Here is a 52781-nt window from a genome sequence, read left to right as displayed (position 1 = left end):
CTCGCCGAAGAGGTCGGTTTCGGTCTCCTCGCGGAACGACGTCTCGACGACGCCGGCGCGCGTGCAGCCGATGGCTTTCGCGTACGCCAACCCGACATCGTGGGCGTCGCCGGCGGCGTCCTGATACACTGCCAGGAGGCCGGGCGTGCCCTCGTCGTTCTCGTAATTTCGGCGGACGAGATGGCCGGGCGATTTCGGCGCGACCATCGTGACGTTGATGTCCTCGTTCGGCTCGATCTGGCCGTAGTGGATGTTGAATCCGTGGGCGAACTGCAGCGTATCACCCGGCGTGAGGACGCTTTCGATTTCCTCGTAAACGGTAGGCTGGACGGTGTCGGGCACCAGCACGCTCACGACGTCGGCCTGTTCCGCGGCGTTTCGCGGTGTCTCCACGTCGAGGCCGTCGGCCTTCGCGGCCGAGCGGGAGGACGACTCCTCTCGGAGTCCAACAACCACGTCCACGCCGGATTCATCGAGGTTCTGTGCGTGGGCGTGGCCCTGGCTGCCGTAGCCGAGTACGGCCACGGTCGTGTCGTTGAGTACGGTGCTGTCAGCGTCGTCGTCGTAGTAGATGTCTGCACTCATGTGTGTGTCTCGTCAACGCGTGCGGTTTCCTCTTCGCCACGGGCCAGTGCCGCCTGTCCGGTGCGGGCGATCTCCCGAATGCCGAACTGTTCGTAGGCGTCGATAGCGTCGTCGATCTTGCTCTCGTCGCCGGTGATCTGCACCGAAATCGTCCGCGGGCCGGCGTCGAGCGTCTCACCGTCGTACATCTCCGTGATGGCCTGCACCTTGTCCGGCTCGTCGCCGTTGACCTTCAGGATGACAAGCTCGCGGGCGACGGGGTCGGGATCGAGTTCCCGAACGTGGACGACCGGAAGCACCTTGTTCAGCTGCTTTTTTGCCTGCTCGATACCGGGTTCGGGCTCCTCGATGACGAGGGTGATACGGGAGTAGCCCTCGTTCTGCGTCGGGCCGACCGTCAGCGACTCGATGTTGAACTGCCGTCGGTGGAACAGCCCGGAGACGCGTGCGAGCACGCCCGGCTCGTCGGCCACGTACGCGGAGATAATGGTGCGTCGTGGCTCGTGTTCGGCCTCGACCTCTGGGTCGACGCGGATACCTTGAGAGTTGCGTCGGCCGACAGGTCGCTGCCGTTCCTCCGGCTCGGGGCCTTCCAGCCCGTTCCGGTGGGTGTTCTGATTGCGGCTCATAGCTGCTCCTCCGAGAGGGCGAACATGCCGTTGTCGCCGCCGCTCGGCACCATCGGATAGACGTTCTCACCGGGGTCGATGTGTGCGTCGACGATGCTCGGGCCGTCGTACGCGATGGCTTCCTCAACGACCTCTTCGACCTCGTCGTAGGTGTCAATTCGGAAGCCGCGGGCTCCGAACGCCTCTGCGAGCGTGTCGAAATCCGGAATCCAGGGGTATTCCGAGGCCATGTGGCGCTCGCCGAAGAAGGCGTCCTGCCACTGTCGAACCATGCCGATAGCCGCGTTGTTCAACACGACGATGGTGATGTCGAGGTTCTCACGCACTGCCACGGAGAGGCCCTGACACGTCATCAGGAAAGAGCCGTCGCCGTCAAAGCAGACGACGTCCTTGTCAGGCGCCGCCAGCTTCGCGCCGATGGTGGCGGGCACGCCGTAGCCCATCGCGCCGAGGCCGTGTGAGGAGACCCACGTCCGGGGCTCCTTGTACGTCCAGTACTGGCAGGCCCACATCTGGTGTTGGCCGACGCCGGTCGTGACGATGGCGTCGTCGGCCGTCGCGTTGTCGAAAGCCTCGACGACGTACTGCGGTTTGACCGGCTCGTCTTCCGGCGCCGCATAATCCATCGGATACTCTTTTTTCCACTGCTGAGTCTGCGAGCGCCAGGTGTCGGCGGCCGGCGACCGCGGCATCGCGGTCTCCAGCTGCTCCATCACGGCTTTCGCGTCGCCGATGAGCGGGTAGTCGGCCTCGACGTTCTTCGAGACCTCCGGCGGGTCGATTTCGACGTGAATGATCTCCGCGTCGGGTGCGAACGTCTCGACGCCGCCAGTCAGGCGGTCGTCGAATCGGGTGCCGACCGCCAGCATGCAGTCGGTCATCGTGATGGCCATGTTGGCGTAGCCGGTGCCGTGCATGCCAGCCATCTCCAAGGCGAGTTCGTGGTCTTCCGGGAACGCGCCGATGCCGGGCATCGTCGTGACGACCGGAATCTCGTGTTCTTTCGCGAAGGCACGAATCTCGTCGCTGGCTTCGGCTTTGATGACGCCGCCGCCGGCGAGGATGATCGGCTTGTCGGCCGCCGCGAGGACGTCGGCGGCTTCGGTCACCGCTTCGGGTTCGGCCGTCTCCGGCGGGTGGTACGTCGCGGGGGTCTCGGGGGCGCCGGGGTCGTCGCTTGCCTCACCCTTCGTTACGTCCTTCGGGAGGTCGACGAGCGTCGGGCCCTGTCGGCCGCGCTTCGCCAGCGCGAAGGCCGTGCCGACGTCCGTGCCGACCGATTCGGGGTCGTCGGCGAAGAAGTTCGCCTTCGTGATTGGCGTCGTAACGCCGATGGTGTCCGTCTCCTGGAAGGCGTCGCTGCCGACGAAATCCGTCGGCACCTGGCCGGTCAACGCGACTACGGGGTCGGAATCCATGTTCGAGTCGGCCAGCCCGGTAACGAGGTTCGTCGCGCCCGGCCCGGAGGTGGCCATACAGATGCCCGGCTCGCCGCTGACGATGCCGTATGCGTCGGCGGCGTGGGCGGCACCCTGCTCGTGGGCCATCGTGATGTGCGTCATATCCGAGTGATACAGGGCGTCGTAAACAGGCATGATAGCCCCACCCTGCACGCCGAAGAGGTGTTCGACGCCGGCGTTTTCCAGCGCGCGAACGACCGCGTCAGCGCCCGTCTCGATGTCCGTGGGCCCCGCTTCGGCACTGTCGGCCTCCTGGGGCGTCTGTTGTGGCGCGTCGCTCATGCCGACGCACCTCCGTCGTGTGTGCGATACCGTCGATTGGTGTCTCGTGTGTACATTATTCTGTCCGTGAAACTGTCTGAAAGCGATGCGAACTGCAACGAAGAGAACGGTTGTGTAGGGGCTAGACAGCCCCTACAATAATCGCGATGCTGGGCGAACGCGGGGGCGTTCGAGTGCCAGCGGTCACGTCCCTCATCACGTCGATAATACCGCAGTGGACGATCATAAGCGTTCCGCGTTGGGCAAGCGTTGCTCCGTGCCCGTCCGTCGATGCCGCCGTTCACCCGTCGCTGTCGTGGATGAAAGCCGTCCGCGGTGGACATTCCTATGCGCGAACCTCCTCGCGTCGGACGCCCACCTCGCGGGCAAACTCCTTGAGCCGCTCGAAGGTGACCTTCTCCTTTTGCGCGCCGCGGTCTTTCACCATGCGGGTCACCTCACGGACTTCCGCGTCGGTCGGGTCGAAACCGGCGTCTTCCAGCCGCTCTCGTACCGAGTGCGTGCCGGTGTGTTTTCCGAGCACCAGTTCACGCGTCGCACCGACCATCTCCGGGGTCATCACGCCAGGTTCGAACGTGTCGGCGTTCTCGATGACGCCGGCGGCGTGGATGCCGGATTCGTGGGAGAACGCGTTGTCGCCGACGACCGGCTTGTTCGCCGGAACCGGGATGTCGCTTTTCTCCTCGACGAGCCGGGCCAACTCCGTGATGCGTTCGGTTTTGATGCCCGTGTCGACGTCGTACAGCGACTCAAGCGCCATGACGACCTCTTCGTAGGCCGCGTTGCCGGCGCGTTCGCCGATGCCGTTGACGGACACCTGCGATTGGGCGGCGCCCGCCTCGAAGCCCGAAAGGGCGTTGGCGGAGGCCAGTCCGAAGTCGTCGTGGGTGTGGACGTCGACGTTGGCGTCCGTGTGCGCACAGACGTTCTCGACCATGTCGTAGAACCGTCGTGGCGTTGCGACCCCACAGGTGTCGGGAATGTTTATCCAGTCCGTCCCGGCGTCGGAGACGGCCTCGATGACGTCGATCAGGAACGATTCATCGGTGCGCGTGGCGTCCATCGGCGAGTACATGCAGGTAACGCCGGCGTCTTTGACGCGCTCGACGGCCGCTACCGACCGGTCGAGCGCCTCCTGACGTGTGGCGTGCATCGAATCCTGCAGCTGGACATCGCTGGTGGACGCGAAGACGTGCACCATCTCGACGCCGGAATCCAGCGCGGCGTCGATGTCCTTCTCCACCACGCGGGCGAGCCCGCAGACCGTGGTGGATGTCGCGTCGGCGATGTCCTGTACCGCTTCGAACTCCGCGTCGGAGTTCACGGGGAAGCCGGCCTCGATGACGTGTGTTCCCATGTCATCCAGGATGGCGGCTATCTCGCGTTTATCCTCGTAACTGAACGAAGTTCGCGGTGACTGTTCGCCGTCGCGCAGCGTCGTATCGAAAATTCGGGCCTCGCTTATCTCCGAGGTACTATCTAGCGTGCCCTGGAAGAACTCGATCCGCCGCCGAAGGCGACGTATCCTCGTGCTGTGTCATTGCAATCGATGCAAGCGCGTTCCAGGTATTTAAAGCTGTCTTTGAAACAGATGTTGGACGGGTATTCAGAGGACGTGCTATCCGGCCGAATCGTCGAAACCGCACGACGTAAATGCCTAATATCTCTTCGGCCGTCCTTGTATGCTACAGTGCCAGAGCCCGTGCATACCCTGCTTAAATAATCGTGTGATAGATGATTTCGCCCTATGAGTGGAGAAACAACCAGTTTTGCGGCTCGCGCGCGGTTCGGAAGTTGACAAATATTCATCCTTGCGGTCGACCGTCCACCGCCGACCGTACGTTTAACACGCCACCTCCGGAGTGTCCGATATGCTCCGCAGTTTCGACGGCATCGAACCGGACGTCCACGAGGATGCGTACGTTGACCCCACAGCAGTCGTCATCGGCGATGTGACCATCGAGAAGGACGCAAGCGTCTGGCCGAACGTGACGATTCGTGGCGACCACGGGAACATCCGGCTCGAAGAGGGCTCAAACGTCCAGGACAACGCCGTGCTCCATGAGGGTGCCCAGATCGGCCCGTACGCGACGGTCGGCCACACTGCAATCGTCCACAACGCGACCGTCGAGGAACGCGCCCTTGTCGGCATGAGCGCGACCGTTCTCGACCGCTCGACCATCGGCGAAGAGGCGATGGTCGGTGCCAACAGCCTCGTCACGGAAGACAGCGAAATCGAGCCGAACACCCTCTATGCCGGCACGCCGGCGGAGAAGATCAAGGAGGTCGAGGACTCGCCGTGGGCCTATGCAGGCCAACGCTACGTGGAGCTCTCGCGTGAGCACATGGAATCTTCGGAGATTCTGACCGACGAGTAGCCGTCAGTCGTCGTCTGCAACCGCGTCGTCGCTTGCGTCCGGGATGTCTTCGAGCGGGCTCGTCTCGTGGACACCCGTCGGCGGGAGGTTCACGTCTGCGGCCGGCGACGCATCGAGGTCGATTTCGCTATCGATGGCTTCCATCTCACCATCGGCGTCGCGTGCGTCCTGGTCGATACGCATCGAGCAGAACTCGACGCCGCACATCGAGCAGAAGCGGGCTTCCTTGTAGTTGTCTCCGGGCAGCGTCTGGTCGTGGTACGCCTGTGCGCGTTCGGGGTCTAAGGCCAGGTCGAACTGCCGCCGCCAGTCGAACTCGTAGCGGGCCTCCGAGAGCGCGTCGTCCCAGTCGCGGGCTCCGGGCAGACCGTTGGCAACGTCAGCCGAGTGCGCCGCGATGCGGTAGGCAGCAAGGCCGTCACGGACGTCCTCGGCGTCAGGCAGGCCCAGATGCTCTTTCGGCGTGACGTAACACAGCATCGCGGCACCATGACGCGCTGCCTCCGTCGCCCCGATGGCACTCGTGATGTGGTCGTAGCCCGGCGCGACGTCGGTGACGAGCGGCCCGAGCACGTAGAAGGGTGCGCCATCGCAGACCTCCTGTTGGCGCTTCATGTTCGGCTCGATTTCGTCCAGCGGGACGTGTCCCGGCCCCTCGACCATCACCTGCACGCCGTGATCCTGGGCGACTCGCGTCAGTTCGCCAAGGGTATCGAGTTCGGCGAACTGGGCCTCGTCGGAGGCATCGGCGAGCGACCCCGGCCGGAGACCATCGCCGAGGCTGAAGGTAACGTCGTGTTCCGCGAAGATTTCACAGATAGCCTCGAAACGCGTGAAAAGCGGGTTCTGTTCGCCGTGTTCTTCCATCCATTGAGCGAGGATGGAGCCGCCGCGGGAGACGATGCCTGTCGTCCGGCCGTCCGTCAGCGGTAGGTGCTCTGCGAGGACGCCCGCATGAATCGTCATGTAATCGACGCCCTGTTCGGCCTGCTTTTCGATGACGTCGAGCAGTAGTTCGGGCGTGAGGTCGGTGACCTCGTCAACGCGGGTGACCGCCTCATAGATGGGAACGGTGCCGAGCGGCACCGGCGAGTGGCCGACGTTGGCCTCGCGAATCTCGTCGAGGTTCTCGCCGGTCGAGAGATCCATCACGGTGTCGGCGCCGTAGTGAACGGCGGTGTGGAGTTTCTGGAGTTCTTCATCGAGCCCGCTCGTCGTCTCACTGTTGCCGATGTTCGCGTTGACCTTCGTTGCGAACTCCCGGCCGATTATCATCGGGTCGAGGCTGTCGTGGCTGTGATTCGCTGGAATGACTGCCTGGCCGTTGGCGACCTGCTCGCGGACGAACTCGGCGTCGCGGTTCTCACGCTCCGCGACGCGCTCCATCGCTTCGGTGACTGTTCCGTCCCGCGCGTGCTGTAACTGCGTCGTCATACAACCTAGTTATAAAACTAGATAATAAAAGTACGGCTCGGCCGTTTTATCGCTTATCGACGCTCTTCGTCGTCCTCGGCATCGTCATCGGCGTCCGCCTGTTCTTCCTCGGCGGGCGGTTGCAGGTCGCCTTTCACCTTCTCCGCGGTCTCTTTTGCCTCGGTGGCCTGCTCTTCGACCTGCTCGACCGTGTCTTCGATCTCGTCTGGGTCTTTTTCTATCTGTTCGGGCTCCTCGATGGCCTTGTCGAGCTCTTCGGCGGCCTTGGTGACGTCCGCTGCGGAGCGTTCGACGTCCTCAGCTGATTTCGCGACCATCGCCTCGCGTCGCCGGACGCCACGGGAGAAAATAAGCAACTGCAGGGCGCCCGCGATGACGAACACCGAAACCGCCACGCTTGTCACCAGATTGAGCGTTTCGGTGAATCCCGCCGAGAACACGCTGAGGTCGGTTCCCAACCGCAGCAACTGGAGGATACCGAGTATCACGACGGCTACGATGAGCATCCGGATGAATCGCCGATACCAACCCGTGAACACGGCGCGTTCGAGCGCATCAGCAAAATCGCTCAGGATGGGGATTCGCTGTTCATCTGAAGGTTCCATCCAAACGTGTTCCGCGTCCACTTACTTAAATTCCTATCAGGTTACGAACGAGTATGCGGCCGCGTAGGTCAGTCGTGACACCACCGCCCGGCCGTTATATGTACCAACAATGTATCTACATCGAACATGGGGCAGTTCACAAGTAACGGCCACGAAGTCGTGACGGTGATGTGAGCCGACCGCGCCGACCGACACAAAACAAGATACCTCGAAGCCCCGGCGAAACGTGCCGGTTCGTGTCTGTGAGACGTTCGCAGGTAGTAACTACTATACCAGCGGCGTACTGACCCTCGACTGCATGAGTCAATCGTACGACCGAGGTCTGATAGAGGACTTCGGGCGGTGGCAGGAGTTCTCTGCCGGTATGTGGGCCTGGATTTTCCACAAGTTCACCGGCTGGGTGCTCATCGGCTACCTGTTTACACACATCGCCGTTCTGAGCACCGCCACGGTCGACCCTGGGACGTACACGACGACGCTTCAGGGGCTGGAGGAACTCCTCCTCGTTCGATTCCTCGAGGTCGGCCTGCTGGCCGTCGCCGTCTTCCACATTCTCAACGGCGTCCGCCTGCTGTTCGTCGACCTCGGTATCGGGCTTGAGGCACAGGATAAGGCGTTCTACGCCGCACTGATCGCTACGGCCGCTATCACGGTCGCGAGTATTCCCACGTTCCTCGGAGGGTTCTAACGATGGCAGACTACTACTCCTCATTCGAACCGAAGGGCACACGCTGGCTGCTCCAGCGCATCACGGCCGCGTTCCTCGTTGTCGTGTTGGCGTATCACTTCATGCTGCTTCACTTCGTCAACCACGCAGCAGAAATCACCTTCGCCGGGACGACCGCGCGCATGGGACAGGTCGGCTACTTCACGACGATGGTGCTTTTCCTCATCACCGCCACGTTCCACGGCGTCAACGGCGTGTACAACGCTCTCGTCAACCAGGGACTGGACGGCACCCCCAAAACGGCCGTCAAATGGCTGCTGGGCGTCGCCGGCGTCATGCTCATCGTTCAGGGCATCCGCGTCTCCCTCGCCATGACGAACCTCGTCTAACCATGAGCACGCAAGTAACCGAACAAGAGACCGAGACCGAACCGGAAACCGAACAGAAGTCCGCCCACCAGCAACGACGCCTGGCCGAGAAACGCGAACGCGCCGGCATGCGCGAACGCGCCGAAGAAGACCTCTCGGGCACCGAGGAGACTGTCAAAATCAAGGTCTTCCGCTTCGACCCCGAGGTCAAGGGCAAAGAGGAGCCGCGGTTCGACACCTTCCGTATCCCGTTCACCAAGGGGATGACGGTACTCGACGCGCTCATCTACGCCCGCGACCACTTCGATTCCAGCCTGACCTTCCGACACTCCTGTCGGCAGGCCATCTGTGGCTCCGACGCGCTGTTCATCAACGGCTCCCAGCGACTCGGTTGCAAGACACAGATGTCCGACCTCGAGTGGCCCGTCCGCATCGAGCCGCTCCCGCACGCCGACGTGGTCAAAGACCTCGTCGTCGACATGGAGCATTTCTACGACCAGATGGAATCCGTCGAACCGTACTTCCAGACGAACGACCTCCCGGGCGCCGACGAAGAGCAGCGACAGACCCGCGAGAACCGCGAGAAGGTGAAGATGTCCACGCGCTGTATCTGGTGTAGCGCGTGTATGTCCTCATGTAACATCGCGGCCGGCGACAACGAGTATCTCGGCCCCGCGGCCATCAACAAAGCGTACCGCTTTGCGATGGACGAACGCGAGGGCGACGACATGACGGAACACCGCCTCAACATCATCGAGCAGGAACACGGCGTCTGGCGCTGTCAGACCCAGTTCTCCTGTACCGAGGTGTGTCCGAAAGACATCCCGCTGACAGAACACATCCAGGAGCTCAAACGGGAAGCCGTCAAGAGCAACCTGAAGTTCTGGTAACCGCACGCTAACGGATACCAAGTCCTAACACAACACTATGACATTACACGAACACGACGTAATCGTGGTCGGTGCCGGCGGCGCCGGTCTCCGTGCGGCCATCGCGGCCCACGAGGAAGGCGCCGACGTCGCCATGGTCACGAAGCTTCATCCAGTTCGTTCCCACACGGGTGCCGCAGAGGGCGGCATCAACGCCGCGCTCCGCGACGGCGACGACTGGGAACTGCACGCCTACGACACGATGAAGGGCTCCGACTACCTCGGAGACGCACCCGTAATCGAGACGCTGGCACAGGACGCCCCCGACGAGGTCATCCAGCTCGAACACTGGGGCATGCCCTTCTCCCGCGAAGAGGACGGCCGCGTCTCCCAGCGTCCGTTCGGCGGCCTCTCGTTCCCCCGTACCACGTACGCGGGCGCCGAGACCGGCCACCACCTGCTGCACACGATGTACGAGCAGGTCGTCAAGCGAGGTATTCAGGTGTACGACGAGTTCTACGTCTCACAGCTCGGCGTCACCGACCACGACGACCCCGAAGACCGCGAGTGCCACGGCGTCGTCGCCTACGACATCAAGTCGGGCGAGGTCGTCGGCTTCCAGGCCACGAACGGCGTCATTCTCGCGACGGGTGGCGACGGCCAGGTCTTCGACCACACGACAAACGCTGTCGCGAACACCGGCGACGGCCCCGCGATGGCGTATCGTGCGGGCGTCCCAGTCGAGGACATGGAGTTCGTTCAGTTCCACCCGACAACGCTCCCGAGCACGGGTGTGCTCATCTCCGAGGGTGTCCGCGGTGAGGGTGGCATCCTCTACAACAGCGAGGGCGAGCGCTTCATGTTCGAGCGTGGCTACGCGAACAACGCCGGCGAACTCGCCTCGCGCGACGTCGTCGCCCGCGCCGAGCTGACCGAGGTCAACGAAGGCCGCGGCATCAACGACGAGTACGTCTATCTCGACATGCGCCATCTCGGCGACGAGCGCGTCTACGACCGCCTGGAGAACATCATCCACCTCGCGGAGGACTTCGAGGGCGTCAACCCCGTCGAGGAGCCGATGCCGGTCAAGCCCGGCCAGCACTACCACATGGGCGGCATCGAGACGAACGAGCACGGTCAGACGTGCATCGACGGCCTCTACGCTGCCGGTGAGTGTGCCTGTGCGTCCGTCCACGGCTCGAACCGTCTTGGCGGCAACGCCCTGCCGGAACTCATCGTCTTCGGCGCCCGCGCCGGCCACCACGCGGCAGGCCGCGACCTCGGCGAAGCCGAAGTCCAGACGGGCACCTCCGCCCGGAGCGAAGACGAAGACTCCCTCGACACGCCAGTCGAACCCGGTGCCCTCGACACAGGCGACGAGGACATCGCCGCCGATGGTGCGATGGTCGACGCCGACTCGGTCGTCGAACACGCCGTCGAAGCCGAGCGCGCTCGCATCGAGGGGATGCTCGAACGCGACGGCACGAACCACGCCGAAATCCGCGAAGACCTCCAGAAGGCGATGACGGAGAACGTCAACGTCTTCCGGAACAAGGAGGGTCTTCAGCAGGCGCTGGAGACGATCCGGGAGTGTCGCGAACGGTATCAGGACGTCGCCGTCGCCGACCCCTCGCGGACGTTCAACACCGACCTCATCCACACCATCGAGACGGGCAACCTCATCGATATCGCCGAGACCATCACCCTTGGCGCGCTCGCCCGCGAGGAGTTCCGTGGCGCCCACTGGCGGCAGGAACACCAAGAGCGGAAGGACGAAGACTGGCTCAAACACACCATGATCGCCTGGAACGACGGCACTCCCGACCTCTACTACAAGCCCGTCATCCTCGAAGGCGAGAACAAGGAGTACGAGCCGAAGGTTCGCTCGTACTGAGCGCGGTTATTTCTCCGTTTCAGAAGACGTGATACAGCATCGCGTAGATAGCGATGCCCATCGAAAAGGAGATGAGCCACAGGCTCGCGGCGATTCGGCCCGCAATGCGGTGTCTGGTTTCGTAGATGTCGGCAACGGGCCGGGTGCCGGCGATCAACAGCGCGTAGAAGACGAACGGCACACAGACGATGGCCAGCGAGATGTGGACGAAGAGGAACGGGTAGTAGAGATACGTTTCGACGACTGCAGGGCCGGTGAACTCGGTCGGGCCGAGGAGTGCGACCCGGTAGAGATACAGCGCGAGGAACAGCGCGAACAGCCCGAAACTGGTGAGCATGAGCGTGCGGTGTTTCCGAACATCGCCACGCCTGATGTAGCGAACGCCGGCGCTTATCGTCCCGATGGCGAGCAGGCTGATGACGGCGTTGACGTGCGGAATCGCCGAAAGCAGTGCCTCGGGATTCGGCAGTGCATCGACGGGCAACAGCTGTAATGCGGCGCCGAAGACGAGCGCCAGCGATACGGCAGTCAGTAGCGCCGTCAGCGCTGGTACGTGCTCTCTGGCCCACGTCCGAGTTTCCATGGCGTATGGTACGATCGGTCGGTGGTTAGAGTTGGTGATTCGACGGTCGTAATTGGATGCACAGCCATGGCAACTGTTAACAATACAGAGCACAAACCATCCGAACGGAATGCGCGGAGCTCAACCAGACGAGGAACCGCTGTTCGAGTGTATCGACTGTGGACACCGGGAGCAAGACCCGGATGGTCGCCTCTGTTCGTGCGGCGGCTACCTCAAGAACATCGGCGTCAGTCGCAGTCTCTAGTCGCTTCTCGATGAGTGGTCGCTGTGGGCGGATAGCCAGCCGGCTGTCTGTCGTGTTACAACGGACGGCAGCGCCGCTTTTCAGTTGGTTTCGTGAGAAGTTTGCGTGGGTGCTGTCTTCGAGCACCCGCACTGACTTCGGCGACTGTGATCGCCGGCAGTGCGTGGGACCGGATTTGAACCGGCGGACCTCTACAGGACAGCGCCCTCAACGCTGCGCCGTTGGCCTAGCTTGGCTACCCACGCACGGTGTCTCTTGCTGCACTCGTGGGTAAATCGGGGGACGATAAAAGGGCTTTCCTTTGGCCGCCGGCCGGGAGAAGTTCGCACGGGAGCGCGGGGTTGAAGTATGCTGCAGCGCTGATACTCTCTATGGCTAAATACTCGACTGGTGGCGTCGGGGGCGACTCTGGTGGCGCCTGCGAACTCTGCGGGGCCGAGGGACGCGACCTCGAAACCGCGACTGTCGCCGGAGCGGAGCTCGATGTCTGTGGTGAGTGCGCTCACCACGGCGAGGGGTCGAACGGTAGTGGCGGTGGCAGCGGCGGCGGTGCGAGCGGCGGCAGTTCGGGGCGCGACTCCGAACGCAAGCGCCGCAAAAAGGCCGCCCAGAACGCTGCCAAGCTCCGTGACGCACAGCAGGCAACTACCGACTGGGAGGAGGGCACCGATTACGAGGACGATCCCCTCCCGTATCTCGTCCGTGGCTACGGCGACCGCGTGGAGGAAGCGCGGCAGGACGCCGGCCTTCAGATCGACGAACTCGCAGACGAGCTCGGCGTCGACGAGGACGCCATCATCGCCGTCGAGCAGGGGCGTGCGGCCCGCGCAAACGTCGGCGGCGCGCTCATCGCAGCCCTCGAACAGCGACTCGACGTCGAACTCGCAGAGGAGTAACGTCCGCTTCCGACCGGCTTTTGTTGCCGACCGACCTCTCGACAGCCATGGCTCCGTCGCAAGCGCCAGACAACCCCGAGACGCGCTCGTTCGAGGCGACCGTCGAGGACGGCGGCAGCGAGGTCGTCCTCTCGGAGACGTTTCTACTCCGCGTGTTCGGTGGTGGTGACGGCGGCTCACCAACGGTCGCGCAGGCCGGTGGCCTCGATGCGGACGGTGAAACTGTGGTCGACTTCCTCCGAGAGGCGTAGCGCTTCGGCGAGCGGACAATTTTTGCCGGTCGACGCCAACGGGCCTGCATGGAACTGACGTCCGAGCAGCGCGCCATCCGGGAGACGGTTCGGGAGTTCGCACTCGAGGAGATCCGCCCGACCGCCCGCGAAGCCGACGAGAACGAATCGTTCCCGGAGGAGGTCTGGGACGGCCTCGCCGAGATGGAGCTGACGGCAATGACCGTCCCCGAGGAGTACGGTGGGCTTGATGTCGACGGGCTGACGTACGCCCTCGTCAACGAGGAGGTCGCCTACGGGCAGTTAGCGGTCGCAACGGCGCTTTCCGTCCACTGTCTCGCCACGTCCTGTCTCGCGGAGTTCGGCACCGAAGCACAGAAAGAGCGGTGGCTGCCCGAGATGGCCGAGGGCCGCCCAGTGGGTGCGTTCGCGCTCTCGGAGCCCGACGCCGGCTCGAATCCCGCAGAGATGTCGACCGAGGCGGCGCCGGACGGCGACGAGTACGTCATCAACGGCACGAAGCAGTGGATTACGAACGGCGTCCGCTCCGACGTCGTCATCCTCTTTGCGAAGACGGATGCCGACGACCCCGGAACCGTGACGCAGTTCGTCGTCCCGAAGGACGCCAACGGGCTTGCGGTCGGCAAGAAAGAGGAGAAACTCGGTCTCCGAGCCAGCGATACGACGACGCTCATCTTCGACGATGTCAGGATTCCGAAAGAGAACCGGCTGACGGAGGTCGGCCGTGGGCTGTCGGCCGCCTTCTCGATTCTGACGGGGGGCCGCGTCGGCATCGCTGCCCAGTCGGTCGGCCTCGCCCAGTCGGCACTCGACCTCGCAATCGAGTACGCCGAAGAGCGCGAGCAGTTCGACGGGCCGATACGCGATATCCAGTCGATTCGACACAAGCTCGCGGACATGCATACGCAGACGCAGGCGAGCCGACTGTTGACCTACGATGCGGCTCGCGGGCTGGATGGCGACGAACCGCCAGCGATGGCGGCCAGCACCGCGAAATACTTTGCCAGTGAGGCGGCGATGGACGTGACGAACGAGGCGATTCAGGTACACGGCGGCTACGGGTACACGACCGATTTCCCCGTCGAGCGGCTCTACCGTGACGCCAAAATCACGACCATCTACGAGGGGACGACCCAGATCCAGAAGACGGTCATCGCCCGCGAACTACTGGACTGACCTCGGCCATACGCTTTTGTCATCGAAGCACCGAGCACAGATAATGGCAGAAGACGAGGGCGATTGGGTCGTTTCGTTCGGCGCCGAGAGGGCCCTCGATGTGGCCCGAGAAACCGTCGACGACGATGCCCTCCTCCTCTGTGTCGTCTACGACGAAACCGAGTTCCGGACGATGTACGTCGACGAACGTGTCGACGCCCTGTATCCCGACGAAGACGCCCGCATCGAACATTTCGGACAGATTCACTCCTACGTCCACCTGGATTTCACGGAGCGGGAACTGTTCGATGAGCTGTTTCTCGACCCCGATGGCGTCCGGGCGTTCGTCACGTACATGGGGACGAACATCGCTATCCGCGTCGTGACCGAGACGGAAGGCGTGTTCCTCACGGTGGCTCCAGGCACCGCCGTCACGCCGCTTGTCGATGCGGTCGAAGACGTGGTCACAGAATGATGGAGCACGAAGCACACGAGACGGTCGTGTTCGACCTCGACGGGACGCTCGTCCATCTCGGGGTCGACTGGGCCACCGTCGCCAGTGAGGTCGCCGAGACGCTCCGTGAGCGCGGCGTGACACCGCCCGATACGCTGTGGGGGATGTTGGAGACATCCGAGGAAACTGACAACAGAGCGGCCGTCGAGCGCGTCATCGCCGACCACGAGCGGGATGGCGCGCACGACTCGGAGCGACTCGCCGCCGCCGACACCATACCGTCGTGTCCGGTCGGCGTCTGTTCACTGAACTGCGAGGACGCCGTTCACATCGCCATCGAGAAACACGATATCGAGGGCGTCAGTGTGGTCATCGGCCGCGATAGCGTCACAACACGAAAACCAGACCCTGAACCGCTTCTGGAGACGGTTCGACGGCTCGACGGCGACCCCTCGACGACGCTTTTCATCGGGGACACGAAACGGGACGAGAAAACAGCCGAGCGCGCCGATACCGATTACGTCGACATCTCCGAGTGGCTCCGGGCATACGCGTAGACGGGAATCCCGATACAGAGCCACACGACCGCCCCGACCCGGATGGCGAAGTTCGCGCGTGCGTTCCACGTCGGTAGCGTCACGAAAAGCGACAGCGCCGCGACGACCGGTGCGCCGACGACGATGGTGAGTACGAACGTCACCTGCATCACCCAGCCGTAGTCGATGCCGGCCGGATCGGTCGTCTCGACGCTCGTGGGCATTGGTGGGTGTCGGGTCGTCAGCGGGTAAGCGGTTACGGTTCGCCACGAGGGAGAGCGTTTAACCCACGCGGCACCTCATCGACAGGCATGCGAGCGAGGGATATTCGTGCGAAGGCTGGCGACGAGCCGATCACGATGCTGACGGCCTACGACGCACCGACCGCACAGTTGGTCGATGAAGCCGACATCGACATGGTGCTCGTCGGCGACTCCGTCGGCAACGTCAGACTCGGCTATGATTCGACACTGCCGGTGACCAACGACGAGATGGCGAGCCACACCGCCGCCGTGGCCCGTGCGACGGACGACGCCTTGGTTATCGCCGACATGCCGTTTCTCTCATACGGCGCCGGCGATGCCGACGCCATCGAGAACTGCGGCCGAATGCTCAAGGAAGCCGACGCCGATGCCGTCAAACTCGAATCCGGCCACCACACCGTCGACCTGACGCGTAAACTGACGCGCCTCGGCATCCCCGTACAAGCACATCTCGGCCTGACGCCACAGCGGGAAAACGAGACGGGGCTCTACCGGCAGGGCACCGACGAGGAATCCGCCAGCGAAATCATCGATCTCGCGCGCGAACACGAGGCCGCGGGTGCGTTCTCGCTCGTCCTCGAACACGTCCCGGCCAACCTCGCGGAGGCGGTCACGGACGCCATCTCGATTCCGACAATCGGCATCGGCGCCGGCCCGAACTGTGACGGACAGGTGCTCGTCATCGACGAGGTCATCGGACTCTCTGAGGGAACGGCGCCCTTCTCGAAACAGTTCGGCGACGTCCGCAGCGAGATGCGGGATGCCATCGATTCCTACGCCGAGGCCGTCGAAAGCGGCGAGTTCCCTGCCGAGGAGCACAGCCACTACGAATCGGACATCGACGACGTATACTAAACGTCGAAGACGACGTACGCGCGCCATCCGGTATCCGTCTCGGCGAGCTCCATCTCGGAGTAGGTGACGGCCTTGATTTCGCGAGCGTCGACCGCATCCAGCGGGACGCCACGGGCGGAGGCTTCGAGGGCCCACACGCCGTTCCAGTGAATTGTCACCTCGTGGTCGGCCGGCAGTACGCTCCGGACGTCCCGCTCGTAGATGAGTTCGTCCAGATAATCGAACAGCAACGCCTCCCTGGATTCGGCCCTGACGCCGAGGTGGAATCGGTCGCCGACGCCGTCGGGAACCGACTCACAGTGGGCAGCCGTGAGGCCTGCTGCGACGTCCTCGAACGTCGAGGCGAGGTCGGACGCGGTGGCTTCGACGGCCACGTCCGCGGTGTGTCGCCGGAGTTCGAAGCTCATTGTTCGTCACCGTCGCCGTTGGTATCCTCGCCGGTGTCGAGGTCGTCGAGACGCTCCTGGTACTCTCCCCGATCCGGGCGCGGCGCCTCGTCGATCGGTGCGGTGTCGGATTCGTCGTTCCCGTCGATGCGGTCGGCGGTGCTCGCATTGCTCAGTTCCCGCATCTGGGCCTCCGAGAGCCCCGACACAGCAGAGGGGTTCTCGCCGATAGCGACGCCGCTCGTGACGATGGAGCGGATGCCCTGCTCGACAGTGAGGTCGACGTCGACGACGCGCTCGCGGGAGACGTGGATGACGAACCCGCCCATAACGGGGTTCGGTGCCATCGGCATGAACAGCGTGATCATATCCTCGTTGCCCGTCTCATCGGCGATGACATCCGGTGTTTCAGCGGTTTTGAACGCGACGACGTAGGAGTCCTTACCGGGGTATTCGACCAGTTTGACGTCCTGGAAGCTGTCGGTGTCCGAATCGAGCAGCAGGTCGCTCATCTCGTTGAAGCTGTTGTACACCGAGGCGATGCCCGGAATCGAGAGCATAAACTCGTCGAACTGCTCGCTCAGTCGGCCGCTTTTCGTGCCATACTCGGCTGTGAACCCAGTTGCGAGAACGAGCACGAAGAACACGATGAACGTGAGGATGGTGACGACGAACTGGCTGCTGAAAAGCGAGGTGCCGGTCAACACCGTCGTCAAGGGGCTGAGCGCATCGGCGATGAAGCCCATGACGAACGAGATGATGAGTAGCGTAATGACGACGGGCAGTAGAATCGCGAGCCCCTTGATGAACGCTTTCCGGAGCACGCTGGATGGGTTCGGCCGTTCCGACATCAGCTCCTCGGCTGCTTCGATGTCGGCCGGCGCTGACGGCATATGTCGGCTGGACTCACCCGGTACGTGAAAACCTTGTGGGCTGTGGCGGTGGAGTTATATTCGCCGATTCCGTACAGTTCTGGTAGTGAGTGTCACCGTCGACATCCGCGTCGTCGGCACCGGGGACGACCAGTTCGTCGAGCAGGCGTGGGAGCTGAAAGAGCAGATTCGCCGCGATGAGGGCATCCTCAAGCAGCGCCGCGGCTTCTTCACGGACGCCTACCGCCGTTCCCGCGTGTACGCGCTCGTCGAACCCGGGTACGACGGTGAGACGCTCGTCGGCTTCGCCGCAACGCGACGCGACGGCTACATCCTGTTTCTGGCCGTCAACCCCGAGTATCGCGGCGAGGGCTTCGGCCGGCAGCTGGTCGCCGCCGTCGCGGACGACCACAGCTCCGTGACCTGCCATGCGCGGGCCACGAACGATTCGGCGCTTTCCTTCTACGAACATCTCGGCTTCGAGGTGCAGCGCCGCGTCGACAACTACTACGAAGACCGCGGCGACGCCTACTACCTCCGACTCGGCGATGGCGGCATCGCATCGAAGCTATCTCGGTTCATGCCGGGCAACTGAGCTCGGCTGTACTCAGTCGCCCAGTCGTGCGAGGCAGTACCCGGAGCCGACCGGCGGAATAAGCCAACGTTTTTTCACCCGAGTCGCAAAGTCGGGGCCATGGATGGCCGCACACGAGACTACTTGAAGGGGCGCTTCGGTGACCACTACCGGCGTGCGTCGGTGTCACCGCCGCCCGCGGCCAACGAGCGCGAATGGGGCTACATCACGTGGAGTGCGGGCGGCACGACGATGGTTCGGCATCACTCGTATCTCGACCTCGTCGGCGGCGGCGACCTCGGCGATTTCCTCGCGGGAGAGCGTCCGCGACACGTCTACTTCTCCGCAGGTCGATACGACGACCCCGGCGCGGGAAGCATGGGACAGAAGGGGTGGCGCAGTTCCGACCTCGTGTTCGACCTGGACGCCGACCACCTTCCCGGCGTCGACCCCGAAGCCGACAGTTACGGCGAAATGCTGCGGGAGTGTAAGGGCGCGCTCCTCAGATTGCTCGACTTACTCGAGAACGACTTCTCGTTCGACAATATGACCGTCGTCTTCTCGGGGGGCCGCGGCTACCACGTCCACGTCCGCGATAAGGGCGTCCTAGAGTTGAGCCGCACTGCCCGCCGGGAAATCGTCGATTACGTGCTGGGTGACGGCATCGAGTTCGACGACATCGTCTCGACGGAAGCCGTCGCGGGCAGCGCGGGCCGTTCTTCGCCGGCCGACAAACGGAGCCTTCCGGAGGGTGGATGGGCCGGCCGCACGCGCGAGCGACTGGATTCGTTCATCGAGGAGTTGCTCACGATGGACGAGGACGACGCGGGCGAGCGTCTCATGGAGTTCGAGGGCATCGGCGAGGGGAAGGCAAACGCGGCGCTCAATGCGGCGAAGAACAACCGCGAAGAACTCGCGGGGGGGAACGTCGACGTCCACCCCGCGATGTACAGCATCGCCCGAATCCTCTTCGAGGGGGTACTCGAAGCCCAGACCGCACCGATAGACGAGCCAGTGACGACGGACATCAACCGACTCATTCGGCTTCCGGGGAGTCTCCATGGGGGGACGGGACTGAAGGTGAAATATCTCGACCCCGACGAACTCGAGGCGTTCGACCCGCTCGTGGATACGATTCCGGAGACGTTCGTCGGCAACGACATCACCGTGTACGCGGAGGAACCGACGACCGTCGAACTCGGCGGGGAAAGCTTTAGGCTCTCGGAGGGTGTGTCCACGGTAGCAGAGTACGCGGGCATATTCGCGATGGCCCGCGGTCACGCAACCAAGGCAGGAGAATGAATCTCGACGAACTCCAATCCGTGCAGGCACGGGAACGACAGTCGAGTGACCTCCAGCATCTGCGTTCGTCGTTCTATCGTGAGGTGGGCGAGTACATCCAGGAGCTCACCGAGCGCCGCGCCCAGGTCGTCGACCAGGCTGACGACCCGTTCTCCTCGCCGGAAGTCCGACAGCTCACGGACGACATCGAGACGGCCGAACAGACCGTCGAGGCAATCTACGAGCGCCGTGTCGGCAAGGTAGTAAAGAAGGCCTCCATCGCCGCCGCGGACATGCCGGTCGATGATGACGGGCTGACCCAAGAGGAGGAAGCGCTCTTCGAAGACCTCGTGGCCCGTATCGAACAGAGTCGCGACACCGTGCTGTCGGTGCTCGACGGCGATGCACCCTCCGTCTCCTGCTCGGTGGACGGCGCCACCGATTCGGCGGTCACGTCACCTGAAACGACCGCAGCACCAAGCGGAGGCGACGAACAGGCGCCCGAGTCAACTCCGGAGCCGGATTTCGACCCCGACCCATTGCCGTCCGACACCGACGGCGTCAGCGCGGCCGACCTGATGGGAAGCGGCCCCGATACGGAGCCGGCGGCGGAGACCGACCCTGTTGACGCGGCGCCAGGGACGGAGGACGGCGCGTCGGAGCCGACACAGGGTGCGAAATCTGAATCCGAGACGGCGGCGCCGACAGAGGTGCCACCGGACTCGGAGCCGCCCGGCGAACCCCCGAACGAGCCTGACGAGCCGTCTTCGGAGCCCGAGGACGAACGTCCGGCGCCGACCTCAAGCGAGCGTGATATTCCAGGCATTCCGCGGACGACGGTTCGTGTCACGGCCGACGTGGGAGAGGTCGTTGGCGCGGACAACCGCGATTACGATCTCGGCCCCGAAGACGTCGTCACGCTCCCGGAGCCGAACGCGGACGTCCTCGTCGACAAGGACGCCGCCGAACGGTTAGAGTAGGAACGACCGGACGGCGTCGTTGAACCGCTCGGGTCGTTCGAGCATCGGCATGTGGGCGGCATCCTCAATCAGTTCGTACTCACAGTTCGGCAGCTCCGCTTCGAGATACTCAGAGAACGACGGCGGGGTGAGCGGGTCGTGTTCCCCACAAAGCGCGAGGGCGGGCACCTCGATCTCCCCGAGGCGGTCGCGGACGTCGAAGGCGTCGCAAGTCTCGAAATCGCGAGTCGTGACGGCTTGTCCTGTCGAAAGAAGGCCACGCTTCGATACCTCGACGAGGTCGTCCTCGGGGTCATGAAACAGCGTATCGGGGACGTGGAGCGATGCGACGGCGCTCTCGTAGTTCCGGGCGAGCGCTTCGAGGAAGCCCTCGTCGACGCCGAGTTTGGCGCCGGTATCGGAGAGGACGAGCGCATCAAGCTCGAGGTCGCGTTCGAGGGCGACCCAAAGCGAGACGGCGCCGCCCATGGAATTCCCACAGAGGACGGTCGCGCCCGTCGCCTCACAAACGGCGACGACGTCGTCGGCGTAGGCATCGAGCGTCTCGGTTCCCGGTGCGGTGTCGATATCCTCGCTATCGCCGTGTCCGGAGAGGTCAACGGCGACGGCAGGTGGCCCTTCGCGGTCGCCGTACTGCTCGACCCACACCTCGTGGCTGCCGCCGGCGCCGTGAACGTAGCAGACGGTCGGGCCATCGCCGAAGTCGGTCGTGCGATACGCGGTCTCGCGGCCGTCGTGAGTGACGGTCTCCATACCGGTTAGTTGGCCGGTCGAGCGATAAACGCGGCGGCAACGGAACGGCGTGATTCGTCTCCCGATTGGCCGCGAACCGCAATTCAACCGATAGTCGTATGAGATATCACGTCATGCGGTTTTCGGAGGAACATTTATATGTTAGGACGACTAACTCTGAGTTAGCATGAGTGAATACAGCCAAACGATTCGCGGCGACGTTGACGGCGTTGTCCGTCGCTACGAATACGAAGCCGAGGACATCCTCGTCGCCGATTTCGGTCACGTCGAGGGCTCCGTAGACGTCGTCGACGGCACGGCCATCGTCATCGCCGACGGTGAGCAGTACGAGTTCGACGTCCCTGTGGGTGCGTCCCGTGCTATTATGAACAACGGAATCGTCACTGTCGAGGTGGAGCGATAACCGATGAAACTGACGGTCAAACCCCTCAAACAGAAGGACGCCGGTCGCGGACTCGCGGCCATCGATCGGGCAGCAATGCAGGAACTCGACTTAGAGAACGGCGATTACATCGTCATCCAGAGTGACGGCTCCCGCGCCGTCGCCCGCGTCTGGCCGGGCTACCCCGAAGACGAGGGCCAGGGCGTCATCCGTATCGACGGCCGCCTCCGTCAGGAAGCCGACGTCGGAATCGATGACAACGTCGAGGTCGAGCCGGCCGATGTCAGCCCCGCGAAACAGGTCACGGTCGCACTCCCGCAGAACCTCCGTATCCGCGGGAACATCGGCCCCCACATCCGGGACAAGCTCAGCGGCCAGGCCGTCACCGAGGGCCAGAACGTCCCGTTCTCGCTCGGTCTCGGCCCGCTCTCCTCGAAGAGCGGCCAGCGCATTCCGCTGAAGATCGCCGAAACCGACCCGAGCGGCACGGTCGTCGTCACGGATTCGACCGAGATTCAGGTGAGCGAAAAGCCCGCCGAGCAGATCGCACAGAAGGGCGGCGGCTCCGCTGGCGGCGAGTCCGCCACGCCGTCGGTCACCTACGAGGACATCGGTGGCCTCGACCGCGAGCTCGAACAGGTTCGGGAGATGATCGAGCTGCCGATGCGACACCCCGAACTGTTCCAGCAGCTCGGTATCGAACCGCCGAAGGGCGTCCTGCTGCACGGCCCGCCTGGCACCGGAAAGACCCTGATGGCGAAAGCCGTCGCAAACGAAATCGACGCTCACTTCACGAACATCTCCGGCCCCGAGATCATGTCGAAATACTACGGGGAGAGCGAAGAGCAGCTCCGAGAGGTGTTCGAGGAGGCCTCCGAGAACGCGCCGGCCATCGTCTTCATCGACGAGATCGACTCCATCGCGCCCAAGCGCGGTGAGACGAGTGGTGACGTCGAGCGCCGCGTCGTCGCCCAGCTTCTGAGCCTGATGGACGGGCTCGACGAGCGTGGCGACGTCATCGTCATCGGCGCGACGAACCGCGTCGACGCACTCGACCCCGCGCTTCGCCGTGGCGGCCGATTCGACCGCGAAATCGAGATCGGCGTCCCGGACAAGGAGGGCCGCAAGGAAATCCTCCAGGTGCACACCCGTGGCATGCCGCTCGTCGAGGGCATCGACCTCGATCAGTATTCGGAGAGCACGCATGGCTTCGTCGGCGCCGACCTCGAGAGTCTGACGAAGGAGGCTGCGATGAACGCGCTCCGACGCATCCGTCCCGAGCTCGACCTCGAAGCCGACGAGATCGACGCCGAGATACTGGAGTCGATGCAGGTCACCGAGCGCGACTTCAAGGACGCACTGAAAGGCATCTCGCCGAGTGCGATGCGCGAGGTGTTCGTCGAGGTTCCGGACATCACCTGGGATCGGGTGGGTGGCCTCGAAGACACCAAAGAGCGCCTCCATGAGACCATCCAGTGGCCCCTCGAGTACCCCGATGTCTTCGAGGCCATGGACATGCAGGCCGCGAAGGGCGTCCTGCTGTACGGCCCGCCGGGCACCGGGAAGACCCTGATGGCGAAGGCCGTCGCCAACGAGGCGCAGTCGAACTTCATCTCCATCAAAGGCCCCGAACTGCTGAACAAGTACGTCGGGGAGTCCGAGAAGGGCGTCCGTGAGGTCTTCGAGAAAGCTCGGGCGAACGCGCCGACCGTCGTGTTCTTCGACGAGATCGACTCCATCGCCGGTGAGCGTGGTGGACGCATGGGCGACTCCGGCGTCGGTGAGCGCGTCGTCTCACAGCTCTTAACGGAGCTCGACGGCCTCGAAGAGCTGGAGGACGTCGTCGTCATCGCGACGACGAACCGGCCCGACCTCATCGATTCGGCGCTACTGCGTCCGGGTCGACTCGACCGCCACGTCCACGTCCCGGTTCCGGACGAGGACGCCCGGAAGGCCATCTTCCAGGTGCACACCCGGAAGAAGCCGCTGGCCGACGACGTCGACCTCGACGAGTTGGCGGCGGAGACCGACGGCTACGTCGGCGCCGACATCGAGGCGGTCTGCCGAGAGGCCTCCATGGCCGCGACGCGGGAGTTCATCAACAGCGTCTCGCCCGAGGAGGCAGCCCAGAGCGTCGAGAACGTCCGCGTGACCCGCGAGCACTTCGAGCAGGCGCTCGATGAGGTGCACGCAAGCGTCGACGAGGAGACGCGCGAACGCTACGAGGAAGTCGAAGAGGAGTTTGGCCCCGGTCAGGAGCCGGACGAGCCCGAAGTCAGCCGGACGTTCCAATAGGGCCCGCCTCTTCCGCCGAACCAATTTTATACACCCTAAACCATTGAGTACCATCAGACGGTTATTAGAGGCATCAAGCATATACGTCGGGGCAGCGTATTTCACGTGATGACCGCCACAAACGGAACCCCAGACGGCCCGGATGGCAAGAAGGCGGTGCTGTTCTGTTCGGTCTGTGGGTACGACGACGCGGTCGATGGTGTGTGGGCAGTCGACGACCACGACGAACGGACGGATATCCAGTGTCCGGACTGTGGCCACCTGGTCGTGAGCCAGCCACGGTTCGACGCCTCGGCGGGCCGCGACCGGACGATGGTCGGCCCGCTACTGCAGTTTGTGGATACCGTCGTCAGTCACAACGTTCTCTAGGAGGTGCGCTGGCGTCGCATCGTAGGCCGGATTCTCGATGTCGAACCCCTCCGCTGGCTCCCGCATTACCTCGCTCGGCGACCGGAACTCGTTCTGGAAGGCGAAGCCCTCTTCGATGAGCTTCGCACTTGACCCGAGCACGGAGACGGGCACGGCTAACTCCGCGGCCGTCGCCGCGATCGGGAACGTGCCGACGCGGTTGTAGAGGATGTCGTCGACGATGCAGTCCATCCCGATGACGATGCGGTCGCACTCGTCGAGATAGTGGCCAGCAGCGCTATCGACGATGAGTGTGGTGTTCACGCGGTCGATGGCGGCCAGCGTGCGGGCCGTCTTCCGGCCCAGGAACCGAGGGCGGGCCTCAGTGACGTACACGTCGATGTGGTGGCCTTCGCGGGCGGCGAGTTCAATGGCTTCGACGACGGTCGAGGAGTAATCGTGTGTAAGCACCGTCGCGCCGTCCGGCAGGAGTTCGACGGCGTTCTGTGCGGCCTCGTGTTTGGCCGTCTCGACGTCCTCGACAACGTCCTCGATGGCCGACTCGGTCAGGGCTTTCGCTTCCTCGACCGTTTCAGGGTCGGCATCCTCGACCCGGTCGACGATTTCGCGCTGGGTGTTGTGCAGCGACGCGTGAGATGGCTGGGCGCGCCGAAGCGCGCTGCTGTTGCGGTCGAGCGCGCGGACGTACTCCTCGACGGTGGCGTACTCACGGTCGAGCAGCTCCCGAAGTGATTCTGCCGCCTTGATCGCGACGGTCGATGACGAGTGGGTCTGCATCTCACGAATCTCCTCAACGGTCTCGTCTATCATGCAGTGAGCGTCGTCCGGCCCGTTCATATGCCTTCGGGGCGGGCTGTCCGACGCCCCTATGGCGGTTCAGGCCGTACGGTGGGTATGGTCACTGTCTCGTACTACTGCCCGCGGTGTGACGCGATCGCCGAACTGGAGCGGGACGCCTACCTCGACGACAAATGCGTCACCGCCGAACCGTTGGAGGGGTGGGAGTACGCCAACGCCTACGAGGATAGCGAGGCGCGGAGCGCCTCGGGTAACGAGAGCGGGGAGGGAGAGCGAGGCGCGACCGACGGTCGCGCCTCGGACAGACGAACGGGGAGCGTAGCGACCCGTGAGTCCAGCGACCCGCGAGCGTTCGAGGACGCGGACGGCATCACCATCGTCTGTGGCGCCGCCGAAACCGACGGCGAAGGCTGTGGTGAACCGTATTATCTGAGTTTCGTGAAGTTCGACGAGGGCGAGGAGGTCGAGCCGGACGTGCCGTCTGACGAGGTCAGCTTCGATTTCCTGCGGTAGCGGCCGAGCCTTCTTATCCGTCGGCGGTCATAGGGAACTGATGGTACGACAGCGGCTGGCGGCGTATCGCGCGCACGTTCGGCAGAAGCTAAAAGCGGCGTTCAATGATGACGTACCGCCGAAGGACACCGCATCGAGTTTCTCGTTCGGCCTCTTTCTCGCCGCGCTGCCGAACTTCGGGATCGCGCTCGTGGTCTTTGCCGCCCTGGCGTATTTCGCCGACCGGGTGAGCAAACTCGCACTGGTCGCTGCGGTCGTCGTCATGAACCCCCCGGCGAAGTGGGCCGTCTACGTGGCGAGTTTCTGGCTCGGGTCGAAACTGTTCGGCCCAGTCGAGGGGGCGTCCGTCTCGACCCTCTCGCTGTCGCTCGGCCAGGACGTGCTCTTCCGACTGTTCGTCGGCAACGTCATCATCGCAATCGTGCTCGGTCTCATCGGATACGTCGCCGCGTTGCGATTCATCCGGGAACTTCGGGAGCGCGATATCGACGTGGTCGAGAAACTCCCGGTCGTGCCCGACGACGCTCAGTAACTCTTCGGGAGGCCGAGTTCGTGTTCGCCGATGTAGTTCAGCACCATCTCGTTGGAGACGGGGACGGTCTGGGTGAGCCGGAGGTTCTGCCAGATGTCGTACACCTCGTATTCGTGGGTGAAGCCGTTGCCGCCGTGCGTCTGTATCGCGTGGTCGGCCGCCTCGGTTCCCGCCCGTGAGGTGAGCAGCTTTGCGACGTTGGCCTCCAGTCCACAGTCCTCGTCGTCGTCCCACTTCGTCGCGCCCTTATACAGGATTTCTCGGGACGCCATGAGCTTCGCGTACGACTCCGCAAGCGGGTGTTGGATGCCCTGGTGGCCACCGATGGGCTGGCCGAAGACGTTGCGGTCGTTCGCGTACTCCACCGCAAGGTCGATAGCCCGGAGGCCACCGCCGAGCGAGGAGGCAGCGCCTGCGAGCCGTTCCGTGTTGAGCGTGTCCCAAAGCAGGTAGAGCCCGCCATCTTCCGTGCCGAGGATGTCCTCTTCCGTCACTTCGAGGTCGTCGAACGTGACCTGATACTGGCGTTCGAACCACGGGACAGCGGTGTCGACCTCCGAGAGGCCAATTCCAGCACGCTCCGCCGGGTCGTCGACGAGGAACAGCGTCACACCGTGGGTCGGGTTCGATTCGTCGAACTCCGAGGTGCGGGCGACGAGCAACATCGTATCGGCGTTCTCGACGCCGCTGATGAACGTCTTCTGTCCGTTAACGAGGAACTCCTCGCCGTCCCGCCGGGCGGTCGTATCGATGTTGAGCGTGTTCGTTCCCGCGGTGGGTTCGGTCAGCCCCATGCAGAATTTCATCTCACCGCTTGCGATTTTCGGGAGATACTCCGCTTTCTGTGCTTCGTCGCCGTGGCGCTGGATGCCGATGCCGCCGAAGACGGGCGTCAGAACGAAGATGATGCCCCCCTGGCCGCCGCCGCGCGAGAGCTCTTCGATGATGATGCTCATCTCCAGCATGCCGAGCCCCTCCCCACCGTACTCTTCGGGAATCGTCACGCCGAGCCAGCCGTCGTCCGCCAGTGCCTGCCAGTACTCGTCGGGGAACTCCTTGTTCTCGATATGCTCACGCCAGTACTCCCGGTCGAAATCGTCCGAGATGTCGCGCACCGATTCCCTGATGAGGTCATGGAGTTCGGATTCACCGAGTGCCATGCGGTGTGCACTCGGCTCTCATGTTTATCAGTTTCGAGGCCTCAATCCGGAACACCCACAATGTTTTTTACTTGCGTTGGTATATCACGGCACAGGCGGACGCTAGAAACTCTAAACTAACTGTGAGTTTCCAAAGGAAATCATGGAGATAAACATCGACAACGACACCGACGAAGAGATCGCACAGGCCATCGCGACGGCAGTTTCGGAACACCTCGGACGGGGCGTCGAACTGGTCGGCACCAGCGGCACGCTCGCGGAGGCTGGGGAGAACTGGAGCGAGGAAGGCGCCGTCATCACCGAGCGCGAAGAGGCGATTCGCGAGGAGATCGAGGATGTCCTCTCCGGCGGGCCGGAGCGCGGCTTCGATAAAATCGAAGATCTCGGGAAGGTGTTCGTCCGCGACCGCCTCGATCTGATCTTCGACACCATCGAGTACGAGGACGGCACTTTCGCGCGCAACGGAGACGACGACGAACTCCCGGCGGACGGTCTCATCACCGGTATCGGAACCATCGACGGCCGGAAAGTCGCCTTCACCGCCAACGATTACACAGTCAAGGCCGGCTCACTCGGCCAGATGGGCGTCGAGAAGGTCATCCGCATCCAAGAGCGCGCCCTCGACCTCGGTATTCCCATGCTGCGGCTGGTCGATTCCACGGGCGCGCGGCTCAACGCCGAGGAGCGCGAACCTGGCGACACCCACATGGACAGATACCGCGGCGGCAAGATGTTCTACAATCAGTGCCGGATGTCCGGCGAAATCCCGCAGATCGGCGTGCTCTACGGTCCGGACGTGGCCGGCTCCGCGTACACGCCAGTGTTCTGTGATTACCTCATCATGGTCGAGGACATCGCCGGCATGGCCATCGCATCGCCACGCATCGTCGAGGCGATGACCGGCGAGAAAACCGACATGCAACAGCTCGGCGGCCCGCGCGTCCATGCCAACCACTCCGGCAGTACCGACCTCGTCGTTCCCGACGAGGAGACGGCCGCCGAGAAGGCAACGGACATCCTCGGGATGTTGCCCCAGAACTACGACAACGACCCGCCGGAGGCGACGCCAAAGCCGCCGAAGAAGAACCCCTACAGCCTCGACGACATCATTCCCGATGAGCCGAACAAGGCCTACGACGTCACCGAGGTCATCGACCGTGTCGTCGACCGGGATTCGTTCATCGAGATGAAACCCGACTTCGCGCCCGAACTCGTCACCGGCCTCGGGCGCATCGACGGGCAGGTGGTTGGCATCGTCGCCAATCAGCCGGAACACATCTCCGGGGCTATCTTCCCCGATTCAGCAGACAAGGGCGCCGGCTTCGTCTGGACGTGTGACGCCTACAACATCCCGCTCGTCTACCTCTGTGACACGCCCGGCTTCATGATCGGCTCACAGGTCGAGAAAGATGGCGTCCTCCGGAAGGGCCGGAAGTTCATTTACGCCACCTCGAACGCACAGGTGCCGAAGTTCTGCGTCATCACGCGGAAAGCCTACGGTGCCGGCATCTACGCGATGGCTGGCCCCTCGTTCGGCCCCGATGCCACGCTCGCGCTTCCCTCGGCGGAAATCTCGGTCATGGGCCCGGACGCGGCCGTCCACGCGCTGTTCGGCGGCCAAATCGAGGACATGGACGAGGAGGCCACGGACGCCTTCATCGAATCCGCCAAACAGGAGTTCGACAAGCACATCGACATCAAAAAGCAGGCCGGCAAGATGCAGGTCGACGAACTCATCCCGGCCGGCGACCTCCGGGAGCAACTGGAAGTGCGTCTCGACACCTACCGAACGAAAAGCCGCGACGACCGACCGCGACACCACGGTACCGTCTTCTTCTAATCAGCCGACCAGCGCCCGCAGCACGCGGGATTCCGCCTTCCGAAGGTGTTCGTCAACCGTCGAAGGGGCACATTCGAGATTGTCGGCGATCTTCTCGTGTGTCGCTCTGCGGGGAATCTCGTAGTATCCGAGTTCGACCGCCTTCTGGAACACTTCGAGCTGTCGGTCGGTCAACATAGAGAGCATGTCCTTCCGGTCGGGCGTGTAGTTGCCGACCTCGTCGACGGCGATTGAGACGGCGTCCGGCATCTCGTCCATGGCCTGCTGGAGCATGTCGTGGCTGCCGATAACCGTCATCTGCACTGCGCCACGGTTCGTGAACTCGATCGGGGTGTCGATCATCAGCGCGTACTTCTGGGTGAGGTTCATCACTGTCCCCGCCGGGTCGCCGGGATGAACGTGCAGATACAGATGGAACTCCTCGTCGTCGGCCTCGAGGAGGTCGAAGGCGACGACGTCCGGGTGCTCTTCGATGTCCTGAACGAGCACGTCGGGGTCGCCCGCGAGCTTGTAGAGCAACACGCCCGTCCCGTCACCGAAGGAGTCGAAATGCAGAATCGCGAGTCGGGAGATCGACGGCGTCTCCGCAAGAGCCCGGTCTACCGGGTGTAAGGCGCCGTCCTCGGGAGTGAGCGTGAGGTCGAAATAGCGCATTCTCGGGGGAGACAGTGTCGGCTGTCACGCTAATAAACCTATTATACGCGTTTAGGCCTTTCGGCTATGCCACAGTTCGTTCCGACCGAAAACCTGAAACGGATTGTGCGTTCGCCGGAGTCGGCGGCGGGGTCACGCTGCCATCATGGCTCGCAGGCGATGGGACACGAGGGCAGTCAAACACGGATTTCGACGGTTCGTGACTGTGGGCCGTCACACTCCACGACCAACACGGACTGCCAGGTTCCGAGGTCGAGTCTTCCATCCGTCACCGGCACCGTCTCGGAGGGGCCACACAACAGCGCACGGAGATGGGAGTCCGCGTTACCGTCGAGTTGGTCGTGTTGCCAGCCTTCGTCCGCGACGGCCGATTCGAGGAACGATTCGAAATCCGACAGCAATCTCGATTCGGCTTCGTTGACCGTCACCCCAACGGTCGTGTGCCGAACGAAGACGGTGGCCGTGCCGGTCGCATCCTCCGGCAGCGCCGCGGCGACGCGTTCCGTGATGTCGACGACCTGCGTTCGGCGGTCGGTTTCGACGGTGAACGTGGTGCCAGTGTCGGTCATTCGAGGAGTCTTTGGAACACGATTCTGTCCTGCTGGCTGTACACCTGGTAGGCAGCAGCGGCCATCAGAACCAGGAAGAAGGTTCCTGCGAGGAGGCTCATGCCGACGCCGGAGATGCCGGGCACGCCGATGAGGACGGCGATTATCGAGAGCACGCCGAGCACGCCGAGTCCGAAGTAGAACTCACCCCACGAGAGGCCGTACTGCGGGACGACTTCCATGTACACCTCCACCTCCTTGACGCGGTCTCGGAGCCGAACCGCCTTGCTGTCGGCGTCGTATTCGACGATGCCGAGGTCGTCGAGTTTCGGCAGATGCGTCTGGTGGAGGGAGACGTACACGGACTGGCGTTTATCGCGCGGTGGCGGGCTTTCGCCCGTCTCGCGGGCCGCAACCACCTCGGCGAGGTCTCTGACCGCACCCGTGCCGTCCCGCTCCCGAAGCACCTCGATGGCCAGTCGACGGCGGTCGTTCCCCAGCACGTCGTGGATATCGCCCTCATCGAGGGCGTCATTCGCTTCGGGGGAGTCCACCGGCTGTTGCACGGTGAAGGTTTGTGAGGCCGCCGACAAGAAGGTAACTGCGGGGCCGGGTTACAGCCAATCGTCCGGCTTGGTGTCGTAATCGACATCGGTCGCGGCGATGTCCTCGATTTCGCTGTCCGGGAGGTCTTCCTCCTCGAAAGAGTCACCATCGAAGCGGATGAGCCGGCCCTGCTCGGTCGGCTGCGGCTCCCGGTCGCGTCGGCGCGCGACCTCGATATCGTGTTCGTCGAGTTCCTTGACGATGGTTTTCAGCGCGACCGGCCGACCCCACAGCTCGAAAACACGTTCGAGCGTCTGTTGAGCCTGCTGCATGTCGAGTTGGACGCCGTTGTACTGGTGGGCCAAGAGCAGTTCGTTGCGGTTCCGGAAGTTGCCGTCCTGAACGGCGATGGTCGGCTTCCCGAAGTTCGTGAACTGCAGCATCATCTTCTTCTTCACGTCCTCGGCCTCCGTCGAGGTGACCCGGAAGTCACGCGTCGTGTGCGTGTACTCGTAGGTGAAGTAGTCGTTTTCGTCGACGAACTCGTCAGTGAGGAACTCGTCGATGAACGTCACGTCGTTGTGGCTCTCCCGAATCTCGCGCATCCGATCCCAGCCAGCCGTGGAATCGACCTCGGCGATTGCCTCCTCGATGGAGCCGTACCGCTGAGTGTCGAACAGATACCGCGAGGTGCGCTCCAGTTCCGCCTGCGTGACGCGCTTGAGGAAGCCGCGGTGCTCCGGCCGGACGAGCGAGTAGTGGCGTTCGGCCAGCCCCTCGTAGGTGAGCACCTTCCACGGATACGCCTCGATATCGACCTCGCCGGCCTTGGCCCGTTCGAGCATCTCAGCGTCGACGCGTGGGTCGTCGGGGTCGAGGTCTGACAGCGTTTCCGGGCGAATCCGGTCGATTGCGGCGTCCGGTTCGAGCAACTCCAGGACGGCATCGAGGTCGACCGTATCCGAGAAGTTCCGCCAGGTCACGTCCTCGACGCGGAGCAGATGCTCGATGACCTCCCGGCGGTTCCGGCGGTTCTCCACGTACTGCCACAGCTCGAACCCGAGCTTGTAGGGGTTCAGCCCCGGCGAGCCGAGCACCTGCGCCATGTGGTCGGCGTAGGAGACGAACTCGTCGGCGCCGGCGAAGTGCTCGTCGGACATCATTTTCGACTCCCAGAACACCGCCCAACCCTCGTTGAGCACCTTCGTCATCTTCTGTGGCGCGAAGTAGTACGCCTCCTTCCGGAGCAGTTCGAGCACTTCGCGCTGCCACTCCTCGTAGTCGGCGGCTTTCCCGGATTCCTCATCGTAGGCTTTCCCGTGGGCGCGCAGGAACGCGAGGATGTCCTTTTCAGGCTCCGGCGGGAACGTCGGGCCGTCCTCGTCGTCAGCCATCGCGTCGAGCCAGTCCTCGTTGAACACCTGTTCGCGAACCTCCTCGGAGAACTCCAGTTCCTCGAGTTTGTCGGCGAGGGCTTCGGGCGTCGGCGACTCATCGGCCCACTCTTCGGCCGTCGAGAACGGCCGGTGTTGGTCGATGTTGTCCTCCAGACACAGCACGTGGTCGATCCACTCTTCGACATCCTCCCGAGAGACGTCGGGGTCGTCCATGTACTCCTCGACGGTCTCGCCGTGGCGTTCCAGCATGGCCGCCGCGTCCGGCGACGTGCCGAACATCCGGAACCACTCGTTGTTCTTGAAGAAGTCGGCGTGGGCCTCGACGTGTGTGATGACCGCCTTCTGGTCGGCCATCTCGTTGGATTCCTGGAGGAACGCGTTCGAGGGGTCGTCGTTGTTGACGATTTCGAAGGCCTTGCCGCCGAGGAACTGCCGCTGTTTCTGCTGGCGGTCGTAGCCCATGCCCCAGCGCCAGTGGGGGTAGCGCTTCTGGAAGCCACCGTAGGCGATGAGCTCGTTCATCTCGTCGTAGTCGACGACCCAGTAGTTCACGTCGAAGGGATCGAGGCCGAGCTTGCGGGCGAGGCGGTTTGCCTCCCGTGCTGGCTCCTCCAGGTCGTCTGCAATGCGCTGTTTCTCGAGTCGGTCGTCGGTGCTCATGCTATGATTCCTCCTCGGTGCTGAGGATGGTGTCGATGGCGGCGACGACGTCGTCCGCGCTTTTGACGTACGCGACGGCGACGTTGCCTCGTTCGTCGAAGTGGTCTTCGACCTCCGGTGCGTGGGTCGCGTTGATGGCGTTGCCGGACGGCTGGGTCTCCACGTAGGCGTGGAGGTTCGCCGCGATCTCCTCCATCAACGGGATGACGTTCTTCTCGGTGTCGTTCGAGGAGTTCTCGGAGTCGCCAGCGGCGAAGACGTAGCGATTCCACTCGTTCCAGGGATACCGCTCTTCCAGGATTTCGGCAGCCAGTTCGTAGGCGCTGGAAATGCGGGTGCCACCGCCCGAGCGGATGCCGAAGAACTCCTCGCGGTCGACCTCCCAGGCGTCGGCGTCGTGGGCGATGTAGACGAACTCGGCGTTGTCGTACTTGCCCGTCAGATACCAGTCCAGCGGCGTGAACGTCCGCTCGACGAGCTCGCGTTTGGACTGCCGCATCGACCCCGAAACGTCGCGGATGTTGACGACGACGACGTTCTTCTCCCGTTCCTCGATGATCTCGGGATAGCGGTACCGCTCGTCCTCGCGGCGGAACGGAATCTGGTCGACGCCCTCCCGGCGGATGCGGGTGGCGGTCGACTCCTTGTCGACGTTCGATTCCATCTCCTCGATGGACGCCCAGCGGTCGGTTTCGTCGCCCGAAAGCTCCTCGTAGGCGTCCTCGATCCAGGCCCGCGAAACCGGGATGTGGTTCGCTCGCGCCCACTCGAACACGCGGGCGGGGCCCCAGCCGTCGACGCGGAGCGCCTCCCTGACGTACTCGCCGTCGAAGTCCATCGCCAGTTTCCGCTTGAGGCCCTCCTTGAACAGCCGCTCGAAGTCGAGCGTCGAGGCCGGGCCGCTGCGCGTGATGTCCGTGAAGTCACCCTCCTTCTCTTCGATGACCTTCTTCCCCTTGGGGTCGAGGTCGAGGCCGAGTTCCTCGTCAAGCTCTTGGGCGAACTCCTCGGGATCCATCTCGTAGTACTCGTGTTCACCGCCCTCCTCACCGGGTTCGTCGCCGTCGCCATCGTCGTCGCTGTCGCCGGACTGGGGTTCAGGTTCGCCGACGGGGGCGCCCACGTCGGGCGTATCGCCCTGTCCCTGGCCGACGCCGCCCTGGTCGCGGGGGTCGTAGGCGAACTCCGGCAGGTCGACGATTTTGATTGGGATGCGAACCTCGTCGGGCCGCGACTGGCCGAGGTCGCCGTACTGGATGAAATCCGAGAGGTCTTCGCGTTTCTCCTCGCCGACTTCACGGTATCTGTCGAGGTCATCTCTCAGTCCCATCGGTAACTCACCTGGCCCATGACGTGGCGACTCGTCAGCTCGGCGGAGGCCTCGGAGTAGCCGAACATCTCCTGCAGATTCTGGATTGTCTCCGCCTTGACGGCTTCCGTCTCGGTGCCCGACGGCGGGTCGTCCCACTGGCTCGGGTCGACGTCCTCGTAGGTGCGGCGGACGTCGTCCCAGTCGTGGCTGCCGAGGACGGTCTTGATGACCGGAATCTCTCGGGGGTCGACGTCGGAGACGCGGAAGTCATCGTCGCGGTTCCGCCAGGCGTGGCGATTCAGCGCGGTGATGACTTTTTCCTCGCGGAACTCGCGGACGCCTTCCTCGGGCGCTGCGCCGTCGTAGTCGTCCTCGTCGAATCGCCCGAGGTGCTCGATTTCGAACACCTTCATCTTCAGCGGGTCGGGCGATTCGAGTTCACCGCGGTCGTTGGCGATCTGCTCGCCTTCGACCCACGCGTACACGTGTTCGATGTACTCCTCGACGGTTTCCTCGTCGACCCGCTTTTCGCGCATGATGGCGTCGACGACGTCGTTTTCCTGTTGGCTGAAGACGTGGTTCTTGACGGGGACGAGGCGGTTCTCGAACTCCGTGCGTTCGTTGGCCGAGAAGACGGGGGCGTCGTCGAGCCCATCCGCCATCGCGTTGAGCACGTCGCGCGGCATGATGACGTCCTCAATGTTCAATTCGGGGTGGTGGCGGTCGGTTTCCTCGTGCAGGAGGTCGGCGATGGTGTCACGGGTGTACGTGACCGGGATGCCGCCTTCGCCGTCGTCGGCGTCGCCGAAGTCGAACTCGTCTTTGTAGCGGCGGTCGTCGCCGTCCTGCAGGTAGCCGCGGTCGTAAATGAGCGCCTTGTCCACCAGGTCGAGTCCCGGCGGGAGCGATTCGGTGTCCAGTCGCGTTCCGACGGCGTACAGCGCCGCCGCCTCGATAGCGTGCGGCGCGAGTTCGCGATCGTGGACGACGCCGTCGCTGCCCCGAACCGATATCGTCACGGACTCGCGGATGTTCTCCTCCAGTTGCTCGTAGCTGTCGGCCTCCCAGATTTCCGTCTCGTTCGTCAGCTCACGCCGGACGAGTTCGGCCTCGAGCGAGAGGTTCGTGAGGTAGGTGAACTCGTGTTTGTCGAGACGGCGTTTCAGCGCCTTGAGTGGGTCTGAACCCTCCATCTCGGCGTGTTTGTTCAGCTGTGCCTCGAGGTCAGGATTGGAGATGATGATCATCTGCGTGTCGATGTCCATCGCGATTCCCTTGTCGAGTTTCACCGTTCCCTCGTCGGGGACGTTGAGCAGTTTCTGCAACAGGTCGGCGTGTTGGGCGGCGTCCTCGACGATGGTGAGCAGGCCGTTGCCCTGCGAGAGGACGCCGTCGTAACTGAACGCCTGTGGGTTCTTCCGGCCGCGGGAATCGAGCCGTTGGAGCATGCCGGCCATCCACGTGCCAACGAGGCGTTCCTTCGGCGATCCGTCGTCCTCGCTGTGCAGGACGCCGATGCCCTGCCCGATGTCGACGACGAAGTTCTTTACGCGGAAGTGGCTCTCGTCGACGACGGCCGAAAACAGGTCATCAGTGTCGTCTCGGCGGTACCGCTCCTCGAGGTGGTCGTAGGCCTCCCGACTGAAGGGGTCAAGACGCGCGTCGAGATGAATGGGAATGTGGTCGTCCAAAGCGTCGTTGAGGTCTGCAACGAGTGCCTCGCGAACCTCCTCGGGGAACACCGAAAGCGGATGAGCCTGCACGGGCGAGGGGTACCAATCATCCTCGTCCGGCGTCGGGGAATCGCCGTAGGTCATCCCCGCCGAGTCGTCGACGCCGGAGACGTTCCATTCGACGGTGTAGCGGCGGCCCTCGTCGGTCTTCGAGAACTCTCGAAGCCCGTTGATGAGACACCGCTTGAGTTCGGATTTGCCCGTGGCCGTCGGCCCGTCGAGCCACAGGATTTTCTCGTCTTTGCCGCGCCGGGCGGCGATGGAACGGAGGTCGTCGACGAAGGTGTTGAGCACCTCCGTGTTGCCGAGGATGGCGTGTTCGCCGTCGTTGTGCGGGTCGCCGAAGAAGCGATAGCGCTCCTTGCGTTCACCCTCCTCGACGACCGTTCGGGTGCCGGCGGCCTCGATAGCCGAGAGCAGGTATTTCGAGGCATGGGCGGCCGAGCCGGGGTTCTCGAAGACCGTGTCGACGTACTCCGCGATTGACATCGGCGGTTCGTATGTCTCCCGCAGCGCGTCGTCGGCGCGGTCGATATACTCCTGGCCGGTCATTTCATTCCTCTTCCATCTCGGCTTTGGCGACCTCCGCGCCAGCGAACTCCAGCACCTCCTTTGCGCCCTCGGTGCTGTACCCCTGCTCTTCGAGGGCGTCGACCCAGGCGTTCCGTTCGTCGTCGTCGAGTTCGCCGCTGGACACCAACGCCGAGAAGTTGATGTTGTGCTTTTTGTCCTCCCACAGTTTGCGCTCTAAGGCGCGACGGAGCCGGTCGTTGTCCTGTGGTTCGAACGTCTCTCCCTCGCGGGCACGTCGGGAGACCCAGTTTGCGACCTCCTGACGGAAGTCGTCCTTGCGGTCTTCGGGGACGTTGAGTTTTTCCTCGACGTCCCGCAGGAACTTCTCGTCGGGCTCCTGCTCCCGGCCCGTAATCTCGTCTTCGACGGTGTCGTCGTCGATGTAGGCCATGACGTGATCCATGTATTTTTCGCCCTGCCGCTGTATTTCGTCGAGGTCGTAGGCCAGGGCGTGGCGGACGTCCTCGATGGCACGCTCTTTGTACTCTTCGCGGACGAATTCGAGATAGCGGTAGTACGTCTCGAAGTTCTCCTCGGGGATGGAGCCGTGGTTTTCCAGGTTCTCCTCTAAGTGGTTGAACGTCGTCAACGGTGAGAGGAACATCCGGCTGCGGTGCATCGAATCCATGATGGCCTCGGCGATCTCGTCGCCGATGAATCGCGGCGAGATGCCGTCCATCCCCTCGCCGATGTCGGCAATCTCGGCGGCCTCATCACGGAGTTTCTTGACGTCGATGTCCTCGGCCTCGTCGATTTCACCGTTGTAGGCCTTGGCCTTCTGGACGATGGAGATGTTACCGCCGTCTGGCTCTTCGATGCGGGTCAGCACGCCGAACAGCCCCGCCATCTTCAGTGTGTGTGGCTCGACGTGCATGTCGGGCACGTCAGCGTTCTTCAGCATCTTCCGGTAGATGCTGGCCTCCTCCTCGTACTGGAGGACATACGGGAAGTCGATGCGTTTCGTCCGGTCGTTGAACGCCTCCATCTTCTCATCGCCCTTCTTATCGCGGTATTCGGGCATGTTCGTCCGACCGACGATGACCTGATCGATGTCGATTCGGGGGTTGTTCTTCGGCTTGATGGTCTGTTCCTGCGTCGCGTGCAGGAAGTCATAGAGGAACTCTCGCTGGAGCTTCAGCAGTTCCTCACCGGAGAAGATGCCACGGTTCGCGTTACAGAAGGCCCCGGAGTAGTCGAACGCTCGGGGGTCGGACTCACCGTAGACGGCGATCTTTGAGTAGTTGACATCGCCGGTGAGTTCGGTTTCGTCCTGGTTCTTCTTGTCCTTCGGCTCGAAGGTCTCGATCGCCTGGCGTTTGTTCTCGTCTGCGAGCAGACGGATGATTTCGATGTGGTTTTCGAGCACCGACTGGAGGTCATCGTCGTAATACTCCAGCAGTTTGTCCATGTAGAACTCGCTTGCGGGGTCGAGCGACTGCTCGTTGCGAATGGTGTATGGAGCATCGAGGCGCTCGTTGATGTCCTCGATGACGCCCTCGCGCTGCTCGACGGGGAGGAGCACGATGGGGTCTTGGTTCATCGGCGAGCGGACGACATCGTCGGCGGGGTCTTGGTCGCGGAGTACGTCACAGAGACCCGTCCAGCGGAATGTATACATTCGGCCAGCGTCGCGGGTGGTGTAATCCTCGTAGTAGCGCCGCACCTGCCGGTCGAAATCGGATTTCCCGGAGCCGACCGGCCCGAGCAACAGTTTGATGCGTTTCTCGGGGCCGAGTCCGCGGGCGCCGGATTTGACCTTGTTGACGAACTCGTGGATGGCTTCGTGGACGACCCGACCGTAGAAGGTGTTCTCACCCTCTCCGAGCGGGTCTTCGGAGGCGAGTTCGTACTCGACGACGCCGGCGTCCTCGTCGTAGGAGGTGCCGTAATGGTCGAACATGTCGGCGACCCGCTGGTGTGAGTTGCGTGCGATCTTCGGGTCGTCGTACAGTTCCTCCAGATACCAGTCGAACGACCGCGTTTCGCGGAGATCCGACGGAATGGTGCTTCTGTACTCCTTGCTGAGTTCCTCGAGGGTTTCCATATCACTCATTCTATCACGGAGATGCGGTGTGCATCTCACCCGGCGGAACCGGGCTGGCCGTTGGCCGTCGTCCCGGTGCCATGTTGTGCCAACACTTACCACGCCACATCGCTATCACGCGCCATCGAGGGCATGAAGCGGGCGGCAAGGGGGCGAACGACACCGATACTATCTTATACATGAGTACCACGCAAGTATAAACTTTGTTCCCTTTTCCCACGGTAGGCCGGAACACGAATCGAGGGAAACCAGCAAACACCACCGGGATAGGAGCGGCCACAAGGATTTTCGTCCGCCGCGCGTCAGACATGGTTTATAACCGGGAAGCTGATACGGCCGGAGTCCGAACGACGGAATATGCTCGACGAGGCGGCGCTGGGGAACGGTTGGACGGTCTGGAACGCCGAGGACGACCGTGCCATCCTCGCATACCGGCCCAACGTCTTCAACGGCAGCGAGTTCCCTGCCCCCTGCATGCCGACCGTCTACGTCACCCGCGGCCGTCGCAGTCGGCGTCCGGAGGGCAATCGGAACCTCCCGCCGAACGCACCGTGGATGGTGACGCTCTTTTTAGAGCCCGAGGTCAGCCGCGATCCGGATTCCTACGACAGTTTCTCGGATGCCCTCGATGGAGCCGCGGAGCTGACGCGACGCTTCTCGAACGGCGATGTCGATTACCGCGGCCTCTATCAGGTGCCGCGGGAGGCGTACTTCGAGCGACTGGACGAACTGACTGACGGTCAGGAATAGCCGCGACGGCGACGGCGACGGCCTTAACACCACCCCGAGGAAACACTCGCGTATGCCTACGGTCACGCTCATCGGCGAACGGCTCGCGGAGGTGGGCACCGAGTTCGTCTACGGTGGCGAGTCGACGGCCTGCGAGGGCTGTCCCTACCGCGAGCAGTGTCTCAACCTCACCGAGGGCCACCGATACCGCGTGACCAGCGTCCGCGAATCCGGAACGCTCGAATGTGCCGTCCACGAGGCGGGCGTGACGGCCGTTGAAGTCGAGCCCGCCCCCGTGCTCGCGAACGTCCCCTCGAACGCCGCCTACGCGGGCAGCAAGGCCGAGCTGGCCGGGCCGTGTCCGTACACGGAATGTCCGAGCCACGAGTTCTGTGAACCCGCCGGCGCGGAGTTCGATGAAGAACACCAGATTACCGAAGTCGTCGGCGACCCGCCACACGACTACTGCATGCTCGACCGTGATTTGACGCTCGTGGAGTTCGCAGCCGACGAGGAGTGAGTCGGCCGAACGTTTTTACTCGGCCCAATCGCGTTTTGCTGTGTGCTATCCAACATCACTGCGTTCGTCACAGGAGCGAGCCAAGGCATCGGCCAGGAGATCGCCGAAACGCTCGCCGACCACGGCGCGAACGTCGCGCTGGCGGCCAGAAGCGACGGCATCTACGACACCGCAGAGCGCATCGACGCCGACGACCGGACGCTCGCTGTCAAAACGGATGTGACCGACGAGGAGAACGTCAAAGCCGCAATCGAGGAGACGGCCGATGCGTTCGGCGGCCTCGATTGCGTGGTCAACAACGCGGGCGTCTCCGGGCCGGTCGAACCGTTCGACCGGGTCGACCCAGAGGAGTTTCTGGAGGTACAGGCGGTCAACGTCGCCGGTGCGCTGACCTGCGTGAAACACGCCGCCCAGTATCTCCGGGAGAGCGACCAGGGGAGTGTCATCAATATCGCGTCCATCGGCGGCAAACGGCCCTATCCGAACCGGACGCCGTACGCCGCCTCGAAGATGGGGCTCATCGGCCTCACGCGAACGCTGGCGTACGAACTCGGACGCGACGATGTGACGGTCAACTCCGTGCTCCCCGGCCCCGTCGAAGGCGACCGCATCGAGGAGGTCGTCGAAAAGCAAGCCGAACTGGCGGCCGTCGAGAACGCCGAGCCGTCCAGCATCGGCCCGGATGATTTCGCGCTGCCGGATTTCTACATCCCACCGGCGGACGTCGCCGAGCAGGTAGCGTATCTGGCCGGGCCGAACGCTCGAAAAGTGACGGCACAGGAAATCGCGGTCGACGCCGGCGGCACCTGGTACTAACGGTTCGGACCATCCGCGGTCGCCGAACTGTCCGCGGCGGGGACGGCTGCCCCCTCGTTGTCGAGCCGCCCCACGAGGTCACCCGCGTATCCGAACGTCTGCTGGTAGCCGTACGCCGAAAGCAGGATGGGGTAGAACGGCTGTTCGGCATCGAGTGGGTCGCCATCGGCGGCGGCGAAGCGTTGCCCCTCGGTGACGCGCTCGAAGTTCTCGACGAACACCTCGTACTCCTCAGCCTCGGGTTTCGGAATCCGCTGGTCGAGTCGGAACACTGGCAGGGGGTGGTCTCGCGGCGTTTTCTCCTCTCCCGAGATGACGCCGGCGGCGACGAGGAACTCACGGGCCAGCGATTTCGCGTTCTCTGCGGCAGCGGCGGAGCGCTGGATGCCGCATTCGAGCTCAACGACGTTCGGGTAGGCGATGAGGCGGCCCTCGCTGTACTGGGCGGTCTCGACGACCGCCTCGACGGACAGATACGGGCAGATAGAGCGAGCGTAGCCGTCGAGCTCATCGACGAGGGCGAACGGGGCTGCGTACGATTGGGTCGAATGCAAAGAGAGGATATCGCAGCCGCGAATCTCGGTGAGCAGTTCGTGGGCGAGCCGCCCCTCGTGGGTATCGGCGTCCGGCGACCCGGGGAACGCACGGTTCAGGTCTTCTTCCACGTAGCGGACGCCACGGGAGAGCGCCTTCTCGTTCGCGACGATGAGTTTGACGGGGCGTTCGACCTCGAGGTCGGCGTCGAGGAGTGCTTCGACGGCCGCCGGGCCGCACGGCTCGTCACCGTGAATGCCACCGACAATGGCGACTTCGGCCTCGCCGTCGCCCAGCGTCTCGACACGCATCTACCCGGTTGTAGCGTGTCCGGGGCTATGAACCCCGCGCTTCCGTCATCGGCCCATCTCGTAGAAAGCGTCGTTGGGGCGCATATCCGCGAGCGTCGCCATCCGGTTCGAGAGATTGAACACCGAGACGACGCTGCCGATGTCCCAGATTTCCTCCGAGGAGAAGCCGGCGTCCCGGAGACGTTTGACGTCCGAATCGTCGATATCGCCCGGCGATTCGGTGAGCGTCTCGGCGAAATCGAGCATGGCGCGGTGCTGGTCGGAGAGGTCGGCCGACCGGTGATTCGTCGCCAGCTGGTCTGCGAGCTTCGGCGCATCCGCAAAGATTCGCAGTAGGGCGCCATGCGCAACGACGCAGTACAGACAGTCGTTGATGCCGGAGACGGTGACGATGAGCATCTCGATCTCGGGGCGTTCGAGCGTCGTGTCCTCGGTCACGGCGTCGTGGTACGCGAAGAACGCCCGGAAGTGGCTCGGTTTGTAGGCGAAGGCGTCGAAAACGTTCGGCGTGAAGCCGGCCTCTTCCGTCTCCTCATCGATGCGTTCGAGGATATCGTCGGGGATCTCCGCGCGGTCTGGCACCGGAAAACGGGTCATCGCGTCGTCGTCCATGTAGATGCCGACACCCCGTGAGAGTAAAACTCATTCCCCGGAGTCGCCGGTGCGGTAGTCCTCGCTGTCACGGAGTCGGCTCAGAACGACGACGAGCGCGTAGAAGATCACGCCGATGAGGAAAACGACTGCCGGAATGAGGAACGGTCCGAACGTATCCACGAGCATGCCTCGCCTTGGGCCGCCGCATATACAGGTTCTTGCTTCCCGGCGTCGAACGTGGGGTATGTACAAGACGGGACATTACGGGGCCGCGCTGCTGTTGTACGCGCCGGTGGGATTTCTCCTGTTATCCGTCGACCCGGCGTTCGCCGTGCTGGGTGGCGTCGGCACGGTCGCTTTGGCCCGCCTGCCGGATTACGACCTCCGCGTGCCGTTCATCGAACACCGTGGCGTGACGCATACGATTCTGTTCGTACTTCTCACCGCTGCCGTCCTCGCCGTTGCCGGCTTCGCCTTCGCAGACGCGTTCGGCACGGATTCGGCCCGCACCGCCGGACTCGGTATCGTGGTCGCGACTGTCGCCGTCGGGTCGCATCTGCTCGCGGATGCGCTCACGCCCGCTGGCGTGCCGCTTCTGTGGCCGGTGTCGGGCAAGCGATTCTCGGTTGATTTCGTGACGGCATCGAACCCGATTGCGAACTACGGACTCCTGGCGCTCGGCATCGGCGTGACCGCCACGGTCGGATATCTCGCAGGGCAGGTCTGAGGAGTCCTCGATTGGCACCGCAACCGCGATCGAATAAACGGCTTAGAACCCGTCTCCTGTGCCGGATTTGGCCGGGAGAATCTTTAAGCCCCGTCGTTCGAATTGTCGGATGCTACCATGGAATATTATAACGGTGAACCGCTGCAGCATATGGGCGATCTGCCGTCGATGGCAGCCCATCGGTATGGGGACAAGACCGCGATCACGTTCATGGGCCAGGAGACGTCGTTCAACGAGTTGGAGGCGAGCGCCAACAGCGTCGCGAATATGCTCGTCGATAACGGCGTCGAACCGGGCGACCGCGTCGGTCTATACATTCCGAATACAGACCAGTTCCCGGAGGCGTACTTCGGGGCGCTGAAAAGCGGTGCTGTCCCGGTACCGCTGAACCTCCGGATGGATCCGAACACGCTGGAGTTCGTTCTGCAGGACGCCGACATTGACCACATGGTCGGATCGCCGCTGCTTGCGGGCGGCATGGACACCGAGGAGGGCCAGATCATCGGTCCGACCGAACTGGCCGAACGCGCCGGCGTCTCGAACGTCTACGTCTCCGGCGTCAGCGAGGGCGGCGCGGTGAACTACTCCCAGGCCGTCGCCGAAGCCGATGATGAGTTCGACACCGTCGACCGAGAGTACGACGACGTCGCCGTCCAGCCGTACACGTCGGGGACGACGGGCAAGCCGAAAGGGGTGCTTATGACCCACGAGAACCTCCTTTCGACCATCGAATCCTACGCGAAGGGCGGGCTGGCTATCGACCCCGACGACAGCATCGTGCTCGTGTTGCCGCTGTTCCATATCTACGCGCTGAACGCCATCCAGGGCACCTACCTCTACAACGGCTCGAAGATGCACATGGTTCCGCGCCCCGATCCCCAGATGATTCTGCAGACCATCTCGGACAACGAGGTGACGAACTTCGCCGGCGTGCCCGCCATCTACAACATGATGTGGCAGGTGTACCGTGAGAACCCGGACGCCTTCGATCTGGAATCGCTGGAGGATGTCGTCTGTGCGGCCGCACCGCTGGCGGACGACACCCGCCGCACCATCGAGGAGGCGTGGGGCGTCCCAATGACGGAAGGCTGGGGAATGACTGAAACCGGGCCGGCCGGGGCGGTCGAACCATCTCGCGGCGTCCGGAAAGCGGCCGGCTGTATCGGGCCAGCGCTCCGGGGTATCGACCTCAAACTCGTCGACCCGGACACCCGGGAGACGCGCATCTCCGTCGACGACCTCGAACCGAACCCCAACGAGGACATCGACTTCTCGGATGAGGCGCAGGTGACCGGCGAAATCGCCATCCGCGGGCCAAACGTGTTCAAGGGCTACCACAACCGCCCCGAGAAGACCGAGGCGGTGTTCGACGATGAGGGTTGGTTCTACACCGAAGACATCGCTCGCGTCGACCAGGACGCGTACTTCTGGATGGTCGACCGCGCCGACGATATGATCATCGCCGGCGGCGAGAACATCTACCCCGCCGAGGTCGAGGACGCCCTCTACGAACATCCCGATGTGGCCGAAGCAGCCGTCGTGGGCGCGCCCCACGAAATCAAGGGCGAAGCACCCGTCGCCTTCGTCGTCCTGGAGGATGGCGCCGACATCAGCGAGGAGGAACTCCGCGAGTTCACGCTCGATCACGTTGCCACCTACGCCCACCCCCGGCGCATCTTCTTCATCGACGAGCTGCCGCGGTCGGCGACGCAGAAGGTGCAGCGGTTCAAACTCGAAGAGGAGATAGAAGAGCGGCTCGGCGGTGCACTCGGTTCCAGCGAAGAACTGTGAATCGCCTCGGGGTCAAGCCCCGAGGCATTCTCCTATACCGCTTGTAAAAGGGCCCTTGGTGACAAGCGAACTGAATAATCAGTGAGGAGACAAAATACGTTGAGTGTGGAACCACCCCACGATATGAGCCTCTACTTCAGAGACGCCGACGGTACGGTCGGTATGGTCACGAAAGACCTCGAGATTGAGTATAGTGGAAAATGGGAGTCGGACGTTCGGGAGTGCGTCCAGAGTGTGAAACAGGAACGCCCTGGCAGCGCCGGGGATATCGAAGGCACGTCACCACTGGGCAGACTGGTGTTCAAGTTGCCCGAAAAAGCGCCAGTCGTCGAAGCGACGCGCGATCCTCAGTAACGCCCTCTAGCCGCTTCGGTATGATTTCTCGACGGTGCTCACGGGAGTGCCAGACGGACGGCTCTCAAGAGATATGCGAAAACAGCGTCTGTTGGCGAACGGAGCCCTAGATGAGGTCTTCGTCTTCGAGCTGCTCTAAGACATCGTCAACGAAGTCCTCAGCGGCGTCGTACGGGAAGTCACCGCCGCCGAGTTTCGTGTTGAGCTCCATGGCTGTCATGGTGAAGTCGCCGGATTCGAACGTCGTGCCGGGGCCCTGCGGGAGGGCGGGCACGAGGTCCATCGGGCTGTTGATCGGGTAGTCTGCGCCTTCGAAGGCGTCTATCATCTGCTCGCGGAGTTCGTCTCTGTCTGCCATGATACACCCAGACAATGCGGTAGCCGTAATAAAAAACATTCGACAATGGAAACTGAAACTGCTTACAAAGTTTATTACGGTTGTTCGCTCGAATCCATTTCTTCCACCTAAAAATTTGAGTGCGTATAGGTTAACTCTGGTAAGCAGCTTAGATGCCCAGCGTCGCCCGCAACATATCACGGGTGCCCGGGCCAAGGCCAACCGCGAGGATGGCGATGAGCAGGAGGTAGGCGTACCGCGGACTCTCCTCGAATATCTGGCGGTCGAACACCCAGACGACGGCGATGGCGGCGCCGATTTTGATGAGCATGAAGGGCCAGGCGGTGCCAATGGCCTCCGAGAGCCACTCCGGCTGGACGCTGCCGGTGATGCGGACGACAGCGTCGTTGATGACGTGTTTCGAGCCGTACGCCACAGGCAGCCCGAGTTCCTCGTTCCAGTCGAGGCTGAGGACGTTCGCAATGCCATCGACGGAGTGGCCCCACACGACGAGCGTACCCATGCGACCGGTTCCCTCGTTGATATATGGCGCGTATCGCTGTGAGCCCCACCAGAAGGCCGATGCGACGAGCGTCGCACCGACGAGGACGATAATCGCGACGGCGGGGTAGAAGCCGACAATCGAGGATGTCGCCGACACGTAGAGGAGTGCGCCGACAGTCACCGCGAGTGCCGCCGCGCCCACGGTGGCTAACGCCGGTTCGAACGCCTCCAGCACGTCACGGCGGGCCAGATAGATCGTTCCCACGAGCGCTGCCAGCGTGAAGCCGAACATGGTGAAGTAGATGAACGGACTGATGATGAGCGCCACCGACGGGAACGGGATGAGCATGCCGACGTTCTCGCGGACGAACGTCGCGTTGACATCCTCGACAACCCGGAGCGCGCCTCCGAACAGCATGTACGGAAACAGCGCGACGTAGAACCGATGGGACATCTGGACGTCGAGTTTCCGGAGCAAAAGCAACACGCCGACGAGCATGAACACCAAGATGAGGGCGTAGCTCACGGTCGAGGTCGTCGTATACCCCGGCGTGGCTGTGACACCCTCCGCTGCGGCACAGGCCGAGCGGGTGTAGAGACGTTCGGTCATCCCACCGGAGCGAACCGCACACGTCGCGCCGTGGGCGTCGGCGTCGACCGGCCCCCAGAAATACCGCCACAGGAAGCCGTCGTACACCTGGCGGGGGAAGGCGATGGCGCCGACGACCGTGAGGACGATTCCACCGACGAACGCCGCAAGCCACGCGCGAGCGGGGTCGAGTCCCTCGGGAAGCTCCATACCGAGAGTCCCGGCCGCGGGTCGTTTCACGCTTCCGGTCGTGGGTTCGGCCGCCGCACGCTCGCCGTCGAAACCACAACGCCGTTGACGCTGCCCGACGTCCCCAGAGTATGAACACGCTCGCAAAGCGCGTGCACAACATCACGCCCGATGACGTGCAGTTGACCTTCGAAAACGGCGAGACGGTCACGCTCAATATGCGCTCGGCAGAGTTCTTCCAGGAAGCGTTCCAGGCAGAGGGCGCCGATGCCGACGGCACCACCTACCGACTGGTCACCGACGGCGAAGACGACCCACTCGTCGCCGGTAAGGAAACCAAGGATGGCTGGGAATCGGTCGGTGAGATTACAGCCGTCGAACGCGCCGACGAGTAGCCGATATTTTATATACGAATCCGGGGCCAACTCGCCGCGATGCGCTATCTGCTCGCGCTCGCGCTGTTCGTCGTGATGACCACAAGCACCGCCGATACCGGTGTCTCATCGAATCAAACCGCCGTCATCGACCGTATCGTCGGGGACAAGGCGGTGCTTCTCATCGAATCTGACGACCGCATCATCGACCAGCGGAGCGTCCAAGTCGACGCGCTGCCGAAAGCCGCCCGCGAGGATGGAGCCGTGCTGCGCGTCCGGGACGACGGCTACGAACTCGACCGGCCAGCGACGGCGTCCCGCTCCGCCGAACTGACAGAGCGAATCAAGACACTCACCGACAGATCAGTACGGCCGGGCGGCTCTTCGGGGCAGCGTTCGGAGAATCTTTGCGAGGGAAGGCCGCTCCAAGAGCGGTCTTCCGCACTGCGGAGCAGTGCGAGGGAAGGGATTTGAACCACCGGAGGACGCGCCCTCCGTGGCTCAAACCACTTCGTGCATCTTCACGCGCCGCGGGAGGCGGCGCGCAGGCGATGCGAGGGAAGGGATTTGAACCCTCGGACCTCTACAGGAGCGGATCTTGAGTCCGCCGCCGTTTCCGGGCTTGGCTACCCTCGCACGCGAGTGGAAGTACGTGGAGGCGTCGGGTAAAGCGTTGCGGGTTCCCCGCGAAGAAGCGAGTGAGCGAAGTGTGCGGAGTTCGTACAGCCGGTATGGCAATCGCTCCGTATCTCGCCACCGAGGGCGAGGAGTACAAACTCGACGTCTCCGTCGGCCAGGAAGGCCGGCAGCGACTCTCGCTTTCAGACCGGGCGATCACGATGCTCGTCGACGACCTCGAATACGACAACCGCGACATGCTTCCGTGGGTGACGGCGAAGACGCTCACGCTCACCGGCGCGGCCACGCTCCGCGAGGAGAAAACCGACGCCCGCACCCTCAGCTGGTCGATCACCGGTGCCGATGGTGGCAAGCGTGCCTCCACGGACGAACTCGAGCGTGTCGCCGACCATCTCCGGAGCGTCGAAATCGACCAACACGCCGTCGAAACGGTCGAAGAGCACGTCCGCGAGACGCGTCTTTCGACAGTCATGTCGGCCGATGAGATACAGGGTAAACGCGAACGGATGCACGGCCTGCGTGGCATCGCCAAAGACCTCTAGCGTTACGGCGCTCGAGCAGATAGGAGATACTGATGGACGACCACACCCGCGACCCGACTGTCGGCCCGCCCCGTGGTGAGCCGACGGGCTGGCGACCGGACGGGCAGTGGGAGCATGCGACCCTCCGGCGGGCGACCGAACACGGCGTCCGACTGTACAACAGCACCGAATTCCACGAATCGCATGACTGCTTCGAATACGAGTGGTACAACTACGGCCGCGGCACCACCGAAAGCAAGTTCCTCCACGGGATGGTGCAGGTCGCCGCGGGTGCGTACAAACACTACGACTTCGATGATGACGATGGAATGCGGTCGCTGTTCCGCACTGCACTGCAGTATTTCGAGGGCGTCCCGAACGATTTCTACGGTGTCGACGTGCTGGCGGTGCGGACGACGCTTACGAACGCGCTGAACGACCCGACCGAACTACACGGCTTCCGAATCCCGTTCGATGACCGCTTCCCGGAGGCCCGACCGATGGAGTTCGAGTACGTCGAGCAGTTCGACTAGTGGCGCTCGGGCTCGCGACGCCGGCCGCGACGCGTTCGTCGAATGCGTCATCGAGAACACACCGAACTACGAACGCATCATCGCCATCAATCGTGGCCGTACGACCGCCGCCGAAGACGGTGCGACGGAACTCGAGCTCGACCCGAACAGCTGTGCCGCCGAGTAATCGCGGACGCCAACGGTTTTGTTCCGGGGTGTTACACCTCCGATATGCACGTGCTGGTGAACGCCGCGGTCAGCGCGGACGGCAAACTCTCCTCGCGTCGCCGCGAGCAAATCGCCATCAGCGGCGACAAGGATTTCGCCCGCGTCGACCGACTCCGCGCTGAATCCGACGCCGTCATGGTCGGTATCGGCACTGTTCTCGCTGACGACCCCTCCTTAGTGCGCCACGACGAAGCCCACCGCGCTGCACTCCGCGGCGCGGACGCTGACCCACCCGCCCGCGTGGTGGCGGACTCTCGCTGTCGAACGCCGCCGGACGCCGACGTGCTCGCCGGCGACCGCGAGACGTACGTTCTGACGAGCGAGGCCGCACCGCTCGACCGACGCGAAGCCTTGGAGAGTGTCGGCGCCACACTCATCGTCGCCGGAGCGGAGCGGGTCGACCTGCCGGCGGCCTTCGAAGCCCTCTCGACTGATGGCATCGACCACCTCATGGTGGAAGGCGGCGGAGAGCTGATCTTCTCGCTTGTCGAGGCCGGGCTGGTCGACGAACTCTCGGTGTACGTCGGCGCGCTCGTCATCGGTGGCCGGGAGGCGCCGACGCTGGCCGACGGCGAAGGGTTCGTAGCCGACTTTCCGGAGTTGGAACTGGACGGCGTCGACCGACTCGACGACGGGGTCGTGCTGCACTGGGTTGTTCGATAGCGCGGGGCTGCCGCTACCTATGGGTCGTGAACGTCGTAGAAGAGGCCGGCTTAATGCTGGTGGCCGGTCAGTTCGGCGTAGGAGGCGCCGAACCGTTCCTCGAACAGCTCCATCGTTTGCTCTTCGATCTCGCGGTACTCCTCGCTGTCGCCACCCTCGGCGTGGTGGACAGTCGCGTGAATGCGCTGTGCACAGGAGAACAGCGCGAGGTCACCGACGATTTCGGCGTCGGATTCGTCGTTCTCGCGCATCAGATCGAGCATCTCCTCGGGGAGCGTGACTTCGTCTTCGTCGCCCGGCCCTTCGATGTGTAACGTAACAGTGTCGCCTGCCATACACCGTCTTTCGGGGCGCGATAAAAGGGCGTTCCGGTCGTCCAAGCGGAGAGTGTCGTCAGTCGTCCGCGGCCGCGGTGTCGGCGTCCGCGGTCGCCTCTTCGGCGCGGTCGAGTTCCTCCAGATAGTCGTCAGCGTCGATGGCTGCCTTACAGCCCATGCCGCCGGCCGTGATGGCCTGCTGGTAGTGGTGGTCGACCACGTCGCCGGCGCCGAAGACGCCATCGACGTCGGTTACGGTCTGGCCACCGCCATCGCCGCCAACCGTCTCTATGTAGCCCGTCTCGTCCATCTCGACGCCCGTGCCCTCCAGATACTCGGTGTTCGGCGTGTGGCCGATGGCGAGGAAGACGGCCCCGACGTCCATGTCGAACGTCTCGGTTTCAGGGTCGTCGAGTTTCTCTTTCGGGTGGCCGTCGGGGTTGCGCGCCATGCGGGCGGTATCGACGCCCGCTTCGGCCGTGCCGTTGATCTCGAGGAGTTCGGTGTTGGTCATCACTTCGACGTCGCCGTCGGCTTCGAGTTCGCGAATCCGGTCGACCCAGTAATCCTCCGCGCGGAACTCCTCGCGGCGGTGGGCGAGATACACCGTGTCGGCGAACTTCGTGAGGAAGGCGGCTTCCTCGCAGGCCGCGTCGCCGCCGCCGATGACGAGCATGTCCTCGTCGCGGAAGAACGCGCCATCACAGGTCGCACACGTAGAGACGCCGTAGCCCATGAGTTCGTCCTCGCCGGGGACGCCGAGTGTTCGGGCGGAGGCTCCCGACGCCGCGATGAAGGCGTCGGCGGTGTAGACCGTGCCGTCACGGAGTTCGATGCGGTGGGGCTGGCCGGGGTCGACGTCGACGATGACGCCGTGGTCAATCTCGGCGCCGAACTGCTTGGCCTGCGCTTTCATGTTGTTGACGAGGTCGGGGCCCCCGATGCCTTCGGGGAATCCGGGGTAGTTTGCGACGTCCGTCGTCAGCGTCAGCTGGCCGCCTGGCTCGGGGCCTTCGAGCACGAGCGGGTCGTTGTTCGACCGAGCCGCATAGATGGCTGCTGTCAGCCCAGCGATGCCGGAACCGGCGATAACGAGCCGACGGTGTTCCTCTTCAGTCATGGGGGAACCTTGCCTGTCGTCGTGTATGTAGCTTGTGCTGTCACGCGTCCTCGCCGCAATCTCGGAGAAGACTGCTCTCGGGGAAACGCGGCTGTAAGGAACGTGTCCGGCGCCTCAGCGAAGCGCCGCCGCCACCATGCTCCGTGCGAGCGTCGGCGCATGTCTGAGGTACATTCGGGGGGCCGTCCGCCGCGCGGTTCGAAGCGCACGGTGCAGTTCGCCTGCGGCGTCGGTCGAGACGCCTTCCCCGTGGCCGCAGAGGACACGCTCCGGCTGGAGTTCGTCGAGCGGTGATTTCGGCGGGAACGCACGCCGGATGAGCGTCACTCCCAGACGTTCGCCCGGCGCGAGGAAATACGACGCTGCTCCGATAGATTCGGCGGTGACGAGCGTCTCGCCGTCGAACAGTGCCCACTCTTGCCAAAACCCGGTGTGCGTGACCTCACGCAGATAGTAGCCCGTCTCGCCGAGTTCCTCGTCGATGCGCTCGACTGGCGCCGAGACATCGGCGTCGGAAAGCGCTGTCATCCCCTCTGGGAGTGACACCGGCACGTCGTGTCGCTTGGCGATGTCGGCCGCGTCGCGCCGGTGGTAATTGTACAGTACGACGACGCCAGCAACGTCGCCGTATTCGGCGAGGTGTTCATCGACCCCCTCGGCGTCGACCGGGTCGACCAGCCACACGTCGTCGCCGTCGACGAGCGCGTGGCTTGCCCGCTCCATCGTCTCGTCGGGATGGGCGATCCAGCCGACGCCGCCGTCGAAGGCGTCTATCTCGTTGAACGTGCCTCGACCCGACTCTTTGACCGGCATACTGCACCCGTAGAGACGGCGCCGATTAAACATCCGTGTTTGAGCGACACCCGTTCTCGACACCGACGCTGCGGTTTCACCGAGGAGGGCCGGCGGTTTTGTTCACGGCGGTTCAGGCAGTATCCATGCCCCGAAGTACCGGCGCCGAGAGTGGCTCTACGAACAGTACCACGAACAGAGGCGAACACAGAAGGGGATGGCTAACGCCTGCGGCGTCTCCCCGCGCACCATTCGGAAGTGGATGAATCGCCACGGTATTGAGACGCGAGAACTGACGGGAGAGAACCACCCGCTGTACGGCCAAGAGCGGACGGAGTCGGTGAAAGAACGGATTTCGGAGACGCTAAGCGGACGGGAGTTCGGCGAGGAGACGCGACGGAAGATATCCGAGGCCAACCGCGGGCGGCCGCTCCGCCCGGAACCCCGGCGAAAGATTTCTGAATCGTTGACGGGAATCACTCGCTCGGAGACGACCCGCCGACGCATGAGCGACGCTTCGACCGGCGAGAACAACTCGAACTGGCAGGGCGGATACAGCCCCCGGTACGGGTCTGGATGGTCGATTGCACGTCGATGGGCGCTGAAACGTGATGAGGTATGCCAACACTGTGCAGACGACGGTAGCGAGTATCGCCTCGAAGTCCACCACATTATCCCTGTTCGAGAGTTTCGTGAGGCCTCGACGGCCGACGTCTCGGACGCCCACGATCTGGCGAACCTCGTTACATTGTGTAAACGCTGCCATCCACGAGCAGACCATGGAAGACTCGGATTCAAATCGGGCATCGAACCGCCATAGTGAGCCGTGGTTTTCCGTGACAAGGCCGGGGCGAAAGAGCAGGATTTATACGGCCTCCTCACTGAAATTCAACTGCGCTCGCTTGGTGTAGTCCGGCCAATCATATCGGCCTTTCGTCCGGCGGCTAAGGGGATTCCTCCTTCGCCGGGAGGATAGCCGATGACAGGGGTTCAAATCCCCTAGCGAGCAT

The 52781-nt window shown here is 63.4% G+C and carries 61 protein-coding genes and 3 tRNA genes (1 of these 64 running past the window's edge); 34 read left to right on the top strand and 30 right to left on the bottom strand.

All coding sequences use genetic code 11. The features are described from left to right. From ilvC to ACI8UR_RS00305, 4 genes are all read right to left on the bottom strand, one after another. Nucleotides 1–585, bottom strand: partial view of a ketol-acid reductoisomerase gene (gene ilvC, locus ACI8UR_RS00320; protein WP_411715151.1) — the 5' portion only. It extends 408 nt beyond the left edge of the window; 585 of the gene's 993 nt are visible here — the first part of the coding sequence; it begins with the start codon at nucleotides 583–585; its stop codon lies beyond the left edge, outside the window. Then, the gene (gene ilvN, locus ACI8UR_RS00315; protein ID WP_411715150.1) at nucleotides 582–1214 is read right to left on the bottom strand and encodes an acetolactate synthase small subunit; all 633 of its coding nucleotides are present in this window, start codon (nucleotides 1212–1214) and stop codon (nucleotides 582–584) included. Before ilvN ends, ilvC begins: the two co-directional genes overlap by 4 nt. Further along, nucleotides 1211–2956 (bottom strand): biosynthetic-type acetolactate synthase large subunit, encoded by a 1746-nt coding sequence (ilvB, locus tag ACI8UR_RS00310; RefSeq protein ID WP_415087445.1) that lies wholly within the window; start codon nucleotides 2954–2956, stop codon nucleotides 1211–1213. Before ilvB ends, ilvN begins: the two co-directional genes overlap by 4 nt. A 325-nt stretch (nucleotides 2957–3281) precedes the next feature. After that, nucleotides 3282–4481, bottom strand: a complete 1200-nt coding sequence (locus tag ACI8UR_RS00305) for a LeuA family protein (protein ID WP_411715123.1) — start codon at nucleotides 4479–4481, stop codon at nucleotides 3282–3284. A gap of 346 nt (nucleotides 4482–4827) precedes the next feature. On the opposite strand from ACI8UR_RS00305, the gene ACI8UR_RS00300 reads away from it, so the two are divergent. After that, entirely contained in the window at nucleotides 4828–5334 is a 507-nt protein-coding gene (locus tag ACI8UR_RS00300; RefSeq protein WP_411715107.1) for a gamma carbonic anhydrase family protein, read from the top strand. A 3-nt stretch (nucleotides 5335–5337) separates the two neighbouring features. Here ACI8UR_RS00300 and thiC read toward each other — a convergent pair whose 3' ends face one another. After that, entirely contained in the window at nucleotides 5338–6768 is a 1431-nt protein-coding gene (thiC, locus tag ACI8UR_RS00295; RefSeq protein WP_411715108.1) for a phosphomethylpyrimidine synthase ThiC, read from the bottom strand. A 53-nt stretch (nucleotides 6769–6821) separates the two neighbouring features. Continuing rightward, complete coding sequence (locus ACI8UR_RS00290) at nucleotides 6822–7373, bottom strand: hypothetical protein (protein ID WP_411715109.1); 552 nt, start codon at nucleotides 7371–7373, stop codon at nucleotides 6822–6824. A 298-nt stretch (nucleotides 7374–7671) separates the two neighbouring features. Here ACI8UR_RS00290 and sdhC point away from each other — a divergent pair, with 298 nt between their 5' ends. Genes sdhC through ACI8UR_RS00270 form a run of 4 tightly spaced genes read left to right on the top strand, consistent with a single transcriptional unit; the run spans nucleotide 7672 to nucleotide 11171 of the window. Continuing rightward, nucleotides 7672–8061, top strand: coding sequence for a succinate dehydrogenase, cytochrome b556 subunit (gene sdhC / locus ACI8UR_RS00285; RefSeq protein WP_411715110.1), 390 nt, complete (start codon nucleotides 7672–7674; stop codon nucleotides 8059–8061). Between the two features lie 2 nt (nucleotides 8062–8063). Then, nucleotides 8064–8429 carry a succinate dehydrogenase hydrophobic membrane anchor subunit gene (locus ACI8UR_RS00280; RefSeq protein ID WP_411715111.1) on the top strand — a complete coding sequence of 122 codons (366 nt, stop codon included), beginning with the start codon at nucleotides 8064–8066 and terminating at the stop codon, nucleotides 8427–8429. Nucleotides 8430–8431: 2 nt separating this feature from the next. Beyond that, a complete protein-coding gene (locus ACI8UR_RS00275) occupies nucleotides 8432–9298 on the top strand; it encodes a succinate dehydrogenase/fumarate reductase iron-sulfur subunit (RefSeq protein WP_411715112.1) in 867 nt (288 codons plus the stop codon). Between the two features lie 37 nt (nucleotides 9299–9335). Further along, nucleotides 9336–11171, top strand: coding sequence for an FAD-binding protein (locus tag ACI8UR_RS00270; protein ID WP_411715113.1), 1836 nt, complete (start codon nucleotides 9336–9338; stop codon nucleotides 11169–11171). Nucleotides 11172–11190: 19 nt separating this feature from the next. Here the strand turns inward: ACI8UR_RS00270 and ACI8UR_RS00265 are convergent, their stop codons facing one another. Next, nucleotides 11191–11754, bottom strand: coding sequence for a DUF420 domain-containing protein (locus ACI8UR_RS00265; RefSeq protein ID WP_411715114.1), 564 nt, complete (start codon nucleotides 11752–11754; stop codon nucleotides 11191–11193). A gap of 109 nt (nucleotides 11755–11863) precedes the next feature. Between ACI8UR_RS00265 and ACI8UR_RS00260 the strand changes: the two genes are divergently transcribed. Continuing rightward, nucleotides 11864–11998, top strand: a complete 135-nt coding sequence (locus ACI8UR_RS00260) for a rubrerythrin-like domain-containing protein (protein WP_411715115.1) — start codon at nucleotides 11864–11866, stop codon at nucleotides 11996–11998. Between the two features lie 160 nt (nucleotides 11999–12158). Here ACI8UR_RS00260 and ACI8UR_RS00255 read toward each other — a convergent pair. Then, nucleotides 12159–12243 (bottom strand) — tRNA-Leu (locus tag ACI8UR_RS00255). Between the two features lie 126 nt (nucleotides 12244–12369). Here ACI8UR_RS00255 and ACI8UR_RS00250 point away from each other — a divergent pair. Genes ACI8UR_RS00250 through ACI8UR_RS00230 form a run of 5 tightly spaced genes read left to right on the top strand, consistent with a single transcriptional unit; the run spans nucleotide 12370 to nucleotide 15311 of the window. Further along, entirely contained in the window at nucleotides 12370–12894 is a 525-nt protein-coding gene (locus ACI8UR_RS00250) for a helix-turn-helix domain-containing protein (RefSeq protein WP_411715116.1), read from the top strand. A 47-nt stretch (nucleotides 12895–12941) separates the two neighbouring features. Then, the gene (locus ACI8UR_RS00245) at nucleotides 12942–13145 is read left to right on the top strand and encodes a hypothetical protein (RefSeq protein WP_411715117.1); all 204 of its coding nucleotides are present in this window, start codon (nucleotides 12942–12944) and stop codon (nucleotides 13143–13145) included. Between the two features lie 48 nt (nucleotides 13146–13193). Beyond that, the gene (locus ACI8UR_RS00240; protein ID WP_411715118.1) at nucleotides 13194–14321 is read left to right on the top strand and encodes an acyl-CoA dehydrogenase family protein; all 1128 of its coding nucleotides are present in this window, start codon (nucleotides 13194–13196) and stop codon (nucleotides 14319–14321) included. Between the two features lie 43 nt (nucleotides 14322–14364). Next, nucleotides 14365–14775 (top strand): hypothetical protein, encoded by a 411-nt coding sequence (locus ACI8UR_RS00235; protein WP_411715119.1) that lies wholly within the window; start codon nucleotides 14365–14367, stop codon nucleotides 14773–14775. Next, complete coding sequence (locus tag ACI8UR_RS00230; RefSeq protein WP_411715120.1) at nucleotides 14772–15311, top strand: HAD family hydrolase; 540 nt, start codon at nucleotides 14772–14774, stop codon at nucleotides 15309–15311. The genes ACI8UR_RS00235 and ACI8UR_RS00230 overlap by 4 nt, the downstream gene beginning before the upstream one ends. On the opposite strand, the gene ACI8UR_RS00225 is transcribed toward ACI8UR_RS00230, so the two are convergent. Then, nucleotides 15272–15514: a DUF5822 domain-containing protein gene (locus ACI8UR_RS00225; RefSeq protein WP_411715121.1), complete on the bottom strand. Its 243-nt coding sequence runs from the start codon at nucleotides 15512–15514 to the stop codon at nucleotides 15272–15274. The genes ACI8UR_RS00230 and ACI8UR_RS00225 overlap by 40 nt on opposite strands. Nucleotides 15515–15601: 87 nt before the next feature. On the opposite strand from ACI8UR_RS00225, the gene panB reads away from it, so the two are divergent. Continuing rightward, nucleotides 15602–16408, top strand: a complete 807-nt coding sequence (gene panB / locus ACI8UR_RS00220) for a 3-methyl-2-oxobutanoate hydroxymethyltransferase (RefSeq protein ID WP_415087444.1) — start codon at nucleotides 15602–15604, stop codon at nucleotides 16406–16408. Here panB and ACI8UR_RS00215 read toward each other — a convergent pair. Together ACI8UR_RS00215 and ACI8UR_RS00210 are read right to left on the bottom strand one after the other, a co-directional pair. Beyond that, a complete protein-coding gene (locus ACI8UR_RS00215; RefSeq protein WP_411715264.1) occupies nucleotides 16405–16815 on the bottom strand; it encodes an archease in 411 nt (136 codons plus the stop codon). The two genes, panB and ACI8UR_RS00215, sit on opposite strands and share 4 nt — an antisense overlap. Next, the gene (locus ACI8UR_RS00210; protein ID WP_411715263.1) at nucleotides 16812–17687 is read right to left on the bottom strand and encodes a DUF502 domain-containing protein; all 876 of its coding nucleotides are present in this window, start codon (nucleotides 17685–17687) and stop codon (nucleotides 16812–16814) included. Before ACI8UR_RS00210 ends, ACI8UR_RS00215 begins: the two co-directional genes overlap by 4 nt. A gap of 85 nt (nucleotides 17688–17772) precedes the next feature. Here ACI8UR_RS00210 and ACI8UR_RS00205 point away from each other — a divergent pair, with 85 nt between their 5' ends. From ACI8UR_RS00205 to ACI8UR_RS00195, 3 genes are all read left to right on the top strand, one after another. Then, on the top strand, nucleotides 17773–18261 hold the full coding sequence (locus ACI8UR_RS00205; RefSeq protein WP_411715262.1) for a GNAT family N-acetyltransferase: 489 nt from the start codon (nucleotides 17773–17775) through the stop codon (nucleotides 18259–18261). 99 nt (nucleotides 18262–18360) lie between these two features. Next, nucleotides 18361–19542, top strand: coding sequence for a DNA primase small subunit PriS (gene priS, locus ACI8UR_RS00200; protein ID WP_411715261.1), 1182 nt, complete (start codon nucleotides 18361–18363; stop codon nucleotides 19540–19542). Further along, a complete protein-coding gene (locus ACI8UR_RS00195) occupies nucleotides 19539–20501 on the top strand; it encodes a hypothetical protein (protein WP_411715260.1) in 963 nt (320 codons plus the stop codon). Before priS ends, ACI8UR_RS00195 begins: the two co-directional genes overlap by 4 nt. Here the strand turns inward: ACI8UR_RS00195 and ACI8UR_RS00190 are convergent. Beyond that, nucleotides 20493–21254, bottom strand: coding sequence for an alpha/beta fold hydrolase (locus ACI8UR_RS00190; RefSeq protein ID WP_411715259.1), 762 nt, complete (start codon nucleotides 21252–21254; stop codon nucleotides 20493–20495). The genes ACI8UR_RS00195 and ACI8UR_RS00190 overlap by 9 nt on opposite strands. 166 nt (nucleotides 21255–21420) lie before the next feature. Between ACI8UR_RS00190 and ACI8UR_RS00185 the strand changes: the two genes are divergently transcribed. The 3 genes from ACI8UR_RS00185 to ACI8UR_RS00175 all read left to right on the top strand — a co-directional run bounded on the left by ACI8UR_RS00185 (nucleotide 21421) and on the right by ACI8UR_RS00175 (nucleotide 24300). Then, entirely contained in the window at nucleotides 21421–21657 is a 237-nt protein-coding gene (locus ACI8UR_RS00185) for a hypothetical protein (protein ID WP_411715258.1), read from the top strand. Between the two features lie 3 nt (nucleotides 21658–21660). Next, nucleotides 21661–23931 (top strand): CDC48 family AAA ATPase, encoded by a 2271-nt coding sequence (locus ACI8UR_RS00180; protein ID WP_411715257.1) that lies wholly within the window; start codon nucleotides 21661–21663, stop codon nucleotides 23929–23931. Between the two features lie 108 nt (nucleotides 23932–24039). Beyond that, nucleotides 24040–24300 carry a hypothetical protein gene (locus ACI8UR_RS00175; RefSeq protein ID WP_411715256.1) on the top strand — a complete coding sequence of 87 codons (261 nt, stop codon included), beginning with the start codon at nucleotides 24040–24042 and terminating at the stop codon, nucleotides 24298–24300. Here ACI8UR_RS00175 and ACI8UR_RS00170 read toward each other — a convergent pair. Beyond that, complete coding sequence (locus ACI8UR_RS00170; protein WP_411715255.1) at nucleotides 24256–25110, bottom strand: translation initiation factor eIF-2B; 855 nt, start codon at nucleotides 25108–25110, stop codon at nucleotides 24256–24258. The genes ACI8UR_RS00175 and ACI8UR_RS00170 overlap by 45 nt on opposite strands. An 84-nt stretch (nucleotides 25111–25194) precedes the next feature. Between ACI8UR_RS00170 and ACI8UR_RS00165 the strand changes: the two genes are divergently transcribed. Then, complete coding sequence (locus tag ACI8UR_RS00165) at nucleotides 25195–25611, top strand: hypothetical protein (RefSeq protein ID WP_411715254.1); 417 nt, start codon at nucleotides 25195–25197, stop codon at nucleotides 25609–25611. Nucleotides 25612–25651: 40 nt separating this feature from the next. Further along, complete coding sequence (locus ACI8UR_RS00160; protein ID WP_411715253.1) at nucleotides 25652–26143, top strand: DUF2062 domain-containing protein; 492 nt, start codon at nucleotides 25652–25654, stop codon at nucleotides 26141–26143. Here the strand turns inward: ACI8UR_RS00160 and ACI8UR_RS00155 are convergent. Beyond that, complete coding sequence (locus ACI8UR_RS00155) at nucleotides 26137–27303, bottom strand: acyl-CoA dehydrogenase family protein (RefSeq protein WP_411715252.1); 1167 nt, start codon at nucleotides 27301–27303, stop codon at nucleotides 26137–26139. The genes ACI8UR_RS00160 and ACI8UR_RS00155 overlap by 7 nt on opposite strands. 142 nt (nucleotides 27304–27445) lie before the next feature. Between ACI8UR_RS00155 and ACI8UR_RS00150 the strand changes: the two genes are divergently transcribed. Further along, nucleotides 27446–29143, top strand: coding sequence for an acyl-CoA carboxylase subunit beta (locus ACI8UR_RS00150; protein ID WP_415087443.1), 1698 nt, complete (start codon nucleotides 27446–27448; stop codon nucleotides 29141–29143). Here ACI8UR_RS00150 and ACI8UR_RS00145 read toward each other — a convergent pair whose 3' ends face one another. From ACI8UR_RS00145 to ACI8UR_RS00115, 7 genes are all read right to left on the bottom strand, one after another. Beyond that, a complete protein-coding gene (locus ACI8UR_RS00145) occupies nucleotides 29144–29797 on the bottom strand; it encodes a helix-turn-helix domain-containing protein (RefSeq protein WP_411715380.1) in 654 nt (217 codons plus the stop codon). A gap of 176 nt (nucleotides 29798–29973) precedes the next feature. Beyond that, on the bottom strand, nucleotides 29974–30366 hold the full coding sequence (locus ACI8UR_RS00140) for a secondary thiamine-phosphate synthase enzyme YjbQ (protein ID WP_411715381.1): 393 nt from the start codon (nucleotides 30364–30366) through the stop codon (nucleotides 29974–29976). Beyond that, the gene (locus tag ACI8UR_RS00135) at nucleotides 30363–30911 is read right to left on the bottom strand and encodes a hypothetical protein (protein ID WP_411715382.1); all 549 of its coding nucleotides are present in this window, start codon (nucleotides 30909–30911) and stop codon (nucleotides 30363–30365) included. Before ACI8UR_RS00135 ends, ACI8UR_RS00140 begins: the two co-directional genes overlap by 4 nt. Nucleotides 30912–30959: 48 nt before the next feature. Continuing rightward, nucleotides 30960–32948, bottom strand: coding sequence for a SpoVR family protein (locus ACI8UR_RS00130; protein ID WP_411715383.1), 1989 nt, complete (start codon nucleotides 32946–32948; stop codon nucleotides 30960–30962). Between the two features lies 1 nt (nucleotide 32949). Then, nucleotides 32950–34278 (bottom strand): YeaH/YhbH family protein, encoded by a 1329-nt coding sequence (locus ACI8UR_RS00125; RefSeq protein ID WP_411715384.1) that lies wholly within the window; start codon nucleotides 34276–34278, stop codon nucleotides 32950–32952. Continuing rightward, complete coding sequence (locus ACI8UR_RS00120; protein ID WP_411715385.1) at nucleotides 34269–36545, bottom strand: PrkA family serine protein kinase; 2277 nt, start codon at nucleotides 36543–36545, stop codon at nucleotides 34269–34271. The genes ACI8UR_RS00125 and ACI8UR_RS00120 overlap by 10 nt, the downstream gene beginning before the upstream one ends. A 1-nt stretch (nucleotide 36546) precedes the next feature. Continuing rightward, nucleotides 36547–38619: a PrkA family serine protein kinase gene (locus ACI8UR_RS00115; protein ID WP_411715386.1), complete on the bottom strand. Its 2073-nt coding sequence runs from the start codon at nucleotides 38617–38619 to the stop codon at nucleotides 36547–36549. A gap of 348 nt (nucleotides 38620–38967) precedes the next feature. Here ACI8UR_RS00115 and ACI8UR_RS00110 point away from each other — a divergent pair, with 348 nt between their 5' ends. Genes ACI8UR_RS00110 through ACI8UR_RS00100 form a run of 3 tightly spaced genes read left to right on the top strand, consistent with a single transcriptional unit; the run spans nucleotide 38968 to nucleotide 40675 of the window. Further along, entirely contained in the window at nucleotides 38968–39360 is a 393-nt protein-coding gene (locus ACI8UR_RS00110) for a DUF5820 family protein (protein ID WP_411715387.1), read from the top strand. A 52-nt stretch (nucleotides 39361–39412) separates the two neighbouring features. Next, nucleotides 39413–39859, top strand: a complete 447-nt coding sequence (locus ACI8UR_RS00105; protein ID WP_411714584.1) for a UPF0179 family protein — start codon at nucleotides 39413–39415, stop codon at nucleotides 39857–39859. A gap of 42 nt (nucleotides 39860–39901) precedes the next feature. Continuing rightward, complete coding sequence (locus tag ACI8UR_RS00100) at nucleotides 39902–40675, top strand: SDR family NAD(P)-dependent oxidoreductase (protein ID WP_415087441.1); 774 nt, start codon at nucleotides 39902–39904, stop codon at nucleotides 40673–40675. On the opposite strand, the gene ACI8UR_RS00095 is transcribed toward ACI8UR_RS00100, so the two are convergent. Genes ACI8UR_RS00095 through ACI8UR_RS00085 form a run of 3 tightly spaced genes read right to left on the bottom strand, consistent with a single transcriptional unit; the run spans nucleotide 40672 to nucleotide 42294 of the window. After that, complete coding sequence (locus ACI8UR_RS00095; RefSeq protein ID WP_411714585.1) at nucleotides 40672–41520, bottom strand: succinylglutamate desuccinylase/aspartoacylase domain-containing protein; 849 nt, start codon at nucleotides 41518–41520, stop codon at nucleotides 40672–40674. The two genes, ACI8UR_RS00100 and ACI8UR_RS00095, sit on opposite strands and share 4 nt — an antisense overlap. A gap of 45 nt (nucleotides 41521–41565) precedes the next feature. Continuing rightward, on the bottom strand, nucleotides 41566–42132 hold the full coding sequence (locus tag ACI8UR_RS00090; RefSeq protein WP_411714586.1) for a peroxidase-related enzyme: 567 nt from the start codon (nucleotides 42130–42132) through the stop codon (nucleotides 41566–41568). A 30-nt stretch (nucleotides 42133–42162) separates the two neighbouring features. Further along, nucleotides 42163–42294, bottom strand: coding sequence for a hypothetical protein (locus tag ACI8UR_RS00085; RefSeq protein ID WP_411714607.1), 132 nt, complete (start codon nucleotides 42292–42294; stop codon nucleotides 42163–42165). 64 nt (nucleotides 42295–42358) lie between these two features. Here ACI8UR_RS00085 and ACI8UR_RS00080 point away from each other — a divergent pair, with 64 nt between their 5' ends. The 3 genes from ACI8UR_RS00080 to ACI8UR_RS00070 all read left to right on the top strand — a co-directional run bounded on the left by ACI8UR_RS00080 (nucleotide 42359) and on the right by ACI8UR_RS00070 (nucleotide 44986). Further along, nucleotides 42359–42841 carry a metal-dependent hydrolase gene (locus tag ACI8UR_RS00080; protein ID WP_411714587.1) on the top strand — a complete coding sequence of 161 codons (483 nt, stop codon included), beginning with the start codon at nucleotides 42359–42361 and terminating at the stop codon, nucleotides 42839–42841. A gap of 117 nt (nucleotides 42842–42958) precedes the next feature. Beyond that, nucleotides 42959–44632, top strand: a complete 1674-nt coding sequence (locus tag ACI8UR_RS00075; RefSeq protein ID WP_411714588.1) for a class I adenylate-forming enzyme family protein — start codon at nucleotides 42959–42961, stop codon at nucleotides 44630–44632. A gap of 123 nt (nucleotides 44633–44755) precedes the next feature. Continuing rightward, nucleotides 44756–44986 carry a hypothetical protein gene (locus ACI8UR_RS00070; RefSeq protein WP_411714589.1) on the top strand — a complete coding sequence of 77 codons (231 nt, stop codon included), beginning with the start codon at nucleotides 44756–44758 and terminating at the stop codon, nucleotides 44984–44986. A 106-nt stretch (nucleotides 44987–45092) separates the two neighbouring features. On the opposite strand, the gene ACI8UR_RS00065 is transcribed toward ACI8UR_RS00070, so the two are convergent. Together ACI8UR_RS00065 and ACI8UR_RS00060 are read right to left on the bottom strand one after the other, a co-directional pair. Then, complete coding sequence (locus ACI8UR_RS00065; RefSeq protein ID WP_411714590.1) at nucleotides 45093–45344, bottom strand: MTH865 family protein; 252 nt, start codon at nucleotides 45342–45344, stop codon at nucleotides 45093–45095. Nucleotides 45345–45492: 148 nt separating this feature from the next. Then, nucleotides 45493–46626, bottom strand: a complete 1134-nt coding sequence (locus ACI8UR_RS00060; RefSeq protein ID WP_411714591.1) for a DUF63 family protein — start codon at nucleotides 46624–46626, stop codon at nucleotides 45493–45495. Nucleotides 46627–46736: 110 nt separating this feature from the next. Between ACI8UR_RS00060 and ACI8UR_RS00055 the strand changes: the two genes are divergently transcribed. Both ACI8UR_RS00055 and ACI8UR_RS00050 read left to right on the top strand, forming a co-directional pair. Continuing rightward, entirely contained in the window at nucleotides 46737–47000 is a 264-nt protein-coding gene (locus ACI8UR_RS00055; RefSeq protein ID WP_411714592.1) for a hypothetical protein, read from the top strand. Nucleotides 47001–47039: 39 nt separating this feature from the next. Then, complete coding sequence (locus ACI8UR_RS00050; protein ID WP_411714593.1) at nucleotides 47040–47453, top strand: DUF3006 domain-containing protein; 414 nt, start codon at nucleotides 47040–47042, stop codon at nucleotides 47451–47453. 78 nt (nucleotides 47454–47531) lie between these two features. Here ACI8UR_RS00050 and ACI8UR_RS00045 read toward each other — a convergent pair. Continuing rightward, nucleotides 47532–47615, bottom strand: a tRNA-Leu gene (locus ACI8UR_RS00045). Nucleotides 47616–47710: 95 nt separating this feature from the next. On the opposite strand from ACI8UR_RS00045, the gene ACI8UR_RS00040 reads away from it, so the two are divergent. The 3 genes from ACI8UR_RS00040 to ACI8UR_RS00030 all read left to right on the top strand — a co-directional run bounded on the left by ACI8UR_RS00040 (nucleotide 47711) and on the right by ACI8UR_RS00030 (nucleotide 49542). After that, nucleotides 47711–48160 carry a hypothetical protein gene (locus ACI8UR_RS00040; protein ID WP_411714594.1) on the top strand — a complete coding sequence of 150 codons (450 nt, stop codon included), beginning with the start codon at nucleotides 47711–47713 and terminating at the stop codon, nucleotides 48158–48160. Nucleotides 48161–48192: 32 nt separating this feature from the next. Further along, nucleotides 48193–48672: a DUF309 domain-containing protein gene (locus ACI8UR_RS00035; RefSeq protein ID WP_411714595.1), complete on the top strand. Its 480-nt coding sequence runs from the start codon at nucleotides 48193–48195 to the stop codon at nucleotides 48670–48672. Nucleotides 48673–48882: 210 nt separating this feature from the next. Further along, on the top strand, nucleotides 48883–49542 hold the full coding sequence (locus tag ACI8UR_RS00030; RefSeq protein WP_411714596.1) for a 2,5-diamino-6-(ribosylamino)-4(3H)-pyrimidinone 5'-phosphate reductase: 660 nt from the start codon (nucleotides 48883–48885) through the stop codon (nucleotides 49540–49542). Between the two features lie 50 nt (nucleotides 49543–49592). Here the strand turns inward: ACI8UR_RS00030 and ACI8UR_RS00025 are convergent, their stop codons facing one another. The 3 genes from ACI8UR_RS00025 to ACI8UR_RS00015 all read right to left on the bottom strand — a co-directional run bounded on the left by ACI8UR_RS00025 (nucleotide 49593) and on the right by ACI8UR_RS00015 (nucleotide 51792). After that, nucleotides 49593–49877, bottom strand: coding sequence for a hypothetical protein (locus ACI8UR_RS00025; RefSeq protein ID WP_411714597.1), 285 nt, complete (start codon nucleotides 49875–49877; stop codon nucleotides 49593–49595). A 58-nt stretch (nucleotides 49878–49935) separates the two neighbouring features. Beyond that, on the bottom strand, nucleotides 49936–50979 hold the full coding sequence (locus tag ACI8UR_RS00020; protein ID WP_411714598.1) for an NAD(P)/FAD-dependent oxidoreductase: 1044 nt from the start codon (nucleotides 50977–50979) through the stop codon (nucleotides 49936–49938). 114 nt (nucleotides 50980–51093) lie between these two features. Beyond that, nucleotides 51094–51792, bottom strand: coding sequence for a hypothetical protein (locus tag ACI8UR_RS00015; protein WP_411714599.1), 699 nt, complete (start codon nucleotides 51790–51792; stop codon nucleotides 51094–51096). A gap of 196 nt (nucleotides 51793–51988) precedes the next feature. Between ACI8UR_RS00015 and ACI8UR_RS00010 the strand changes: the two genes are divergently transcribed. Next, the gene (locus ACI8UR_RS00010) at nucleotides 51989–52591 is read left to right on the top strand and encodes an NUMOD3 domain-containing DNA-binding protein (RefSeq protein ID WP_411714600.1); all 603 of its coding nucleotides are present in this window, start codon (nucleotides 51989–51991) and stop codon (nucleotides 52589–52591) included. 76 nt (nucleotides 52592–52667) lie between these two features. After that, nucleotides 52668–52780, top strand: a tRNA-Glu gene (locus ACI8UR_RS00005). The last annotated feature ends 1 nt before the right edge of the window (nucleotide 52781 follow it).

This window comes from Natronomonas sp. (genome assembly GCF_047616845.1).
Lineage (GTDB): Archaea > Halobacteriota > Halobacteria > Halobacteriales > Haloarculaceae > Natronomonas.
Note: the sequence above shows the minus strand (reverse complement) of the source record. Positions and strands in the feature narration are given on the sequence as shown.

Coding starts and splice junctions, on each gene's coding strand:
- ilvN (WP_411715150.1), bottom strand. CDS start 1,214: ATGAGCCGCAATCAGAACACCCACCGGAACGGGCTGGAAGGCCCCGAG.
- ilvB (WP_415087445.1), bottom strand. CDS start 2,956: ATGAGCGACGCGCCACAACAGACGCCCCAGGAGGCCGACAGTGCCGAA.
- ACI8UR_RS00300 (WP_411715107.1), top strand. CDS start 4,828: ATGCTCCGCAGTTTCGACGGCATCGAACCGGACGTCCACGAGGATGCG.
- thiC (WP_411715108.1), bottom strand. CDS start 6,768: ATGACGACGCAGTTACAGCACGCGCGGGACGGAACAGTCACCGAAGCG.
- ACI8UR_RS00290 (WP_411715109.1), bottom strand. CDS start 7,373: ATGGAACCTTCAGATGAACAGCGAATCCCCATCCTGAGCGATTTTGCT.
- sdhC (WP_411715110.1), top strand. CDS start 7,672: ATGAGTCAATCGTACGACCGAGGTCTGATAGAGGACTTCGGGCGGTGG.
- ACI8UR_RS00280 (WP_411715111.1), top strand. CDS start 8,064: ATGGCAGACTACTACTCCTCATTCGAACCGAAGGGCACACGCTGGCTG.
- ACI8UR_RS00275 (WP_411715112.1), top strand. CDS start 8,432: ATGAGCACGCAAGTAACCGAACAAGAGACCGAGACCGAACCGGAAACC.
- ACI8UR_RS00270 (WP_411715113.1), top strand. CDS start 9,336: ATGACATTACACGAACACGACGTAATCGTGGTCGGTGCCGGCGGCGCC.
- ACI8UR_RS00265 (WP_411715114.1), bottom strand. CDS start 11,754: ATGGAAACTCGGACGTGGGCCAGAGAGCACGTACCAGCGCTGACGGCG.
- ACI8UR_RS00260 (WP_411715115.1), top strand. CDS start 11,864: ATGCGCGGAGCTCAACCAGACGAGGAACCGCTGTTCGAGTGTATCGAC.
- ACI8UR_RS00250 (WP_411715116.1), top strand. CDS start 12,370: ATGGCTAAATACTCGACTGGTGGCGTCGGGGGCGACTCTGGTGGCGCC.
- ACI8UR_RS00245 (WP_411715117.1), top strand. CDS start 12,942: ATGGCTCCGTCGCAAGCGCCAGACAACCCCGAGACGCGCTCGTTCGAG.
- ACI8UR_RS00240 (WP_411715118.1), top strand. CDS start 13,194: ATGGAACTGACGTCCGAGCAGCGCGCCATCCGGGAGACGGTTCGGGAG.
- ACI8UR_RS00235 (WP_411715119.1), top strand. CDS start 14,365: ATGGCAGAAGACGAGGGCGATTGGGTCGTTTCGTTCGGCGCCGAGAGG.
- ACI8UR_RS00230 (WP_411715120.1), top strand. CDS start 14,772: ATGATGGAGCACGAAGCACACGAGACGGTCGTGTTCGACCTCGACGGG.
- ACI8UR_RS00225 (WP_411715121.1), bottom strand. CDS start 15,514: ATGCCCACGAGCGTCGAGACGACCGATCCGGCCGGCATCGACTACGGC.
- panB (WP_415087444.1), top strand. CDS start 15,602: ATGCGAGCGAGGGATATTCGTGCGAAGGCTGGCGACGAGCCGATCACG.
- ACI8UR_RS00215 (WP_411715264.1), bottom strand. CDS start 16,815: ATGAGCTTCGAACTCCGGCGACACACCGCGGACGTGGCCGTCGAAGCC.
- ACI8UR_RS00210 (WP_411715263.1), bottom strand. CDS start 17,687: ATGCCGTCAGCGCCGGCCGACATCGAAGCAGCCGAGGAGCTGATGTCG.
- priS (WP_411715261.1), top strand. CDS start 18,361: ATGGATGGCCGCACACGAGACTACTTGAAGGGGCGCTTCGGTGACCAC.
- ACI8UR_RS00195 (WP_411715260.1), top strand. CDS start 19,539: ATGAATCTCGACGAACTCCAATCCGTGCAGGCACGGGAACGACAGTCG.
- ACI8UR_RS00190 (WP_411715259.1), bottom strand. CDS start 21,254: ATGGAGACCGTCACTCACGACGGCCGCGAGACCGCGTATCGCACGACC.
- ACI8UR_RS00185 (WP_411715258.1), top strand. CDS start 21,421: ATGAGTGAATACAGCCAAACGATTCGCGGCGACGTTGACGGCGTTGTC.
- ACI8UR_RS00180 (WP_411715257.1), top strand. CDS start 21,661: ATGAAACTGACGGTCAAACCCCTCAAACAGAAGGACGCCGGTCGCGGA.
- ACI8UR_RS00175 (WP_411715256.1), top strand. CDS start 24,040: ATGACCGCCACAAACGGAACCCCAGACGGCCCGGATGGCAAGAAGGCG.
- ACI8UR_RS00170 (WP_411715255.1), bottom strand. CDS start 25,110: ATGATAGACGAGACCGTTGAGGAGATTCGTGAGATGCAGACCCACTCG.
- ACI8UR_RS00165 (WP_411715254.1), top strand. CDS start 25,195: ATGGTCACTGTCTCGTACTACTGCCCGCGGTGTGACGCGATCGCCGAA.
- ACI8UR_RS00160 (WP_411715253.1), top strand. CDS start 25,652: ATGGTACGACAGCGGCTGGCGGCGTATCGCGCGCACGTTCGGCAGAAG.
- ACI8UR_RS00155 (WP_411715252.1), bottom strand. CDS start 27,303: ATGGCACTCGGTGAATCCGAACTCCATGACCTCATCAGGGAATCGGTG.
- ACI8UR_RS00150 (WP_415087443.1), top strand. CDS start 27,446: ATGGAGATAAACATCGACAACGACACCGACGAAGAGATCGCACAGGCC.
- ACI8UR_RS00145 (WP_411715380.1), bottom strand. CDS start 29,797: ATGCGCTATTTCGACCTCACGCTCACTCCCGAGGACGGCGCCTTACAC.
- ACI8UR_RS00140 (WP_411715381.1), bottom strand. CDS start 30,366: ATGACCGACACTGGCACCACGTTCACCGTCGAAACCGACCGCCGAACG.
- ACI8UR_RS00130 (WP_411715383.1), bottom strand. CDS start 32,948: ATGAGCACCGACGACCGACTCGAGAAACAGCGCATTGCAGACGACCTG.
- ACI8UR_RS00125 (WP_411715384.1), bottom strand. CDS start 34,278: ATGGGACTGAGAGATGACCTCGACAGATACCGTGAAGTCGGCGAGGAG.
- ACI8UR_RS00120 (WP_411715385.1), bottom strand. CDS start 36,545: ATGACCGGCCAGGAGTATATCGACCGCGCCGACGACGCGCTGCGGGAG.
- ACI8UR_RS00115 (WP_411715386.1), bottom strand. CDS start 38,619: ATGAGTGATATGGAAACCCTCGAGGAACTCAGCAAGGAGTACAGAAGC.
- ACI8UR_RS00110 (WP_411715387.1), top strand. CDS start 38,968: ATGCTCGACGAGGCGGCGCTGGGGAACGGTTGGACGGTCTGGAACGCC.
- ACI8UR_RS00105 (WP_411714584.1), top strand. CDS start 39,413: ATGCCTACGGTCACGCTCATCGGCGAACGGCTCGCGGAGGTGGGCACC.
- ACI8UR_RS00095 (WP_411714585.1), bottom strand. CDS start 41,520: ATGCGTGTCGAGACGCTGGGCGACGGCGAGGCCGAAGTCGCCATTGTC.
- ACI8UR_RS00090 (WP_411714586.1), bottom strand. CDS start 42,132: ATGGACGACGACGCGATGACCCGTTTTCCGGTGCCAGACCGCGCGGAG.
- ACI8UR_RS00080 (WP_411714587.1), top strand. CDS start 42,359: ATGTACAAGACGGGACATTACGGGGCCGCGCTGCTGTTGTACGCGCCG.
- ACI8UR_RS00075 (WP_411714588.1), top strand. CDS start 42,959: ATGGAATATTATAACGGTGAACCGCTGCAGCATATGGGCGATCTGCCG.
- ACI8UR_RS00070 (WP_411714589.1), top strand. CDS start 44,756: ATGAGCCTCTACTTCAGAGACGCCGACGGTACGGTCGGTATGGTCACG.
- ACI8UR_RS00065 (WP_411714590.1), bottom strand. CDS start 45,344: ATGGCAGACAGAGACGAACTCCGCGAGCAGATGATAGACGCCTTCGAA.
- ACI8UR_RS00060 (WP_411714591.1), bottom strand. CDS start 46,626: ATGGAGCTTCCCGAGGGACTCGACCCCGCTCGCGCGTGGCTTGCGGCG.
- ACI8UR_RS00055 (WP_411714592.1), top strand. CDS start 46,737: ATGAACACGCTCGCAAAGCGCGTGCACAACATCACGCCCGATGACGTG.
- ACI8UR_RS00050 (WP_411714593.1), top strand. CDS start 47,040: ATGCGCTATCTGCTCGCGCTCGCGCTGTTCGTCGTGATGACCACAAGC.
- ACI8UR_RS00040 (WP_411714594.1), top strand. CDS start 47,711: ATGGCAATCGCTCCGTATCTCGCCACCGAGGGCGAGGAGTACAAACTC.
- ACI8UR_RS00035 (WP_411714595.1), top strand. CDS start 48,193: ATGGACGACCACACCCGCGACCCGACTGTCGGCCCGCCCCGTGGTGAG.
- ACI8UR_RS00030 (WP_411714596.1), top strand. CDS start 48,883: ATGCACGTGCTGGTGAACGCCGCGGTCAGCGCGGACGGCAAACTCTCC.
- ACI8UR_RS00025 (WP_411714597.1), bottom strand. CDS start 49,877: ATGGCAGGCGACACTGTTACGTTACACATCGAAGGGCCGGGCGACGAA.
- ACI8UR_RS00020 (WP_411714598.1), bottom strand. CDS start 50,979: ATGACTGAAGAGGAACACCGTCGGCTCGTTATCGCCGGTTCCGGCATC.
- ACI8UR_RS00015 (WP_411714599.1), bottom strand. CDS start 51,792: ATGCCGGTCAAAGAGTCGGGTCGAGGCACGTTCAACGAGATAGACGCC.
- ACI8UR_RS00010 (WP_411714600.1), top strand. CDS start 51,989: ATGGCTAACGCCTGCGGCGTCTCCCCGCGCACCATTCGGAAGTGGATG.